General features: G+C 72.8%; 42 protein-coding genes. 11 read left to right on the forward strand and 31 right to left on the reverse strand.

The window, feature by feature from the left end; all coding sequences use genetic code 11:
- Positions 1-42 precede the first annotated feature (42 nt).
- The 12 genes from E1212_RS18700 to E1212_RS18750 all read right to left on the reverse strand — a co-directional run bounded on the left by E1212_RS18700 (position 43) and on the right by E1212_RS18750 (position 17,059).
- A complete protein-coding gene (locus E1212_RS18700; RefSeq protein ID WP_162605539.1) occupies positions 43-1,506 on the reverse strand; it encodes a WxL protein peptidoglycan domain-containing protein in 1,464 nt (487 codons plus the stop codon).
- Between the two features lie 365 nt (positions 1,507-1,871).
- Positions 1,872-2,855: a WxL domain-containing protein gene (locus E1212_RS18705; RefSeq protein ID WP_131985201.1), complete on the reverse strand. Its 984-nt coding sequence runs from the start codon at positions 2,853-2,855 to the stop codon at positions 1,872-1,874.
- Between the two features lie 100 nt (positions 2,856-2,955).
- Positions 2,956-4,080, reverse strand: a complete 1,125-nt coding sequence (locus E1212_RS18710) for a substrate-binding domain-containing protein (protein ID WP_162605540.1) — start codon at positions 4,078-4,080, stop codon at positions 2,956-2,958.
- Between the two features lie 244 nt (positions 4,081-4,324).
- Positions 4,325-6,931 carry a hypothetical protein gene (locus tag E1212_RS29550; protein WP_162605541.1) on the reverse strand — a complete coding sequence of 869 codons (2,607 nt, stop codon included), beginning with the start codon at positions 6,929-6,931 and terminating at the stop codon, positions 4,325-4,327.
- Positions 6,928-8,709: a phosphate ABC transporter substrate-binding protein PstS gene (locus E1212_RS30825; RefSeq protein WP_203416996.1), complete on the reverse strand. Its 1,782-nt coding sequence runs from the start codon at positions 8,707-8,709 to the stop codon at positions 6,928-6,930. The genes E1212_RS29550 and E1212_RS30825 overlap by 4 nt, the downstream gene beginning before the upstream one ends.
- Positions 8,706-10,004, reverse strand: a complete 1,299-nt coding sequence (gene pstA, locus E1212_RS18720; protein WP_131985205.1) for a phosphate ABC transporter permease PstA — start codon at positions 10,002-10,004, stop codon at positions 8,706-8,708. The genes E1212_RS30825 and pstA overlap by 4 nt, the downstream gene beginning before the upstream one ends.
- Positions 10,005-10,008: 4 nt before the next feature.
- Complete coding sequence (gene pstC, locus E1212_RS18725) at positions 10,009-11,022, reverse strand: phosphate ABC transporter permease subunit PstC (RefSeq protein ID WP_203416997.1); 1,014 nt, start codon at positions 11,020-11,022, stop codon at positions 10,009-10,011.
- A complete protein-coding gene (locus tag E1212_RS18730) occupies positions 11,019-11,489 on the reverse strand; it encodes a hypothetical protein (RefSeq protein WP_162605542.1) in 471 nt (156 codons plus the stop codon). The genes pstC and E1212_RS18730 overlap by 4 nt, the downstream gene beginning before the upstream one ends.
- 345 nt (positions 11,490-11,834) lie before the next feature.
- Positions 11,835-14,225, reverse strand: a complete 2,391-nt coding sequence (locus E1212_RS18735; RefSeq protein ID WP_131985209.1) for a [protein-PII] uridylyltransferase — start codon at positions 14,223-14,225, stop codon at positions 11,835-11,837.
- Between the two features lie 3 nt (positions 14,226-14,228).
- Positions 14,229-14,567, reverse strand: coding sequence for a P-II family nitrogen regulator (locus tag E1212_RS18740; protein WP_131985211.1), 339 nt, complete (start codon positions 14,565-14,567; stop codon positions 14,229-14,231).
- 4 nt (positions 14,568-14,571) lie between these two features.
- A complete protein-coding gene (locus tag E1212_RS18745) occupies positions 14,572-15,873 on the reverse strand; it encodes an ammonium transporter (RefSeq protein WP_131985213.1) in 1,302 nt (433 codons plus the stop codon).
- A gap of 163 nt (positions 15,874-16,036) precedes the next feature.
- Positions 16,037-17,059, reverse strand: coding sequence for a LacI family DNA-binding transcriptional regulator (locus E1212_RS18750; protein ID WP_131985214.1), 1,023 nt, complete (start codon positions 17,057-17,059; stop codon positions 16,037-16,039).
- A 138-nt stretch (positions 17,060-17,197) separates the two neighbouring features.
- Here E1212_RS18750 and E1212_RS18755 point away from each other — a divergent pair, with 138 nt between their 5' ends.
- Genes E1212_RS18755 through E1212_RS18770 form a run of 4 tightly spaced genes read left to right on the forward strand, consistent with a single transcriptional unit; the run spans position 17,198 to position 22,692 of the window.
- The gene (locus E1212_RS18755) at positions 17,198-18,550 is read left to right on the forward strand and encodes an extracellular solute-binding protein (RefSeq protein WP_131985216.1); all 1,353 of its coding nucleotides are present in this window, start codon (positions 17,198-17,200) and stop codon (positions 18,548-18,550) included.
- A 1-nt stretch (position 18,551) separates the two neighbouring features.
- Positions 18,552-19,484, forward strand: coding sequence for a carbohydrate ABC transporter permease (locus E1212_RS18760; protein WP_420814396.1), 933 nt, complete (start codon positions 18,552-18,554; stop codon positions 19,482-19,484).
- Complete coding sequence (locus E1212_RS18765; protein WP_131985218.1) at positions 19,481-20,317, forward strand: carbohydrate ABC transporter permease; 837 nt, start codon at positions 19,481-19,483, stop codon at positions 20,315-20,317. Before E1212_RS18760 ends, E1212_RS18765 begins: the two co-directional genes overlap by 4 nt.
- A gap of 23 nt (positions 20,318-20,340) precedes the next feature.
- Positions 20,341-22,692, forward strand: coding sequence for a glycoside hydrolase family 3 N-terminal domain-containing protein (locus E1212_RS18770; protein WP_131985220.1), 2,352 nt, complete (start codon positions 20,341-20,343; stop codon positions 22,690-22,692).
- Positions 22,693-22,711: 19 nt separating this feature from the next.
- On the opposite strand, the gene E1212_RS18775 is transcribed toward E1212_RS18770, so the two are convergent.
- On the reverse strand, positions 22,712-25,501 hold the full coding sequence (locus tag E1212_RS18775) for an ATP-binding protein (protein ID WP_203417000.1): 2,790 nt from the start codon (positions 25,499-25,501) through the stop codon (positions 22,712-22,714).
- A 183-nt stretch (positions 25,502-25,684) separates the two neighbouring features.
- Positions 25,685-25,813, reverse strand: a complete 129-nt coding sequence (locus E1212_RS30830; RefSeq protein ID WP_275296189.1) for a hypothetical protein — start codon at positions 25,811-25,813, stop codon at positions 25,685-25,687.
- 32 nt (positions 25,814-25,845) lie between these two features.
- On the opposite strand from E1212_RS30830, the gene E1212_RS18780 reads away from it, so the two are divergent.
- Positions 25,846-26,157, forward strand: coding sequence for a hypothetical protein (locus E1212_RS18780; protein ID WP_131985222.1), 312 nt, complete (start codon positions 25,846-25,848; stop codon positions 26,155-26,157).
- Positions 26,154-26,588 (forward strand): MerR family transcriptional regulator, encoded by a 435-nt coding sequence (locus E1212_RS18785; protein WP_238992405.1) that lies wholly within the window; start codon positions 26,154-26,156, stop codon positions 26,586-26,588. The genes E1212_RS18780 and E1212_RS18785 overlap by 4 nt, the downstream gene beginning before the upstream one ends.
- A 27-nt stretch (positions 26,589-26,615) precedes the next feature.
- Here the strand turns inward: E1212_RS18785 and E1212_RS18790 are convergent, their stop codons facing one another.
- Complete coding sequence (locus E1212_RS18790; RefSeq protein WP_203417001.1) at positions 26,616-27,005, reverse strand: pyridoxamine 5'-phosphate oxidase family protein; 390 nt, start codon at positions 27,003-27,005, stop codon at positions 26,616-26,618.
- A gap of 85 nt (positions 27,006-27,090) precedes the next feature.
- Between E1212_RS18790 and E1212_RS18795 the strand changes: the two genes are divergently transcribed.
- The gene (locus E1212_RS18795) at positions 27,091-27,759 is read left to right on the forward strand and encodes a response regulator (protein ID WP_238992406.1); all 669 of its coding nucleotides are present in this window, start codon (positions 27,091-27,093) and stop codon (positions 27,757-27,759) included.
- A gap of 62 nt (positions 27,760-27,821) precedes the next feature.
- Here the strand turns inward: E1212_RS18795 and E1212_RS18800 are convergent, their stop codons facing one another.
- From E1212_RS18800 to E1212_RS18845, 10 genes are all read right to left on the reverse strand, one after another.
- Positions 27,822-29,519, reverse strand: coding sequence for a sensor histidine kinase (locus E1212_RS18800; protein ID WP_131985228.1), 1,698 nt, complete (start codon positions 29,517-29,519; stop codon positions 27,822-27,824).
- A 244-nt stretch (positions 29,520-29,763) separates the two neighbouring features.
- Entirely contained in the window at positions 29,764-30,939 is a 1,176-nt protein-coding gene (locus E1212_RS18805; RefSeq protein WP_131985230.1) for an MFS transporter, read from the reverse strand.
- On the reverse strand, positions 30,936-32,576 hold the full coding sequence (locus E1212_RS18810; protein WP_131985232.1) for an amidohydrolase family protein: 1,641 nt from the start codon (positions 32,574-32,576) through the stop codon (positions 30,936-30,938). The genes E1212_RS18805 and E1212_RS18810 overlap by 4 nt, the downstream gene beginning before the upstream one ends.
- A gap of 10 nt (positions 32,577-32,586) precedes the next feature.
- Complete coding sequence (locus E1212_RS18815) at positions 32,587-34,251, reverse strand: amidohydrolase family protein (RefSeq protein WP_131985234.1); 1,665 nt, start codon at positions 34,249-34,251, stop codon at positions 32,587-32,589.
- 135 nt (positions 34,252-34,386) lie between these two features.
- Positions 34,387-35,298, reverse strand: coding sequence for a fumarylacetoacetate hydrolase family protein (locus tag E1212_RS18820; RefSeq protein ID WP_131985236.1), 912 nt, complete (start codon positions 35,296-35,298; stop codon positions 34,387-34,389).
- Between the two features lie 10 nt (positions 35,299-35,308).
- Positions 35,309-36,394, reverse strand: a complete 1,086-nt coding sequence (locus tag E1212_RS18825; RefSeq protein WP_131985238.1) for an ABC transporter substrate-binding protein — start codon at positions 36,392-36,394, stop codon at positions 35,309-35,311.
- The gene (locus E1212_RS18830; RefSeq protein ID WP_131985240.1) at positions 36,387-37,211 is read right to left on the reverse strand and encodes an ABC transporter ATP-binding protein; all 825 of its coding nucleotides are present in this window, start codon (positions 37,209-37,211) and stop codon (positions 36,387-36,389) included. Before E1212_RS18830 ends, E1212_RS18825 begins: the two co-directional genes overlap by 8 nt.
- Positions 37,208-38,071 (reverse strand): ABC transporter permease, encoded by an 864-nt coding sequence (locus E1212_RS18835; RefSeq protein WP_131985242.1) that lies wholly within the window; start codon positions 38,069-38,071, stop codon positions 37,208-37,210. Before E1212_RS18835 ends, E1212_RS18830 begins: the two co-directional genes overlap by 4 nt.
- A 126-nt stretch (positions 38,072-38,197) precedes the next feature.
- Positions 38,198-39,037, reverse strand: coding sequence for a polysaccharide deacetylase family protein (locus tag E1212_RS18840; RefSeq protein ID WP_131985244.1), 840 nt, complete (start codon positions 39,035-39,037; stop codon positions 38,198-38,200).
- On the reverse strand, positions 39,034-39,690 hold the full coding sequence (locus E1212_RS18845) for a GntR family transcriptional regulator (RefSeq protein WP_238992407.1): 657 nt from the start codon (positions 39,688-39,690) through the stop codon (positions 39,034-39,036). The genes E1212_RS18840 and E1212_RS18845 overlap by 4 nt, the downstream gene beginning before the upstream one ends.
- A gap of 57 nt (positions 39,691-39,747) precedes the next feature.
- Between E1212_RS18845 and E1212_RS18850 the strand changes: the two genes are divergently transcribed.
- On the forward strand, positions 39,748-41,169 hold the full coding sequence (locus E1212_RS18850) for a carboxyl transferase domain-containing protein (RefSeq protein ID WP_131985248.1): 1,422 nt from the start codon (positions 39,748-39,750) through the stop codon (positions 41,167-41,169).
- A 46-nt stretch (positions 41,170-41,215) separates the two neighbouring features.
- Positions 41,216-41,515 carry a DUF1905 domain-containing protein gene (locus E1212_RS18855; protein WP_131985250.1) on the forward strand — a complete coding sequence of 100 codons (300 nt, stop codon included), beginning with the start codon at positions 41,216-41,218 and terminating at the stop codon, positions 41,513-41,515.
- Between the two features lie 3 nt (positions 41,516-41,518).
- Here E1212_RS18855 and E1212_RS18860 read toward each other — a convergent pair whose 3' ends face one another.
- Positions 41,519-41,839 (reverse strand): hypothetical protein, encoded by a 321-nt coding sequence (locus E1212_RS18860; RefSeq protein WP_131985251.1) that lies wholly within the window; start codon positions 41,837-41,839, stop codon positions 41,519-41,521.
- A 127-nt stretch (positions 41,840-41,966) separates the two neighbouring features.
- Here E1212_RS18860 and E1212_RS18865 point away from each other — a divergent pair, with 127 nt between their 5' ends.
- A complete protein-coding gene (locus E1212_RS18865) occupies positions 41,967-42,392 on the forward strand; it encodes a DUF7144 family membrane protein (RefSeq protein WP_131985253.1) in 426 nt (141 codons plus the stop codon).
- Between the two features lie 91 nt (positions 42,393-42,483).
- Here E1212_RS18865 and E1212_RS18870 read toward each other — a convergent pair whose 3' ends face one another.
- Positions 42,484-42,981: a DUF1269 domain-containing protein gene (locus E1212_RS18870; RefSeq protein WP_131985255.1), complete on the reverse strand. Its 498-nt coding sequence runs from the start codon at positions 42,979-42,981 to the stop codon at positions 42,484-42,486.
- Positions 42,982-43,043: 62 nt separating this feature from the next.
- Positions 43,044-44,768, reverse strand: coding sequence for a SulP family inorganic anion transporter (locus E1212_RS18875; protein ID WP_131985257.1), 1,725 nt, complete (start codon positions 44,766-44,768; stop codon positions 43,044-43,046).
- Between the two features lie 87 nt (positions 44,769-44,855).
- Between E1212_RS18875 and E1212_RS18880 the strand changes: the two genes are divergently transcribed.
- Positions 44,856-45,533 (forward strand): GAP family protein, encoded by a 678-nt coding sequence (locus E1212_RS18880; RefSeq protein WP_131985259.1) that lies wholly within the window; start codon positions 44,856-44,858, stop codon positions 45,531-45,533.
- A gap of 285 nt (positions 45,534-45,818) precedes the next feature.
- On the opposite strand, the gene E1212_RS18885 is transcribed toward E1212_RS18880, so the two are convergent.
- From E1212_RS18885 to E1212_RS18895, 3 genes are all read right to left on the reverse strand, one after another.
- Positions 45,819-47,120 carry a hypothetical protein gene (locus E1212_RS18885; protein WP_131985260.1) on the reverse strand — a complete coding sequence of 434 codons (1,302 nt, stop codon included), beginning with the start codon at positions 47,118-47,120 and terminating at the stop codon, positions 45,819-45,821.
- Positions 47,121-47,175: 55 nt separating this feature from the next.
- The gene (locus tag E1212_RS18890) at positions 47,176-47,379 is read right to left on the reverse strand and encodes a hypothetical protein (RefSeq protein ID WP_131985262.1); all 204 of its coding nucleotides are present in this window, start codon (positions 47,377-47,379) and stop codon (positions 47,176-47,178) included.
- Positions 47,380-47,392: 13 nt separating this feature from the next.
- The coding region (locus E1212_RS18895) for a DUF6325 family protein (RefSeq protein ID WP_203417002.1) at positions 47,393-47,853 on the reverse strand (461 nt) is incomplete at its 5' end.

Here is a 47,853-nt window from a genome sequence, read left to right on the forward strand (position 1 = left end):
GGGCGGGGGCCGGCGGCGCCGCCGGGACGTCCGGCGGCGCGCTCACGCCGCCGCCTCGTCGGTGCCGCGCATGGAGCGCGCCATGAGCGTGCCGAACACCAGCAGCAGCGCGCCGAGGCCGGCCCAGCCGGCGATGTCGGCACCGGTCGGCGGGTGCTCGCCGGCGCCGTCCTCGTCGCCGCCCGCGGCACCGTCGTCACCGGAGTCGTCGCCGTCGTCCCCCGAGTCGTCGCCCGAGTCGTCGCCGGTGTCGTCACCGGTCGGGGTCGTCGACGGAACCGTCACCGTCACGTCCATCTCGCCGGGACCCGGCGGCCGCTCGCTCGCCGTCGCCGTCAGCCCGCCGCCCGGTCCGAACAGGGCGAGCAGCGCCAGCAGGCCGCCCGTCACCACCGCGATCACCCGCGGCGCCTGCAGCTCGGCGGCAGCGGCGGCCCGGCCGCGCGCCTCGGCGGCCGCGATCGCCTCGGCCGCCCGGCGGCGACGCCCGCGCGAGCGCAGGCGCAGCATCCAGAGCAGCACGACGACCACCAGCAGCACGACCAGCTCCGGCCACGGGATCGCCCACGCCGACGCCACGCCGGTCACGCTCGGCGGCTCCGGGCTGCCCTCGGGAACGTTCAGCGACGACGGGTCGACGGTGAGCCGAGCGGTCACGCGGCCCAGCCGCTGCACCCCGGTCGCCTCGACGGTGACGGTGTACTTCTGCCCGGGCAGCAGCTCCGGCAGCTCGTCCGGGTGCACGGACTTCAGCCCGATTCCCAGCGGCCCCTCGACGTCGACCAGCTGCGACCCCGTGAGCCGGACGTTGCCGGTGTTCTCCAGCTCGTAGCCGACGGTCAGGTCGCCGCCGGTGAACGGGATCCAGCCGCCGTCGAAGCTCGCCGACACCGCCTGGATCCGCACGGACGGCGACAGCTCGCCGGCGACGCGCAGGTAGATGCGGGTGCCGACGCGATTCTCGACGAGGACCTGGTTGTCGTTCTCCTCGGTGACGACGTCGGTGAGCGACGCCACGATGCCGCCGGCGTGGTCGCCGGGCGTGGCGTTCGCGGGCACCGTCAGCGTGAACGGGAGGTCCACGTGGCCGCCGGCCGGCACCTCGACCTGCGCGTGGTCGACCGCCGCCCACAGGCCGGCGCCGACGGGCGTCTCGGAGCCTTCGAGCAGCGAGAAGCCGCCCTCCGGCGTGTTGATCGCGTCCTGGGAGTACACACGGAAGACCTGCGGGGTGTCGCTGAAGTTGTTGACCCGGACGACGTCGGAGACGGTGCCGCCGGGCTCCAGGTCGTAGGTGAACGCGGTCCGGCCGTCCGGGCCGTTCGCCGTCGACGGCTGGACGGACCAGCTGACCGAGCCGGCGGCGTCCTCGGCGGGCTGCTCGGCCGCGCCGGACGGGGTGGGCGTGGGGTCGGCTGCTGCCGGTGCGGCGACGAACGCCGCTGAGGCCAGAACGGCAGCGAGCGCCCCGGCGAGTCGGCCGGGGCGCAACCGGGACAGGGACATGCGAAGGGCTCTGGCCATCGCAGGTGGCTCCAATTCTGTATCGCTCGACGCGGCCGGACCCACCGCGAGCACACCGGACATCGCGGCCTCGGCACAGATGCGTGCCTCGGCCGGACACCGCGGCCTCGGCACAGATGCGTGCCTCGGCCGGACCCCGCGGCCTCGGCACAGATGCGTGCCTCGGCCGGACCCCGCGGCCTCGGCACAGATGCGTGCCTCGGCCGGACACCGCGGCCTCGGCGGAGAAGCGTGCCTCGGCCGGACACCGCGGCCTCGGCGGAGAAGCGTGCCTCGGCCGGAGGGGTGGACCCGGCGACGATCACCGGATCCACCCCGGGGCGTGCTGACGACCGGCCCGATCGAACTCAGATCGTGGTCAGGGTCAGCGTGGCGGTGTAGGTGCCGGCCGCGGTGTCGGCCGGGATCTCCAGGGAGAGACCCGCGCCCAGCTCCGACGAACCGGTGCCGCTGCCCTCGGGAGCGCCGGCGAGCTGACGCGCCTCCGACAGGCCGGTGCCCTCGCTGAAGCCGGGGGCGACCGGAGCGCCGGCGACGACGCCGGTGGCCGTCGAGGAGACGACCTCCGGAGTCCAGCCGAGGTACTTGCCCTCGAAGGACGAGGTCTCCGAGGCGGAGAACTCGCTCACCTGGGCGGTGGTGTCCCAGCCCGGCGCACCCGCGCGGGTGTCGCTGACCGTGACGGGGTCGAGATCGCCCTCGGACGACAGGCGGTCACCGTCGAGCTGCGGCGCCGGCAGGGTGACCTGCGCGTCGTCGCCGATCGTCATGGTGAGCTGGCCCTCGCCCTGCTCGACCGTGGTGGTGATCTCCTGCGTCCCCTCGACCGGGTCCGGGTCGACGTCCTCGTTCAGGCGCCAGGTGTCGCCCTCGACGATGATCTCGGTCCGGTAGTAGTCGGGCGAGGTGGTGAACTGCTCCGAGAGGCAGCTGATGCGGATCTCGAAGGTGCCCTTGCGGCCCTGCAGCCGGGTCTCGAGCGTCCGGGCGGTGCCCGCGATGCCGTTGACCTGGATAGGACCCTGGTCGTAGTTGCCGTCGTTCAGCGTCGGCCCGAGCGAGAAGCGCTCGTTCTCCAGGTCGATGGACCCGTTGCCGTCGACGTCGATGACGACGTCGAGCGACGCGCCCTGCGAGAACGCCGTCGGGCACGGGCCCGACGAACGCGCCCACTCGAGGAACGGCCCGTCGTTGATGCTGCCGCTGGTGGCCGAGAACGTCACGTCGCCGAGCACGGCCGCGTTCGCCGGGACGGCAGCGAGACCGGCACCGACGACGCCGGCGACCACGGACGTGGCCGCGAGCGCCAGCGCCCTCTTCGACATGTGCATGACATACCTTCCTTTCGAAGGTGATGGTGGGGCCGGCCCCGTGCCGGCCCCGCTCGTGGGCGCCCGTCACGCGCGCCCACGAGGGTCCGTGCGCCTCGGGTCAGCTGTTCGCCCGAAGGGTGGTGGCACCGCAGGCGAGCTTCAGCGGGTCGCCCGGGACCGAGGTGGTCCGGAATCCGAAGCCGAAGGCCTCGACGACCGGACGGGCCTGGCACACCGCCGAGTTCGGGCCCGCGAACGTGCTCACGATGGCGGCGTCAGGGCTGGCACCCTCGATGTCGTGCGTCGGGACGACGTTGTAGACGTCACGCACGATCGGGAAGACGGTGTTCAGCACCGGGTCGGCCGCCGGGCCCGTGGTCGGGGCGACGCCGTTCACCCGGCCGAGGACGGCGCTGCCGCGACGGTTCTCGACATCGATCAGCACACCGCCGTGCGTCTCACCCGCGTTGCCCTGGGCGATGTACTGGCCCACCGAGAACGGCACGATGTCCGCGGAGTTGTTGGTCAGGCTCCACTGCAGGACCCGGCCGTCGTGCTCCTGGATCGTGTTGTTCCGCTGGTCGATGCAGGGGTACGACGGGATCTCCTCCTCGAGGATGTCGACCTGCGCCAGCCAGAACTGCCGGCTGCCCGAACCGGACTGCGGCAGCAGCGGGTTGACGTCGATGCCGTTCACCCGGGTGATCACGCACTTGTAGATGCCCTCGAGCTGGCGCCGGGTCAGGTTCGTCGGGAAGCCGAGGTCGCCGACGGCCGCGCTGTGCACGGCGTAGGACATCGCGTCCACGCCGAACGGGATGTACGTGTAGTTGCCGGTCGTGCTCGGGCTGGACGGCGCGCTGGACGACCGCGCGAAGTCGATGCATCCGGTGATGTTCTTGCCCTGCCACAGGCCATCGCCCTCCGACGCGCGGAGAGCGGTCCGGCCCTGGCCGGAGCCGTTCGGGCGGACCATGCCCTGGCAGTTGGCGTTCTGTGCCGCTGCCTTGGTGGTGATGGTGGCCGTGCCGCGGGCGTCCCACGACGCGATCACGTCACCGCCGCCGACGGCGAGGCCCAGGCCGTTGAGCACGTCCTGGGTCGTGTCGGAGCCGGCACCGGCGAGCTGGCGGTAGTCGGTCGCCGGGTCCGGGTCGGCCGCCGCCGGGCCGACCGCGAGACCGAGAGCCAATACAGCGGCCCCCAGCGCGGCGCCCACGCGGGCGAGATTCTGACGCTTCACTGAAGTGCTCCCCTTTCCACAGGGATGTGCTACTGGCAGTACGCCGCAATGCCTGCACGGCGAACCCGAATCGATACTTTCCTGATCTTCAATGCGAGAGAACGGACGGAGCGCGAACGTTGGGCCGGCTATGTCTCGCCAACGTTTACGCCAGATGAATTGACCGTCTTCGCAGGTGAAGGCGGGCACACGGCAGTGTCCGAAGAATTCTCGGAATCGAATTCCCGGCTGTTTCCTGTAGTTGTCAGGCCGGCCTGCTGAAGCGCGAGCCGAGTTTCGCCAGCGCCGGCCCGGCGATGGCGGCGGCCGCCCCGAGGAGCAGCGCCACCATGAGCACGTAGGGCGCGATCCCCGCGTCGGTCCCGGGTGTGCTGGTCGCCTGCGCCACTGGAGTCGACGACTCGGTCGGTGTCGGGGTCGGGCTCGGGTTGGGCGGCGGCGGTGTCGGTCCCGGCGACGGCGAGCTCGTCGAGCCGGTGTCGTCCGGCGGCGGGGTGTGGCCCAGCACGGGCGGGCCGTTCCCGTCCGACCCGGGCGGCGGGTCGTCGCCGGCACCGGCCGGATCGGGTCCGGGGTCGCCGAGGCCCGGACCCGTCGGGGTCGGCGTGGGCGTCGAGGTCGGCGTGGGCGTCGGGCTGGGTGTCGGTTCGGCCAGCGCCGCCAGGAACAGCGCGATCACGGCGGTCGTGGCCCGCAGCTCGTCCGGCATCGTCACGTAGCCGGGCGGCAGCTGGCCGCGCGCCGAACCGGGCTCCTGGCCGTCGGTGGCCGCGTAGGCGAGGAAGCCGGCGTAGTTCAGCAGGGCCGCCGGCGCCTGGTCGACCCGCACGGCCGCGTAGGTCACCATCGTCAGCGGGTACGCGCCCGGCACCTCCTCGGCCGGGTCGATCTCGAAGACGCCGTCCTCGTTGCCGTCCTCCATCGCGTTCGCCGCCGCGAGCATGCTCTCCTCGGTCGGCTGGACGAACTCGCCGGCGGCATTGCGCAGGCTCGCGGTGTACACGCCGTAGCGCGCCGCCGAGGCGGTGTCGGTCACGCCGACGGTCCAGCGCTTCCCCACCGGTCGCGGGCTCGCGACGACGTAGCCGGGCGGGTCGCGGTACTGGTCCCAGACCGCCTTCTCCCCCACGTCGGCGCGGAGCACCCGCTGGGCGATCTCGGCGTAGGAACCCACGTACGGCCGCAGGTCGAGGGTGCAGTACTGCTGGTCCTCGGGCGCGTTCGGCGGACGGGCGCACTCCGGGTCGGCCTTCGGGAAGTTGAGCGGAGCCGTCTCGTCGAGACCGAGGTTCTCGTAGTTCGGGTTGACGATCATCCCGTTCTCGTCCGGCGTGCCCGCGAGCCATTCGCGCGCCGCGGGATCGGCCTGGATCCATCGCCACAGCTCCCGGTTCACCGCCGCGTTGGGCAGTGTGACCATCAGGCCCAGCGGGCCACTGGCGGTCGGCGGGAAGTCCTTGAACGCCGGGTTCAGCTCGAGGAACTCCGGGTCGTAGGTGATGTAGATCGGGTTCTGGACGCCTTCACCGCTGCTGAGGTGCTCCAGTCCGCCCGCACCGCCGCCGGGGACGTCGACCTGGTAGGACTGGGTCAACAGCTTCGCGACCAGCCGCGGCGTCAGCTTGAGGTCGTCGACCTGCGTGCCGAACAGCGCCTCGACCTCGGGTGGCGCGAACGTCTTGGGCCGGAAGTCGATGAGATACGAGATGGTCAGTCCGGACAGCGCGACGGGCGCGTGGACGACCCCCTGACCCTCCCGCTCGGGACGGATCGGGTCGATGGTGAAGGCCAGCCCGGGAGCACCCTCGTAGGTGCTGAGCAGCTGGTTGGCCGCCTCGACGTCTCCGGTGGCCGAGAACCCGAACGTGGGGCCGCCGTCGGCACAGAGCACGGGCTGCCACGACGTCATGGCCTCGGCGATCAGCTCGGTGCCCACCGTCGACTGCTCCTGCGCCCCCAGCTCGCAGAAGCCGCTCACCGGCTGGAAGTCCAGCTCGACCACGATGCGGTTCGCCCAGTTGGTGAGCGAGATCGGCGGGTCGCCGCCGCCGACGTCGGGCTGGCGCGGGTCGCCCGTCGGGGTGAACGCGCCTCGCGGGACGATGACCAGCCAGCAGGGCTGCGGTTCGGGGCTCTCCTCCGTCACCCGCCCGCACCCGAGGTGCGGTGCCTCCTTGGCGGTCTGCACCCAGAAGATCGTCCGGCCCCCGCCGTCGCCGCCCGTGGCCACCCAGGGCTGTTCGTTGGTGCTGCCGACGTTGAACACGTCCCGGATGAGGCCGTCGTACTCCTCGGGGACCGGGTGGGGACGACGGTCCGAGGCATCCGTCCCGGTGTCGACGTAGGTCCGGCCGTTGGCCGCGCGGAACGGCAGGGAGGTGATGGCCGGGTAGCCGGGCACGCCCGGGAGGGGCTCGAAGGTCTCGGCCGGATCCCAGAGTTTGGCCGGCTCCCGGGTCGCGTTGCCGGACCTCGACGGCCACGGCGCCTCCAGGCCCGCGCCGAACTGACAGGTCTCGCGGAAGTCGGGAGCGTCGGGATCCGGCCCCCAGCACTGCATGAACGACAGGTAGTTCGGCCCGAACGCGCCGTACGGCGTCGGATTGCCGCCGGTCCAGGTGATCTCTATCCCCTGGCTGACCAGGCCCTTCGTCTGGGAGACCGTGATCGCCAGGTCGGAGAAGTCCTCGTACTGGCCCGGGCGGCCGTTGACGGTCACGGCCGAGTCGGTCGCGGCGCGGGCGTCGGCGGCGGCCGCCTCCTGGCGGGGCGGGCCGAGGACCACCAGGCTCACCGCCAGGCCGAACAGGCCCAGCCCGGCGACCAGGCGGGTCCACAGGATGCGCGTCACGAAGGGCTCCCGGACTGGTGACGGAGCAGGCGCAGCACCAGCGGCGGCGCGACGATGACGATGAGCAGTGAGAGGCCGGCGATCAGCATGAGGGTCTGGTTCAGGCCCCAGCCGGTCGAGGCGGCCATGACGGTGGGGACGTTGGCGGCGTTCGGGTCGCCGTCTCCCCCGCCCTCGCCTCCGCCGTCCCCGCCGGCGATGATCTCGCCGGTGTCAGGGTCGATGATCGGGGCCCCGCCGTCGGCGCCGGTGTCCGTGCCGTCGGCGCCGCCCGCATCGCCGCCCGCATCGCCGGCCGCGTCGCCGCCGCTCGCGTCGCCCGTCGCCCCGGCGGCGTCACCGCCGGCTCCTGACGCGTCACCCCCTGAGGCGTCGCCACCTCCGTCAGCACCCCCTGAGGCGTCACCGCCACCGCCGCCACCGGCGCCGCCGCCCCCATCGCCACCGCCACCGCCGTTCTCGTCCCCGCCGGGGCCGGGCTGCGGTGCGCCACCGGTGCCGGCGGCGCACTGGGTCGGGCCCTGCTGATCGCATGCGGGCGGGTACGGCGCCTCCTCCGCGAGCAGGTTGGAGCCGTCGGGAGAGAAGGTCGGGTTGTTGCAGTCGGCGATGTTGAGCTGCTCGGTCTCGGCGCCGGGGATGTTGCGGACCTGGGCGAACCCGGCCTCGACCAGGTTGATCGGCAGCGGTGAGTAGCCGAGTGCGGGCGCGGCGCGCTGGCCCTCGCAGAGGAAGTAGTAGGCGAAGGCGCCGAGGCTGTATCCCTTGTCCTCGTTGAAGCCGTACTCCAGCTCGTCGGGGATGATCATGTAGGAGTACGACGACATCGGATAGGCGCGCCGGTCCTCGTTGCGGTACACGCCGGTGAGGTTCTGCGTCAGGTAGTCCGTCGAGCTCTCGTCCTCGTTGATCCGGGCTCCCAGCAGGCCGACGGCGACGGCCTCCGGCTTCGGCTCGACGTAGTAGCCGGACCGGTTGAGCACCTTCACCACGGGATAGTCGGCGTTCAGCGCGTACGAGTACTCGACGTAGGTGATGGCGCCCTCGTTGTGCGCCTGGGCGACGTAGCCGGCCACGTTGTTGGACCCCGACTGCGCGACCATGCCGTTGACCGTGGGGTAGTACGACGTCTGCCCGCACGGGGTCTCGCGGCCCACCCGCTCGCAGTAGGCGTCCCAGAGCGCCGGGTGTTCCGACGACATCCACATGGAGAACTGCGCCGACGTGCCGGAGCCGTCGGACCGGACGACGGGCACGATCCGGCGGGCCGGTAGCGCGAGCGCCGGGTTGTCCTGGCGGATCGCCGGGTCGTTCCACGTGGTGATGACGCCGGTGAAGATCTTCGTGATGACCTCGCCGGACAACCGCAGGTTCGTCACCCGCTGGCCGCCGATCGTCAGGTTGTACATCAGCGCCGTGCCGCCGGCGACGATCGGCATGTAGCGGAAGCCGCGCGCCGGCGGCGGGTCCGAGCCTTGGGTGCCGGCGTCGCGCAGGCCGTACGGGATCTCGGAGACCGCGAAGTCCACCGAGCCCTGGCCGAACTGCTGCCGGCCGGCCGACGACCCGACACCGTTGTAGGTGATCGTCATGCCGTACTGGTTGACGTTGCGCGCCCACTGGGCGATCGCGTTCTGGCTCCACGTCGAGCCCGATCCGCTCACGTTCACGTACGTGCCCTGGGCGACCGCCGGATCGGCCCCCGACACGACCGCACCGCCGATCAGCGCCGCGGCGGCGAGGACCCCCGCGGCCCGCGCCAGCATCCCGAACCTCATCGCGATCCTCCCGGCTCGCCCGGACCGGACCCGAGCACGCCGTCGATGAATCCGTTCTCGCCCGGTCCGGTCGGGAGAGCGGGCCGGCGGTCGCGGCCGGCGTACCGCGCGGCGTCACGGCGCGAGGCGGCGACGCGCCGCCGCAGCTGCCGTCGGCTGAGCTGGCCGGGGCCGCGCCCGCCGACGATGCGCGCGGCGATGAACAGGGTGAGCACGATGACCATCAGGACCGCGGCGGCGCCGAATCCGCGCGAGATGTAGTTCGGCTCGGGCGAGCGCACCAGGTCGAAGGTGAGCAGCGGCAGCGAGACCATCGGCCCCTCGAGCGGGTTCTGGTTGAGATGCGTCGTCATGCCGGCGGTGAGCAGCACCGGCGACGTCTCGCCGATGCCGCGGGCGGTGCCCAGGATGACCGACGTGGTCAGCCCGGACCGCGCCGTCGGCAGCGTCACGTGCCAGACGGTGCGCCAGTGGCCGGATCCCAGCCCGTAGGACGCCTCCTTCAGCGTTCCCGGTACGAGCCGCAGCACGACGTCGGCGGCGCGGATGACGATCGGCAGCATCATCACCGACAGCGCCAGCGCGGCGGCGAAGCCGGAGAACCCGAAGCCGAGCGCCACCACGACCGTCGCGTAGATGAACAGGCCGGCCACGATCGACGGCAGCGCCGTCATCGCCTCGACGATGGTGCAGACGAAGCGGCTGTACCGGCCCGGGAACTCGCTGAGGAACACCGCGCACACCAGCCCGATCGGCACGGTGATGACGATCGCTATGGTGATCATGATCAGCGTGCCCGCCATGCCGTGGAGCACTCCGCCGACCTCGAGCCCTTCGAGCGGCCCGGCGTTGCGCAGGTCCTCGGTATAGAAGTTCCCGTGGGCCATCGACTCCCGGCCGCGCCAGAACGTGAACGCGACGACCGAGACGAGCGCCGTCAGCACGACGATCGCCGCGCTGTGCATGACGACGGTCGAGAGCCGGTCGCGCACGGCCGGGCCGCTCTCGTCGTAGGACACCAGCAGCGCGTAGAACGCGAGGAACAGCACGTACCCGACGACGACGTAGCCGACCAGGCCGTCGAACGGTGTCAGCAGCGAGAAGAACAACGTCGCGACGGCCACGGAGGCGAGGGCGGAGCCGATCAGCGCGAGGACGTCGCTGCGGCGCAGCGACGAGGTGCGCCGCAGCGTCTCGCTCTGTGCCGCAGGCAGCTGCGGCGGCAGCTCCGTGCCGGCCGGGCCCGCATCGACGGCTCCGGGGGCGGTGGGCTCATGAACGGTGGTGACGGTCATCGGTTCACGCCTCGCTCGCCGCTCCGGACCGGGTGCGCGCCACGATCGACGAGGCCGCGAAGTTGACGACCAGCGTCATGAGGAACAGCGTCAGGCCGGCCGCCATGAGGGCCGACATGCCGAACTCGGTGGCCTCGCCGAACCGCAGCGCGATGAGGGCGGAGATCGAGTTCGAACCGGTCTGCAGGATGTTGGGCTGGATCTCGAAGACGGGCGAGATGATCAGATAAACGGCGATCGTCTCACCGAGCGCCCGGCCGAGGCCGAGCATCGACCCGCCGATCATGCCGCCGGTCCCGAACGGCAGCACGACGGAGCGGACCATGCCCCACCGGGTGGCGCCCAAAGCATAGGCGCCCTCCCGCTCGCCCGGCGGGGCCTGCGAGAACACCTCGCGCATGATCGAGCAGATGATCGGCGTGATCATCAGGGCGACGACGATGCCGGCGATGAACGTCGACGCCGTGAACACCGACATCGACAGCAGCGGGTCGTGTGGGTCGAACGCCTCGACCCGGAGGAACGGGATCCAGTCCAGCCAGGTCGCGATCCATCGCGACAGGCCGATGACGTGCGGCTGCAGCAGGTACACGCCCCAGATGCCGTAGACGATGCTGGGCACCGCCGCCATCAGGTCGACCATGCTGATCAGCGTCTGCTTGAACTGGCGCGGCGCGTACTCGGAGATGTACAGCGCCGTCCCGATCGCGAGCGGCACCGCGATGGTGATCGCGACCAGCGCGATGAGCACCGTCAGCACCAGCACCGCGGCGACGCCGAAGTTGCCGGAGTCGGGCTCCCACGTGGTCGTGGTGACGAACGCGCGCACGCCCTCGGCCGACAGCGCCTGCCAGCCGCGGTAGAGCAGGAACAGGCCGACGAGCGACATCACGGCCAGCACGAGGAAGCCGGCCAGCCGCGAGACGCCGCCGAAGATCTGGTCCGAACGGCCGGTGACGGTGGTCAGCCGGCGCGGAGCGTCGGTCTCGCCCGGGTCGTGCTGTGCAGTGATGGTCACAGCGAGCCCACGCTGCTCTGCCGGTCGTGCCGCCCCCGCCCCTCGACCTGCCGGACGCCGTCGACCAGCTGCGCGCCGGGGACCGCCCCGAGGAAGGTGCGCAGGCTGTACCGGCACTCCCGCTCGCGGTGGTACATCCGCCCGGACCGCGCGACCGGCCGGTCCCCCAGCATGACCCGCCAGGTCCACATCCCCGTCGCGGTGTCGGTGGCCATCGACGTCTCGAGCTGCTCGACGCCCTGCTGCAGGATGCCGACGTCGGAGCGCCCGGCGGCATAGCTGTCCCAGACCCGGAAGCTGCGGCCGAGCTCGCGGTTGTTCGGCGAGGCCAGCAGCCAGGCGAAGCACACCGCCGCGGCGCTCGCCCGCCGCGCCGGGTCCGGCTCGGCGTTGCGGCCCCAGCTGGGACTGCGCGACCGGTCCGGGTCGTGCAGGGCAAGGAAGATGAAACGAGCTGAGCGCACCACGCCACCCCCTCGACGTGGCGCGGGCGCCACCGCCGGTGATCCGTCAGAGCTCTGGCGCGAGGTGCGCCGTCGGGGGTGACTCTGCTGGGTATGCGTTGCATCTCGACCAGGCCTACATGTACGCCGGACATGCGACAGGTGAAGAGGATCTACCCGTTTCGACCACCTTTCCGACGACAATTCGTCATCAGGCCGGAAAGGTCACGAGCCAAGATCAAGATGGCTGCTGACCTGCGACGGTTCGCTACATCGTGACGATGTAGCGGTTCGCTCCGCCGCGTAGGAGAGCGGTCTCATCTGAGCTCTCATCGTACGCCGCACGGCCCCGGAAAGGGACGTCATTCGTCACGGCGACGGCGTCACGTCGTCTCCGTCGTCACCACCGACCGCGGCCGTGGCGGCGGCGACCGCCGCATCCTCGGCCGCCGCGGACAGCGGCGCGCCGGCGTCGTCGACCAGGTAGAAGACGTCGATCGCCTCCGAGCCCAGCGTCTCGACGACGGCGGCGCGGATGGCCACCCCGGCCGCGCTGACCGCCGTCGCCACGCGGTGCAACAGGCCGGGCTCGTCGTGCGCCCGCACCTCGAGCACCGTCGCATCGGCCGACACCGAGCGCAGCAGCTCGACCCGCGGCCGCGCGTGCACGATCACCCGGCCGCGCCACTCCGCCGCCCGCGCCGCCAGCCGTTCCCGCAGATCCAGACTGCCTCCGAGGGCCCGGCCGACGTCCTCGCGCAGGCGGACCTCGTCCGGCCCGCCGCCGCGGCGGGGCACGACCCGCCAGACCAGCACGGCAGTGTCGCCGACGGTGTAGGCGCCGGCCGTGCGCACGTCCAGCCGGTGCAGCGCCAGCACTCCGGCGACGGTCCCGAGCAGTCCCCGTCGAGCGGGTGCGACAACGGTGACGACGGCGAGACCGTGACCGCCGCCGTCGCCGTCGCCGTCGGCCGGTGAAGGCGCCGGCGCCACCCGAACCGCCAACTCCCCCGCGGCCGCGAGCGCCGCCTGCTCCGGGGTCAGCCGGGCCAGGGCCGGCGGCGCCGAGCCGGCCAGGACCCGCCGGGTCCGCTCGACGAGGTCGCCGACCAGCCGGGCCCGCAGCGGCGACCAGGCGACCGGCCCTGCGGCGGTCGCGTCGGCCTCGGTCAGGCACGCCAGCAGGTCGAGGAACTCGCGGGTGCCGACGGCGTCGACGACGGTGGCGAGCGTGGCGGGGTCGTCGGGGTCGCGCCGGGTCGCCGTCTCGGGCAGCAGCAGGTGATGGCGGACCAGCCGGCCGAGCGTCGCGCAGTCGGCGTCGGTCAGGCCGAGCCGCGCCCCGAGCTTGACGGCGATCTGCTCGCCCGCCTCTGAGTGGTCGCCCTTGACGCCCTTGCCGAGGTCGTGCACCAGGGCGGCGAGCAGCAGCAGGTCCGGCCGGGCGACCCGGCGGGTCAGCCGCGACGCCACCAGAGCGGTCTCGACCAGGTGGCGGTCGACGGTGTGCCGGTGCACCGGGGTGCGGGTCGCCTTGTAACGGATCCGCTCCCACTCGGGGAACCAGCGCACGACCAGGCCGGCCGCCTCCAGCGAGTCCCAGACCGGCACGATACCCGGGCCGGCGCCGAGCAGGCTGACCAGTGCGTCGCGGGCCGAGGCCGGCCACGGCTCCGGCAGCGGCGGGCACTCGGCGGCCAGCCGGGCCAGTGTCTGCGGGCTCAGCACGATGCCGGCCTGGGCGGCCGCGGCAGCGGACCGCAGCGGCAGGACGGCGTCGCGGTCCGGCTTGACGTCGCGCGACAGCACCGCCTCGCCGTCGTACTCGTCGATGCCGTCGGCGAGCGGCCGGCGCACCAGCTGCTGACGCCGTCCGCGCCGCTGCCGCCCGGCGAGGGTGCGCTCGACATCGCGCCAGGTGACGTCGGAGGCGTAGGCGATGGTGCGGCCGGCCTCGGCGACCCGGCGCAGCATCGCGTCGGCGCCGGGCAGCCCGAGCCGCACCGCGACGTCGTCCTGGTCCTCGAAGAGCAGCCGGTCCTGCCGCCGTCCCGTCGCCCGGTGCAGCGCGTCGCGGACCGTGAGCAGCCACTGCCGGGCGACGTCGACGGTGCCGGTGCGCGGTCGGTCGGCGATCCATGACGCCGTCACCGCTCGCAGCGCCAGCGTGTCGCGCAGCCCGCCGTACGCCTGCACGAGGTCCGGCTCGAGCAGGTGGGCCAGCTCGCCGACGCTCGCGGCGCGATCGCGGCACATGGCCTCGAGCTCCGGCAGCCGGGTGCCGGCCTGCTTGCGCCAGCCGTCGCGGGCGTCGGAGCGCAGCTTCTCCGTCAGCGCGTCGTCACCGGCCACGTGCCGGGCGTCGATGAGGCCGAGCGCCACCTTGAGGTCGTGGCCGGCCATGTCGAGCGCCTGGTCGAGCGTGCGCACCGAATGGTCCAGCGCCAGGCCCGCGTCCCAGATCGGGTAGAACAGCGCGTCGGCGACGGCGCCCGGGTCGCCGCGGCGGTTCACCAGCAGCAGCACGTCGAGGTCGCTGCCGGGCAGCAGCTCCTGCCGCCCGTACCCGCCGACGGCGACCAGCGCGAAGCCGCGGCGGACCTTGGCCGGCACGTCGGCGAACAGCCGCGCCAGCCACCCGTCGGCGAGCTCGGACAGCGTCAGCGCGCGCTGGGCGGCACCGAGCGTGTCGTCGTCGACGATCGCCTTCCGCAGGGCGAGGAACCGCTCGGCGGAAGGCGACCGCGTCGTGACGGACATGCGTCAGAGGGCGTCCGGTCCGGTCTCCCCCGTGCGTACCCGGATGACCGCCTCGGCCGGCGTGACCCAGATCTTGCCGTCGCCGATCTTGCCGGTCCGGGCCGCCTCGGCGATGACCCCGAGCACCTGGTCCACGTCGAGGTCGTCGATCAGCACCTCGAGGCGCACCTTCGGGACGAGGTCGACGGTGTACTCGGCACCCCGGTAGACCTCGGTGTGGCCCTTCTGCCGGCCGTAGCCGCTGGCCTCGGTGACGGTCATGCCGTTGACGCCGAACGCCTCCAGCGCCTTGCGCACCTCGTCGAGCTTGAACGGCTTGATGACGGCGGTGACGAGCTTCATCGGGTCACGCTCCCTGCGTGGTCTCGGCGCGAACGGGTGCGGGGGCGGGGGCCGCCACACCGCGGTTCGGGCCGGCGGAGGTGGAGGTCAGCTCGTAGGCGGTCTCGAGGTGGCTGCCGAGGTCGATGCCGTCGACCTCCTCCTCCTCGCTGACCCGGAACCCGACCGTCTTGTCGATGATCTTGCCGAGCGCGAACGCGACGACGAACGAGAAGACGATGACGGCGGCGGCCGCCACGGCCTGGCGCCAGAGCAGGTCCACGCCGCCACCGTAGAACAGGCCCTCGGCTTCCCCGGTGAAGTCGGCCGAGGCGACCAGGCCGATCATCAGCGTCCCGATGACGCCGCCCACCAGGTGCACCGCCACCACGTCGAGCGAGTCGTCGTAGCCGAACCGGTACTTCAGTCCGACGCACAGCGCGCAGACGGCACCCGCGACGACGCCGATGACGATCGCGCCGATGGGGCTGACGAACGCACACGCCGGCGTGATGGCGACGAGGCCCGCGATCGCGCCGGACGCCGCGCCCAGCGTCGTCGAGTGCTTCTGCTTCACGACGTCGACCAGCAGCCAGCCGAGCACCGCGGCCGCCGTCGCGACCAGCGTGTTGACGAACGCCGCCGACGCCAGCCCGTTCGCGCCGAGCGCCGACCCGGCGTTGAACCCGAACCAGCCGAACCACAGCAGCCCCGCGCCCAGCAGCACGAACGGCAGATTGTGCGGCCGCATCGGCTGCTTCGGCCACCCGACTCGCTTACCGAGCACCAGGGCGAGCGCCAGGCCCGCGGCGCCGGCGTTGATGTGCACGACGGTGCCGCCGGCGAAGTCCAGCGCACCCAGCTCGAAGATCCAGCCGCCGCCCCACACCCAGTTCGCCACCGGGAGGTAGACCAGCGTCAGCCACAACGGGACGAACAGCGCCCACCCGCGGAAGGTCGCCCGCTCGGCGACCGCGCCGCTGATCAGCGCCACGGTGATGATCGCGAACACCGCCTGGAACCCCACGAACGCGAACTCCGGGATGGGCACGGACCACATGCTGTCGACGCCCACGCCGTCGAGGCCGAACTTCCCCAGGCCGCCGATCAGGCCGCCGTTGGTGCCGTCGAACGCGAGCGTGTAGCCCCAGAGCACCCAGATCACCGGCACGATCGCCAGGGCGAGGAAGCTCATCATGAGCATGTTGAGGACGGCCTTGGCGCGGACCATGCCGCCGTAGAAGAACGCCAGGCCGGGGGTCATGAGCAGGACGAGAGCCGCGCTCGTGAGCACCCACGCGGTATCCCCCGCGCTGAGTTCGGGCATCGATGGCTCCTAGCCGAGTCGGAACGCCGGTCCCGTCTCCTGGGCCGGCACGTCCCTGTGATCGTGGCCACCCGTCGTTACTCGAACGTGCGGCGACCATTACGACCACGTGACAGAGGTGCCCTGCGCGTTACGACTGCGTGAACGGCCATGGGCCACCCGCTCATGGGAGCGGAGCGGTGGAGCTGCGCTCGACGAGGGTGGTGGCCAGCTCGAAGTGGTGGGTGTCGGGGCGCTGGCCCTGCGCGAGCAGGAGCAGGGTCCGCAGCGCCACCCGGCCCATCTCGCGCATCGGCTGGCGCACCGTCGTGAGCTGGGGCGACGTCCAGGCGGCGGCGTAGGTGTCGTCGAAGCCGACGATGCTCAGGTCTTCGGGCAGGCGCAGCCCGCGCCGCCGGGCCTCTTCCATGACGCCCAGGGCGGAGGCGTCGCAGCCGGCCACGATGGCCGTCGGCGGCTGGGGGAGGTCGAGCAGGCGGCCGGCCATCGCGCGGCCGTCCTCGTGGCTGAAGCCCACCTGCAGGATCAGCGCGTCGTCGACCGCCAGGCCACGGCTGCTCAGAGCGGCGAGGTGCCCGTGCAGCCGCTGCTGTGCCGGCCGCGACGCGGGCAGGCCGCCGGCGAACCCGATGCGCCGGTGCCCCAGCCCCAGCAGGTGCTCCGTCGCCTGCAGCCCGCCGGACCAGTTGGTGGCGCTCACGCTGACCAGCTGGTCGGTGGTGCTCGGGTCGATCGACACGGGGTCGATGGCGACCAGGCCGAGCCCGGCGTCGGCGCAGGCGCGGACCTGCTCGGACCGGACCTCTGTCGTCACGACGATGAGGCCCACGTGGCCCTTGGCGGCCAGCCCGCGGAACCACGCCGGCGTCAACGCGTCGGGCGACCCCGCGAGGTGCGTCACCACGACGTCCACACCCTGCTCGATGCCTGCCGACACGACACCGGACAGGACCTGCGCGGAATACAGGTTCACGAACGCGTCGAAGAGGACGGTGACGGTCGGCGTGGTGTCGTGCACGCGACGCCCGGTGCTGGGAACGTAGCCGAGCGACGCGATGGTGTCCTGCACCCGCGCCCGGGTGGCGGACGACACGTCGCCGCGGCCGTTCAGCACCTTCGACACCGTGGCCTTCGACACGCCGGCGACCCGTGCGACGGTGTCGAGTGTCGGCCGCTCTCCTCGCATGAGTCCGAAACTATTTCGGCGTCACCACCGTTGTCAACCCGTAACGAACCGCCGATTGACGGGCTCACCATGCCTCGTTACTGTCACCGACATCCGAAACACCGTCGTAAATGTTTCGAACGAGGACGGGATGGGGCAATGAGGCACACCAGACTTCGGGCCGTGACGACCGCGGCGCTCGCGGCCGCGACGGCACTCACACTGGCAGCGTGCGGGGGCGCGAGCCCCGGCGACTCGACCGACGGCAGCACGAGCGGCTCCGATGGCGGCAGCGGCGACGGCGATCAGAGCGCCGTCGGTGGCGAGGCCAGCGCGTGGATCCTCACCGGCGGCGGCTGGCCGGTCACGGCCGCCTCGTTCGAGCGCTGGAACGAGGGCAACCCCGACCAGACGATCACGGTCGAGGAGTTCGAGAACGACGCGTTCAAGGAGAAGATCCGCACGTCGGTCGGCTCGGGCGAGGCGCCGACGCTGATCATGAACTGGACCGGCGGCACCCTCGCCGACTACGTCGCGGGCGGTCAGGTCGACGACATCACCGCCGAGACCGAGGACCTCGTCAGCCGCGTCATGCCGTCCGTCGCCCAGAACGGCGTCGTCGACGGCGCCACCTACGCGGTCCCGATGAACGACGTCCAGCCGGTCATCCTCTACTACAACGAGGACGTGTTCGCCCAGGCCGGCATCGAGGTCCCGACCACCTGGCAGGAGACGCTCGACGCCGTCGCGACCCTCAGCGACGCCGGCATCATCCCGTTCTCGCTGGCCGGGCAGAGCGTCTGGCCCGAGCTCATGTGGATCCAGTACCTCACCGACCGCATCGGCGGCCCCGAGGTCTTCCAGGCGGTGCTCGACGGCGAGCCCGACGCCTGGTCCGACCCCGCGATCCTCGAGGCGCTCACGAAGATCCAGGAGCTGGTCGACGCCGGCGGCTTCGGCGACGCGTTCGCCTCCGTCGCCGCCGACCAGAGCGCCGACGCCGCGCTGGTGCACACCGGCCGCGCCGCGATGCTGCTGCAGGGCAGCTGGCTCTACGCGACCTTCCACGCCGACAACCCCGAGTTCGCGACCTCTGCGCTGGGCTTCACGACGTTCCCGACCATCGAGGGCGGCTCCGGCGACCCGGCGAACATCGTCGGCAACCCGGCCAACTTCTGGTCCATCTCGGCGTCGGCGAGCGACGAGGCCAAGCAGACCGCCCTGGACTACCTCAACGAGTTCGTCTACGACGAGGACCAGCTGACGGCCATGCTCGACGCCGGCAGCGTCCCGCCGGTCGCGGGCCTGGAGGACCGGATCGCGCAGAGCGACGACGCGGAGTACCTGGAGTTCGCCTACGGCATGGTCCAGGACGCCCCGCACTTCCAGCTCTCGTGGGACCAGGCGCTCCCGTCCGACCAGGCGCAGGAGCTGCTGACCAACCTCAGCCAGATCTTCCTCGGCGAGATCACCCCGCAGCAGTTCGTCGACGCGATGAACGCCATTCTCTGAGATGAGGACAGTCGAAAGGCCCGGTGCGGCCGCCCCGACACGGCCCGTCGCGGCCGTGCGGAGAGCCCGCACCGGGCCGACGTTCTGGATGGCCGTGCCGGCCCTGGCGTTCTTCGCCCTCTTCGCACTCCTCCCCCTCGGCGGCGTCGCCGTCCTCTCCTTCATGGAGTGGGACGGGCTCGGCACGCCGCGGTGGGCCGGCGTCGGCATCTGGATCGACACCCTCACCGACCAGGCGACGATCGACGCGCTCTGGCGGACCGCCGTGTTCGTCGTCGTGTCGTACGTGTTCCAGGCCCCGGTCGCGCTGCTGCTCGGCGTGTTCATGGCCGGCCGGCAGCGCTACCGGGCGGTCTGGTCGGTGCTGTACTTCCTGCCGCTGCTGTTCTCGTCGGCGGCCATCGGCATCACGTTCCGGTCGCTGCTTGACCCGAACTTCGGCCTGTCGCGGGCTCTCTCCCCCGGCACGCTGAGCACGAACTGGCTCGGCAACCCCGATCTCGCCCTCTACGCGGTGATCTTCGTGGTCGGCTGGTGTTTCATCCCGTTCCACGCGCTGCTCTACCAGGCCGGCGTGCGGCAGATCCCGGCGTCGCTGTACGAGGCGGCGGTGCTCGACGGGGCCGGACGGGTCAAGCAGTTCCGCTTCGTGACGCTGCCGCAGCTGCGGTACACGATCGTGACGTCGTCGACGCTGATGCTGGTCGGCTCGCTGACCTGCTTCGACCTGGTGTTCGTGCTGACCGGCGGCGGGCCGGGCGAGGCGACCCGGATCCTGCCGCTGCACATGTACCTGACCGGGTTCCGCAGCTACGCGATGGGCCCGGCCAGCGTCATCGCCGTGCTCCTGGTGGTCGTCGGGCTGGCGCTGTCGCTGCTGCTCAACCGGCTCTCCGGATCCGGGCGCATGCAGAGCCAGCAGGCGGGGGCATGATGAGTGGCCGCGCGATCAAGGAGACCCCGAACGTCCTGGGCGCCCTCGGCGGGCTGTTCTGGCTCGTCGTCACCGTCGTGCCGATCTACTACCTGCTGCTCACCAGTCTGCGCTCGCAGCAGGACTACTACGTCGAGAACCCGCTGCTGCCGCCGTCGAGCCCGACACTGGACGCATACCGGCTGGTGCTCGAGAACGACTTCCTGCGCTACTTGAGCAACAGCGTCATCGTCACCGTCGTGACCGTCGCCGTGGTCCTGGCGGTGTCGCTGATGGCGTCGTACTACCTGGTCCGGTCCGGCACGCCGCTGGCCCGCGGGTCGCTGCGGGTCGTGCTGCTGGGTCTGGCGATCCCGGTGCAGGCGACGATCATCCCGGTCTACTACCTGATCATCCGGCTCGGCCTGTACGACAGCCTGCTCGCGCTGATGCTGCCGGCCATCGCCTTCGCGATCCCGATCAGTGTGCTGATCATCGTGAACTTCGTCCGCGACATCCCGGCCGAGCTGTTCGAGTCGATGCGGGCCGACGGTGCCGGCGACTGGCGGATCCTGTGGTCGCTCGTGACGCCACTGAGCCGGCCCGCGCTCATCACCGTCGGCGTCTACGAGGCGCTGCAGGTCTGGAACGGGTTCCTGTTCCCGTTGATCCTCACCCAGAGCTCGTCGGTGCGGGTGCTGCCGCTGTCGCTGTGGACCTACCAGGGCCAGTTCGCGGTCAACGTGCCCGCCGTGCTGGCCGCCGTCACGCTCTCCGCGCTGCCCGTCCTGGCGGCGTTCATCGTCGGCCGGCGCTACTTGGTGTCCGGCCTCACCGCCGGCTTCGGCAAGTGAAACCACCACGTCTGAGGATGTCGATGACTGCTCACACATGGGCCGGCCCGCGCACCGGCCCCTGGCACGACACCGCCCTGCCGCTCGAGGAGCGGGTCGACGCGCTGCTCGCCGCGATGACGCCGGAGGAGAAGGCCGGCCAGCTCGGCAGCTACTGGCAGCGCCCGTCAGAGGAGCCCGACGACGCCCAGGTGGCGCCGATGGAGGGCGAGATGGCCGGCCCGGCCTCGTTCGCCGACGCCCTCGAGTACGGGCTCGGGCACATCACCCGGGTCTACGGGACCACGCCGGTCGCCGCCGCCGACGGGATCGCCGACCTGCGCGCCCGCCAGGCGCACGTGATGCGCGTGTCGCGCTTCGGCATCCCGGCCATCGCGCACGAGGAGTGCCTGACCGGGTTCACGGCGTACGGCGCCACCGTCTACCCGACACCGCTGGCGTGGGGCGCGGCGTTCGACCCGGCGCTGGTCGAGGAGATGGCGGCGGCGATCGGCCGCGACCTGCGCTCCGTCGGCATCGATCAAGGCCTCGCCCCGGTGCTCGACGTCGTCCGCGACTACCGCTGGGGCCGGGTCGAGGAGTCCATCGGCGAGGACCCGTACCTGGTGGCGACGACGGCGACGGCGTACGTCCGCGGCCTGCAGTCGTCCGGTCTGGTGGCGACGGTGAAGCACTTCGCCGGCTATTCGGCGTCGCGGTCCGCGCGCAACCACGCGCCGGTCACCGCCGGGCCGCGGGAGCTGGCCGAGCTGCTGCTGCCGCCGTTCGAGCTGGCGGTCCGCGAGGGCGGCGCCGGATCGGTCATGGCGTCGTACGCGGCGGTCGACGGTGTGCCGCCGACGGCGAGCCGGGAGCTGCTGACCACGCTGCTGCGCGACACGTGGGGCTTCGACGGGACGGTCGTCTCGGACTACTGGGCGGTGCCGTTCCTGCGGAACATGCACCGGATCGCCGCCGGCGACGACGACGCCGGCCGGCTCGCCCTGACCGCCGGCGTCGACGTCGAGCTGCCGGAGACCGTCGGCTTCGCCGGACTGGCCGCTGCCGTCCGGGCCGGGGCCCTGCCCGTGGAGGTCCTCGACGCGGCCGCACGCCGGGTGCTGCTGCAGAAGGGCCGGCTGGGCCTGCTCGATGCGGACTGGACGCCCCACGCCGCCGAGCCGGAGGCGATCGACCTCGACTCCCCCGCCAACCGGTCGCTCGCCTCCCGGCTCGCGGAGCGGTCGGTCGTCCTGCTCGCCAACGACGGCACCCTGCCGCTGCCGCCGTCGTCGACCGGCCGGGTCGCCGTCGTCGGCACCACGGCCGTCGAGCCGCGCACCTTCCTCGGCTGCTACTCCTTCCCCAACCATGTGCTGGCCCAGCACGGCGACGGCACCGACCTGGGCATCGCGGTGCCGACGCTGCTGGACGCGCTGCGCTCGGAGCTCGGCGCGGCCGACGTCATGCACGCGGCCGGCGCGGCGATCACCGGCGACGACCGGTCCGGGCTCGCGGCGGCGGCGGAGCTCGCCGCGGGGACCGACGTGGCGATCGTGGCGGTCGGCGACCTGGCCGGGCTGTTCGGCCGCGGCACGTCCGGCGAGGGCTGCGACGCGCCGGACCTGACGCTGCCGGGTGTGCAGGCCGACCTGGTCGCGGCGGTCCTCGACACCGGGACGCCGGTCGTGCTGGTCGTGGTGTCCGGGCGCCCGTACGCGCTCGGCGAGTTGGCACCGCGATGCGCGGCCGTGGTCCAGGCGTTCCTCCCGGGCGAGGAGGGCGGGGCGGCGATCGCCGGCGTGCTGTCGGGGCGCGTGAACCCGAGCGGCCGGCTGCCGGTCGCGGTCCCGCGCACGCCGTCGTCGTCGCTGCCGACCTACCGCGCGGCGCCGCTGGACCAGCGCACCGACGGCGTCTCGAACCTCGACCCGGCGCCGCTGTACCCGTTCGGGCACGGACTGTCGTACACGACGGTGGCGTACGAGTCGATCGCGCTGAGCGCGGCCGCCATCCCCGCCGACGGCGCCGTCGACGTGGCGGTGACGGTGCGCAACACCGGCACGCGGCCGGTCGACGAGGTCGTCCAGCTCTACCTCACCGACCACGTCGCGCAGACGGTCCGGCCGGTGCGCGAGCTGGTCGGCTTCCACCGGGTGCCGCTCGCCCCGGGCGACGCGCGCCGGGTGACGTTCACCGTCCACGCCGACCGCACCTCGTTCGCCGGTCTCGACCTGCGCCGGATCGTCGAACCGGGCGCCTTCACCCTCGCCGCCGGCCGCTCCAGCGAGGACCTTGCGGTCAGCGCGGAGTTCGAGATCACCGGCGACGGCGTGCGCGTCCTCGACGGCCACCGGGTGATGACGACCCCGGTGGCCGTCGAGGCGGTCGGCTGACGCGTCGCCGCGCACCCCGTCAGGGGAGGGTCCGGCCCAGGGCGTCGCGCAGCTGGCGGCGGCTGGTCACGTCCAGCTTCGCGAAGACCTTCCGCAGGTGCCATTCCACGGTGTGGCGGCTGAGGTACAGCTCGGCGCCGATCTCGGGGTTGGTGCGCCCCTCGGCGGCCAGGCGGGCGATGTGCAGCTCCTGGGCGGTGAGTTCCTGACGGGTGTGAGCCGCCCGGCGGCGCACCGTCTCGCCGGTGCCCGCCAGCTCGCGGCGCGCCCGTTCGGCGAACGCCCGGACCCCCATGGCCGCCAGCGACGCGTGCGCGGGCCGCAGGAACTCGCGCGCGTCGGTGCGGCGGCTCGAACGGCGCAGCCACTCGCCGTAGAGCAGCTGTGCCCGCGCCAGGTCCACCCTGGCGCCGGTGCGCTCGAGCCGGTCCGTCGCCTCGCGATAGAGACTCTCCACCCGATCTCCGGCGTCGAGCTGTGCCGCGCATCGAGCCGACACGCCGAGCGCCCAGTCGGTACCGCTGGCCGCGGCCACCTCGGCAAGCCGTGCGGCGGCGGCCGCCGCGGTCGCGAGATCGTCGCACCGGACGGCCGCCTCGACCAGCTCGGCCAGCGCCCAGGTGCTCGGCTGGATCCCAGTGGGCGCCAGCGTCACCCGTCCGTCCTGCTCGGCCGGTTCGAGGAGGTCACGGCAGTGGGCGAGCGCCGCCGGGTAGTCACCGTTGCCGTTGCACAGCACGGCGCCGGCCCAGTGGGTGAGCGCCACGACCATTCCTTCACCGCGGGCGGCAGCGTCGGTCCTCGCCATGTCGATCAGCGGCCGCGCGTGCTGCTGGTCGCCGCGGAAGGCGGCCAGGGCGATCGCGCCGTACGGATGCAGCGCGGTTCCGGCGACCTCGGCCAGAGCGGTGGCCTCGTCGAGCAGCGCCGCCGCGGCGCCGAGTTCGCCGGTGAAGAGGTGCGTGAAGACCGCGCTGCTCAGGGCGAGTTGCAGCGCGCTCAAGGCGCCGGACTCGCGGGCGAGCCCGATGTGGCGGTGGCACAAGGAGACCCACCTGGGCAGGTCCCACAGGTCGACGGCGAGCTCGCTCGCGAGCGCCAGGAACCGCAGGGTCTCCTCGACGGCGAGGTCGTCGGTGTCGAAGGCCGCGACGACACGTTGCATCAGCGGCGCCGCGGCCACGTAGCCGTCCTCCTGGAGCACGGCGATCGCCTGGAGGAACAGATCACCTCGACGCGTGCGGAGCGGGAGTGCCGCCGCTCGCGCTGCCCGTGCGACCTCGACCGCCACGGGCTCACCCCACCGCTGCCCGGCGAACAGCGTGGCTTCGAGCGCGCTGACGTAGGTGTCGCGCGCCAGCTCGAGGTCGAGCGGCTCCAGCCGGCGTGCGGCGGCCAGCATGAGCTGAAGGGCCTCGTGGCCGCGGCTGGAAGCGAACGCGACCTGGGCGCGCAGCACCTCGGCGCGAGCACGCTGCAGCTCGGTCAGGGACCGGTGGTCGAGCAGCCCGAGCAGGCGCAGCGCGTCCTCGACGGCGCCCGCGTGCACCATGGTCTGGGCCGCTTTGAGCTCGCGCTCGACCTGGCCGGCCTCATCGGGAGTGAGCCGGGCGGCCCGTTCGAGCAGGGCGGCGCCCGCGGCCAGCCCGCCGTTGGCCAGCGCGCGGTCGGCTGAACGCTCCAGCTCCAGGGCCACGTCCTCGTCCGGATCGGTGGTCGCGTGGGCACGGTGCCATGCCCGCCGGTCCGGGTCGCGCTCGGGATCCGTGACGTCCGCCAGCACGCGATGTGCCGCCTGCCGATCCGGCCCCGTCGCGGAGCGGTAGATCGCGGAGCGCACGAGTGGGTGCCGGAACCGGACGGTGTCCCACACCTCGATCAGCTCCGCGGCCTCGGCCGGGGTGGCGGCGTCCATACCGAGGCCGAGGCGCTCGGCCGCGCGCCGCAGCAGGGCGACGTCGCCGAGCGGCTCGGTCGCGGCGATCAGCAGGAGGCGCCGGGTGTCGTCGGGCAGCGTGTCGAGCTGACGGCGGAAGCCTTCCTCGATGCGGCTGGTCACCGTCCCGGCCGTGGGCTGAGCCGGCCCGAACATCAGCTCGGCCGACGACATCCACCGCGGCAGCTCCAGCAGCGCCAGCGGATTGCCCCGTGTCTCGGCGAGGATCCGGTCGCGCACCCGGCCGTCCAGCGGGGTCGTGACCACCGACTCCAGCACGGCGACGGCGTCGGCCTTCTTCAGGCCGTGCACCATCAGCCGCGGCAGTCCCGCCCAGGCCTGCTCCTCCCCCGTCGCCCGCGCCGCGAACACCATGAGGATCGACTCCGCGGCCAGCCGGCGCGCGACGAACGTCAGGATCTCGGCAGAGGCCTGGTCGAGCCACTGCGCGTCGTCGATCACGCAGACCAGGGGCTGGTCACCCACGTGCTCGGAGAGCAGCGTCAGGACCGCCAGCCCGATGTGGAAGCGGTCCGGCGGCCGGCCGGACCGCAGGCCGAACGCCGTACCCAGGGCCTCGGCCTGCGGCGACGGCAGCCGGTCCAGCCCGTCGAGCAGAGGGTTGCACAGCTGATGGAGGCCGGCGTACGCGAGTTCGATCTCCGACTCGACGCCGGCGGCACGGAGGACCCGGCTCTGCGTCGCGGCGTCGACGAGATAGTCGAGGAGGGCGGTCTTGCCGATCCCGGCCTCGCCCTGCACCATGAGCACGCCGCTGGCGCCCGTCCGTGCCGCTTGCAGCAGGTCGAGAAGTGTCCGGCACTCCTTGTCGCGCCCTCGAAGCCACCGTGCCGAGCGCGAGCCGAGTTGCACGACTGCCTCCTGCGATCGAGGTGCAGCCGGACGGTGCGGGCGCCCGGCGCCAGAGCCGATCACCCAGAATCCCACTCACATTCGCGCCGTACAAGACCCGGTCGAGGCTGCCGCCGAGTAACGGCCGGGCCGGGTCGGGCGACGTCGTCGATCGCTCGATCAGCTGATCGGCGAGCGAGTCGGTCAGGTGACGCCGAGCAGGCGGCGGAGCAGGTCCGGGTTGCCCGGCCAGGCCCCGACCAGCACCGCGAGCCGGACCCGCCGCGGCACCCGGGGGTCGCGGCGCAGCCGCCGAGCGAGAGGTGCTTGCATCCGGTACCCGGGTACGGGTTTACCGTCGAGACATGGACATCCTCGCCGACTTCGTACCGGACGCCTGCACGCTCCCCACGGCGGATCGGCCGCTGCGGCTGGCCGAGTTCGCCACGCTGTTCCGGACCTCCGCCCGCGCCGTCGGCCGGGTGTCGCCCACCAGGCTGCGGCTGCGGCTCGACGACGACCCGGCGGTGACGGCGACGGCGCGCGACCTCGCCGCCCGCGAGAGCGCCTGCTGCGCGTTCTTCACCTTCACGTTCGGCGACGGCGGCGAGCTGACGGTCGACGTGCCGCCGGCGCACGCCGCCGTGCTCGACGGGCTGGAGCGGCTGGCCCGGTGAGCATCGGGCCGGGCACCGGGTTGCGCAGCGGCGACCTCGCCGCCGCGGCCGGCGTCAACCTGCAGACGCTGCGCTACTACGAACGACGGGGGCTGCTCGCCCAGCCGGACCGCACACTCGGCGGCCACCGCGTCTACCCGCCCGACTCCGTCACGACGGTGCGGATCATCAAGGCCGCGCAGCGGCTCGGGTTCACGCTGGACGAGATCGCCGAGCTCGTCGACACCGGCCGCCGGCACGCGCGCACCGACGCCGACCTGCACGAGCGGGCGGCGGCGAAGATCCGCGAGATCGAGGGGCGCATCGGCGACCTGGTCGCGATCCGCGACACCCTGCGCGCCGCGCTGGACGCCGGCTGCCACGACCTGCGCGACTGCGCCGGGAGCCCGGACTGCCCCATCCCGTTCACCGGCCTCGCGCAGGACCGGTGAGCAGCGCCCTCGGCGCGGCCGGGCGGCTCAGCCGACCGCGGTGTCCTGGTGCGCCGCCAGCGGGAGCGACCGGATCCGCCGGCCGCGGACGATCTCGGGCATGATCCGCACCCGGTCGCCGTCAGCGCGCGAGCGGCCGATCAGCACCACGCACCAGCCCGTGCGGGTGTCCTCGTCGTAGGCGTCGGCCTCGAAGGCGACGACGGCCATGCGCGACGCGGCCGGCAGGTGCAGCCCCTGCTCGGCCCGGACCACCACGTCGTGACCGTCGAGGCTGAAGCGGACCGGCTCGATGGCCGGCAGCGCGCCCTGGGTGAACACCAGCCGCCCGATCGACGTCCGGGACAGCAGGTCGTAGCAGGTCTGCCGGTCCAGCTGTTCGAGGCCGTCGGAGTCGGCACGCGTCAACGGGTCCACGTCCCCAGCGTTCCGCCCGTCCGTGCGCCCGGGAAGGGACCAAGGTCCCATGCCCGTACCGGCTACCGGGCACTACGGTCGTCATGTGAGCTCCGATCGTGTCGTCACGGTCTTCCTGCTCGACGACCACGAGGTGGTCCGGCGCGGAGTCGCCGCCCTGCTCGAGACCGAGCCCGACATCGAGGTCATCGGCGAGGCGGGCACCGCCGAGCAGGCGATGGCCCGCATCCCCGCGTTGCGCCCCGATGTCGCCATCCTCGACGTGCGGCTGCCCGACGGCGACGGCGTCACCGTCTGCCGCGAGATGCGCTCGCGGCTGCCGGGGCTGCAGTGCCTGATGTTCACCTCCTTCGCCGACGACGACGCGCTGTTCGACGCCGTCATGGCCGGCGCCGCGGGCTACGTGCTGAAGCAGGTGCACGGCACCGACCTCGTCGGGGCCGTGCGAGCGCTGGCCATGGGCAAGTCGCTGCTCGACCCCGAGAGCACGGCCCGCATGCTCGCCCGGCTCCGCGAGCGGGCGACGCGCGCGGACCCGCTGGCGGCGCTGACCGACCAGGAGCGGCGCATCCTCGACCTCATCGGCGAGGGCCTGACGAACCGGCAGATCGGCGAGCGCATGTTCCTCGCCGAGAAGACGGTCAAGAACTACGTCTCCAACCTGCTCGCCAAGCTCGACATGAGCCGCCGCACTCAGGCCGCCGCGCTCGCGGCCACTCTCAAGGCGGAGGCGAAGGACCGTCCGAGCGACTAGCGACGCCGCCATGGTCGGCTCATGACCTCCTGGGCATGGAGCGGACGCAAGGCGCCCGCACCCTAGCGCCGCAGCGGGACCTCCCAGCGCACCACGGTCCCGCCGGCGACGCCCGGCCCGGCGGTGAACCGGCCGCCGAGCAGCTCCGCCCGCTCGGCGAGGTTGGCCAGGCCGCTGTTGCGCCGCTGCGCCGGCAGCCCCACGCCGTCGTCGGCCACGGAGACCCGCAGCCAGCCGCCGGCCAGCTCGACGACCGCGGTGACCTGGTGGGCGTGCGCGTGTCTGACGACGTTGGACAGCGACTCCTGCAGCACGGGCGCCAGCTGGTCGCCGAGCTCGTCGGGGACGGCGTTGTCGAGCTCGCCGACCAGCTGCAGGCCGGGCGCGAACCCCAGCTGATCGGCCGCCGCCTGCACCGTCGTCACCAGCCGGCGGCGCAGCGTGTCCGAAGCGTCCTCCTTGGCCGACTGCAGCGCGAAGATCGTCGACCGGATCTGCCGGATCGTCGCGTCGAGGTCGTCGACGGTCCGCTCGACCCGCGACGCGACGTCGGGGCGGTCGATCAGCCGCGCGGCCGCCGTCAGGCTCATCGCGCTGGCGAACAGCCGCTGGACGACGACGTCGTGCAGGTCGCGGGCGATCCGCTCGCGGTCGTCGACCAGCCCGTGCCGTTCGGCCTCCTTGCGCGCGTCGGCCAGCTCCAGCCCGACGGCGGCCTGGCTGGCGAACGCGTGCAGCATGCGCACCGCCGCGCCGGCGAAGGGCGGGTCGCCGTCGCGCTTGACCAGCACCAGCACGCCACGGACCCGGGGCCGGCTGCCCAGCGGCACCAGCAGCGCCGGGCCTGTGGGCAGCTGGTCCAGCAGCGGCGCCGGCTCGACGCCGCGCTCGATCGCAGTGACCGTCCGCGGCTCGCCGGACTCGAGAACGGTCTGCGACAGCGTCCCGGCGGCGGAGAACCGCACCCCCCGCAACGGCGGCGAGCCGTCGCCGTCGGCCGCGAGCACCCGCATGAGCCCGCTGCCGTCGTCGTCGGGCGCCACGACCACCGCGGACGCCGCCGACGACATGGTCCGTGCGTGCGTCGCGATCAGCGTCAGCGCCTCGTCGACGGAGCTGCCCGACAGCAGCGCCTGCGTGACCTCGGCCAATGCGTCCAGCCAGGTCTCGCGCCTACGGCTGGCGTCGTAGAGGCGCGCGTTCTCGATGGCGATGCCGGCGGCGGTGGCCAGCGCGGTGACGATGGTCTCGTCCTGCTCGTCGAACTCGCGCCCGCCGTTCTTCTCCGTCAGGTACAGGTTGCCGAAGACCTCGCCGCGAATCAGGATCGGCACCCCGAGGAAGCTGCGCATCGGCGGGTGGCCCTCCGGGAACCCGTACGACTCCGCGTGCTCGGAGATCTCGGCCAGCCGCAGCGGCTCCGGCTCCTTGATGAGCAGGCCCAGCAGGCCGCGACCGTGCGGCCACTCGGCGATGCGCGCGATCTCGCCGGCGGTCAGACCGAGCGGGATGAACTGCGCGAGCTGCCCGTCGGGCCCGACCACGCCCAGGGCGCCGTAACGACAGTCGACGAGATCGATGGCGGCTTCGACGATGCGCCGCAGCGCGGTCTCCAGGTCGAGCTCCCGCCCGATCGACACCACGGCCTCGAGCAGCGCATGCACCCCGTCGCGCGCGGACACCACGGCCTGCAACCGTGACTGCACCTCGGCCAGCAGTGAATCGAGCGGCAGCTTCGGAAGAAGCTCCGACTCGAACACTTTTACCCCCTGCTTACGGCCTCAGTGTCGCACCGAGCAGCGACGATGTCGAGGAACCCGCGGTGCGTTGGTCCCTGGGGACGAGGACCTTGGTCCCCGGCCGGGGCGACCTTCGCCCCGTCCGCGCCGCCATGGCGTTCCGATGCACTGGGTCGGGACGGACAACGAGACCGCACCGAAGGGGGATGGCTCGGGGCCGGTGTGGGGGCGCCGGCCCCGAGCTGTCTCCGCCTCGCGGGGGTCGTCAGAACCGGGAGCGGACGGCGGCGACGGCGGCCAGCGTGCCCGCCACGACGAGGGCCGCGACGACAAGCCACCAGCCGGCCGCGTAGCCGCTGCTGTCGGTGAGCCGGCCGAAGGCGAGCGGCCCGGCGACCATCCCGAGCAGGAAACCGCCGATGACGACGCCGGCGGACCGGCCGTCGCGGTCACCGGCCCGCATCAGGCCGAGCATCGCGGCGGACTGCCAGGCGGGCGCGGTCGCGCCGAAGCCGGCCACCGCCGCCCACACCATGCCGGGCTGCTCCATCGCCGGGAACAGCAGCAGCGTCGCCGCCGCGCCGGCGTAGGCGAGCCCGGCCAGCCAGAGCCAGAACCGCGGCAGCCGGTCGCCCAGCACACCGACGGCGACCCGGGACGCGGCCCCGAGCAGCCCCAGCAGCGCCACGATCAGCCCGGCCCGCTGCGCCGGCAGTCGGAGCTCCTCGAACGCGAACAGCGGCAGGAACGCGTTGACGGCGCTGGCCGCGACCCCGGCGAGGACGGCGTAGGCGATGAGCGCGACGGGACGGCGACCGGCCGGCCGATCGCCCACGTGCCGCACCGCGGTGACACGTGCGCCCGCCGGCGCCCGCAGCGGCAGCGCGACCAGCAGGCCTGCCGCCGCGGCGACCGCGAGCACGACGCCGGCGGCCCGCCAGCCGTACGCCGCCGCGACCGGCGGCATGGTCAGCCCGATCAGCAGGGCGCCGACCTGCACGCCGGCCTGCTTCAGCCCGGTCGCGGTGCCCCGAAGCGACATCGGCACCCGGGTCACGACCAGCACGTTGGTGACCGGGTTGCCCAGACCGAGCGGGAAGCCCATGAGCAGCGCCGCCAGCACGACGCCGGCCCAGCTCGGCGTCACCGACAGCAGGAGGAACGCACCCACCGCGGCGACGTAGAGCGTCCGCAGCAGCGCGACGGCGCCGAACCGGTCGATCAGCCGGCCGGCCAGCAGCGACACGACGACCGCGCCGAGGAACAGCCCGCTGGCCGCCGACCCGTACCGGGTGCGGCTCAGGTCGAACTCCTCGGTGATGTACGGGGCCAGGACGGCGAGCACGAACTGCATGAGCGTGCACACCGTCATCGCCGACAGCAGCACGCCGAGCAGCCACGCGCTGTTCGGCGCATCGCCGTCCCGGCCCCGCGCGGTCACACCAGGCCGGCGTCGTGCACCACTCGCCCGCCGACGATCGTGAGGACCGAGCTCATCTCGCGGACCGCCGCGTCCGGCACGGCCCGGGTGTCGAAGACGTCCGCCTTCAGCACGGCGAGGTCGGCGAACCGGCCGACGCCGATGCCGCCGAGCCGGTCCTCCTCCTTGCTGAACCAGCCCTGCTGCGGCCCGGCGTAGAGCCGCATCGCCTCGGTCCGGCTGACGACGTGCGACCCGTCGCCGGCGATCTGCCCGCCGCTGTGCCGGCCGGTGGCCATGAAGTACACGCCGGCCCACGGGTTCAGCGGCGCCACGCGGGCACCGTCGAGCCCGGTCCCGACCGGCACCTCGGCGAGGTCGAGGATCATCCGGAAGTTCGGCGTCGCGCTGTTGCCGGTGAGGTACTGCCAGCCGTGCGGCGCGAGACCGACGCCGAGCTCGTTGGCCTCGTGCACCTGCGCCTCGGTGAGCCCGCTGATGTGCCCGAGGCTCCAGTGCAGCTCGGCAGGCGACGGCAGGTCGGGGCGCTCGGTGACGAACTGCCGGATCGCGTCGAGGTGCGCCTGGATCTCCTGGGTCGAGATGAGGTGCTGGTGGTACAGGAAGCCGCGCTCGGCCATGATCCGCAGCGACGCCTGGTAGTGCGCGCCGCGCGGCGCCCACTCCCCGATGCCGCTCATCTGGTGCAGGTCCGAGCCGAACTCGCGCCAGCGCTGGTTGACGATCTCCTGCAGGATCGCGGGGTCGTTCTGCTCCGGGAAGCGGCACCGGGTGCGCACGTGCAGGGTGCCGGCGCGGACCAGGTCGAGGTAGTGGTCGTGCCCGGTGACGCGGTCCAGCGTGCCGGGTGGGCCGCCGGCCGAGCCGTGGTCGTCCATGCACGTGGTGAGGCCCAGCGAAAGCGCGTAGTCGGCGGCGCTGAGCAGCTCGCGCCGCTTGGTCTCCTGGGTGATGAACGCCGCCAGCGCGGTGTAGGCGTTCAGCTGGTTGGGCACCGTGCCGTCGTCGAGGACGGTGACGCCCAGCGCGCGCAGCCGGTCCCGGCCCAGCGTGTTGGCCTGCCCGGACCCGGTGGTGGCGATGACGACGGGGTGCTCCGGCGCGGCCTCGTCGAGCTCGGCCCGGTTCGGGAACCGGGCCTCGGGGCCGAACTGGCGCGGCGCGATGCCGGCCAGCGCGGTCAGGAACTCCCCCGGCGCGACGGTGGCCGCCTTGGCCGCGATGACCTGCTGCGCGGCCTCGATGGAGAAGGCCGTCTCCAGTGCCCGGACGTCGTGGCCGGCGGCCTGCCCGATGCGGATGAAGTGGACGTGGTTGTCGATCAGGCCCGGCACGACGGTGCGGCCGCGCAGGTTGACGATCTCGTAGCGCTGGCCGGCCCCGCCGATGCTGCCGACCTGCGCGATCCGCCCGTCCCGGATGAGCACCTGGCTGACGACGGTGTCGCGCTCGTCCAGCGTGTGGATGCGCCCGTTGACCAGCGCCAGGTCGATGCCGGAGCCGGCCCGGCCCGCGCCGGCCGCGGATGCGGTGCCCGCCGTTGCCGTGGCGATCCCCAGGCCTGCCGCCGTCGCTCCGGCCGCGCCCGCCGCGCCGAGGAATCCGCGCCGGCTGAGCCGGCGTCGTCGTGTTCCCATCACGCACCCCCTACAGGACACCGGCGTCGTGCCGGACGACGCCGTCGACGACGGTGAGAACGGCGCTCATGGTCCGCAGCTTCGTGTCCGGCACCGCGCGGGTGTCGAAGACGTCCGCGGACAGCACGGCGAGGTCGGCATAGCGGCCCTCGGCGATACCGCCCATGAGGCCGGGCTCCTTGCAGAACCAGCCCTGCTGCGGCCCGGCGTAGAGCTTGAGCGCCTCGTGCCTGCTGATCTGCCGGCCGTCGTTGACCAGCGCGCCGCCGCTGTTGCGGCCGGTGGTCATGTAGTAGACCATCGTCCACGGGTTGAGCGGCGCGACCCGGGCGCCGTCGGTACCCGTGCCCACGGGGACTTCGGCCAGGTCGACGATGGAGCGGAAGTCCGGGCCCGGCCCGTTGCCGGTGAGGTAGGACCAGCCCTGCGGGATCAGCCCGATGCCGAGACGGTTCGAGTGCTCGATCTGCGGCACCGTCAGGCCGTCGATGTGGCCGATGCTCCAGTACAGGTCGGCGACGTTCACGTCCGGGTGCTCGTCGGCGAACTGCTGGACGGCGTCGAGGTGCGCCTGGATCTCCGCGGTCGAGATGAGGTGCTGCTGGTACTGGATCGGCCGGCTCGCGATGGTGCGCAGCGAGTACTGGTAGTTGTCGCCGCGCGGCGCCCACTCGCCGATGCCGGCCTGCCGGAACATCGCGTCGCCGAGCAACTCCCAGCGGTTCGCCGCGTAGGTCTCGATCAGCGACGGCGCGTCGGTGCCGCCGGAGTGGGCGTCGCGGACGCCGAACCGGGCCCGCACCCGCACCGGCAGCTGCCCGCTCCGCCACAGGTCGAGGATGTGGTCGTGGCCGGTGATCCGGTCGAGGAAGCCGGCGGTCCCCTCCGGGAGGATGTTGCCGTGCTCGTCGATGAAGCCGGTGAGCCCGACCGACAGCGCGTACTCCGCCGCCCGCAGCAGCTCGCGCTTCTTCGTCTCCAGTGTGATGAACCGGGCCATCGCCAGGTAGGCCTGGTCGTCGTTGACGGCGCCGGCGTCGCTGACGGTGACGCCCAGCGCGCGCAGCCGGTCGCGGCCGAGCGTGTTGGTCTGGCCGTTCGTGCCCTCGGAGATGACGACGGGGTGATCCGGCGCGGCCTCGTCGAGCTCGGCCCGGGTGAGGTGCCGGGTCGGCGACGACCACTGCCGGCGGGCGAGGCCGCGCAGCGCGGTGAGGAACTCCCCCGGCTCGACCTCCGCGGCGGTGTCGGCGACCACCTGCTGCACCTCGTCGATCGAGAACGCCGTCTCCAGCCGGCGCATGTCGTGCCCGGCCGCCTGGCCGATACGGACGAAGTGCACGTGGTTGTCGATCAGGCCGGGGATGACGGTGCGGCCGCGCAGGTTGACCACCTCGAACCGGCCGCCGGCCCCGGCGATGCTGCCGACCTGGGCGAACCGGCCGTCGTGGATCAGCACCTGGCTGACCACGCGGTCACCGTCGTCGAAGGTGTGGATCCTGCCGTTCACCAGCGCCAGACCGACGCCGGACCCCTCGCGGCCGGCGCCGGCGGCCGCGGCGGCCGCCGGGCTCACCGCGTTCGCCAGTGCCGCACTGCCCAGGCCTGCCGCCGTCACTCCGGCCGCGCCCGCCGCGCCGATGAACCCGCGGCGGCTCAGATCACGTCGACTCATCTGGAGCCTCCCTCTCACGCCGCATCGTTGCGGCGTGCCCGAATGGAACCCGGTCTCTCCTCCTCGATCGGGGACGCACCGACCCACGGGCGCCGGCCGGGTAGCGGCCGGCCCCCGTCGATGCGGTGGTCCTCGTTACACCTCGGCCGCGGACTCCACGGCGTGCGGCGTGTACGTCGTCAGCGACTGCTCCACCACGCGGTTGCGCAGCTCGCCCAGGGCGGAGCTGGCCACCACCACCTCGTCGCCGGGCGCCAGGAACCGCGGGGGGTTCCGGGCGTAGCCGGCGCCGGCTGGGGTGCCGGTGAGCAGGATGTCTCCCGGTTGCAGCGTCATCGCCTCGGACAACGACGAGACGAGCTCGGCGATCGAGAAGATCATCAGGTCCGTGGTGGCGTCCTGCATGACCTCGCCGTTGACGCTGTAGGTCAGGTCGAGCGGGACCTCAGGGTCCAGCTCGTCCGGTGTCACCAGCACCGGGCCCAGCGGGCAGGTGCCGTCGACGCTCTTGCCCTTGAGCCACTGCCCGCCGTGACGCCGCTGGATGTCGCGGGCGGTGACGTCGTTGGCCAGGGTGTAGCCGAACAGGTGCCGGGGCACCTGGTCGACCGGGATGTTGCGGCCGCCGGTCCCGATGACGACGGCGATCTCGCCCTCGCCGTCGAGCTGCTCGGTCAGCGCCGCGTCGTAGGGCAACGGGTCGCGCGGCCCGATGACGGTGGTGTCGGCCTTGGCGAAGAAGCTCGGGTACTCCGGGAGCTCCACGACCGTGTCGTTCCGCTTGCCGATGCCCTCGGTGAAGTGCTCGAGGTAGTTCCAGCCGGTGGCCAGGACGAACCGCTCGGGCAGCGGGATCGGGGACAGCAGGTGGACGTCGTCGAGGACGGCGTTCGCCGGCCGGTCCAGCGCGGCCGCGGCGTGCCGGAGCCCGTCGTCGCCGAGCCGGATCAGGTCGATGATCCGGGGCACGTCGAGGTCGACGAGCTCGGCGCCGCGGAGCACGGCCGGCTGCGGAGAGCCGTCACGGTCATAGGTCACGAAGCGCATCTGGGCTCCTTCAGCTCGCGGCGCCGGACTGGATCGCGTTCTCGATGTAGCTGGGGTCGATGAACTCGCCCGGGTCCGGCAGCGGCTCGGGGACGTCCCCGTCGGCGGCCATCATCTCGAGCGTCGTCTGGATCTCCTCGGGCGTGACCAGGCCGTCCGGGGTGCCGATGCCGAACTCGTCGAACCACAGCTCGTAGGTGGCGGCGACGTGCTCCGGCGCCTGGTCGGCGGCCTCGGCGAAGATCCGCACCGCCTCGTCGCGGTTGGCCGGGTCCTGCAGCCACGCGTTCGCCTCGACGAGCACGCGGCCGAGCCGCTCGCCGCGGTCGTTCTCGCCCACCCAGTCGTCGTTCACCAGGTAGACGATGAGCGGCATCTGGTCGGCCGCCTCGAGCTCGGCCGTCGAGCCGAGGATGTTGAAGCCCTGTTCCTCCAGGGCGAAGTCGGTCGGGCTGAACAGCACCGCCGCGGCCACCGAGCCCTCGCTCAGCGCCGCCGCCTTGGCCGGGGTGGCGCCGGAGACGATGACGTCGTAGTCCTCGCCCTCCTGCAGGTCGTGCTCGGCCAGCAGCTGGCGCAGCAGGGCGATCTCGCCGCCCTTGAGCGCCGACACGCCGATGGTCTGGCCGCGCAGGTCCTCCCACTCGGTGACGTCAGGGCCGCCGACGACGCTCAGCGGCGAGCCCTTGATGGTCGACGACACGATGGTCACCGGCGCGCCCTGCTGCATGCCGAAGATGGCGGCGTCGGGGGTGGCGCCGGCGAACTGCACCGAGCCGGCCGCCGCCTGCTGCACCGCACCCGTCGAGCTCTGCGTGAGCACGACCTCGGCGTCGAAGCCTTCATCGGCGAAGAAGCCCTGGTCCATGGCCACGTACACGGCCGAGTAGACCTGGTTCGGGGCCGCGAAGCCGATCAGCAGGTCCTCCGTCGGGTACTCCGTCGGCTCCTCCCCGGCGGCATCGGACGGCTCAGCCGTCGCGTCGTCACCCCCGCCCGCGCTCCCGGTGTCGCCGTCGCCGTCGCCGGAGCCCGAGCAGGCCGCGGCGAGCAGGATCGATGCGACCAGTGCGGCGAACATCGTCGTTCTACGCATGGTTCACCCTCGCTTCCTGGGTCTCGTCGGCGTCGCGGGCCGCCCGGCCGGAGTCGTTGAGCTCGATCTCCTGCCAGATCCGGTCCACGATCGCGATGAACTCTGGTGTCCTCTTCAGCTCGAGCGTCCGCGGCCGGGGCAGCTCGATGGGGATGCTCGCGCGGACCCGGCCGGGCCGGGCGCTGAGCACGATGACGCGGTCGGCCAGGTAGGCGGCCTCGTCGATCTGGTGCGTGACGAAGATGACCGTCTTGCTGCGCTCGGACCAGATGCGCAGCAGCTCCTCCTGCAGCACCTCGCGGGTCTGCGCGTCGAGGCTGCTGAACGGCTCGTCCATCAGCAGCACCTGCGGGTCGACGGCGAGCGCCCGGGCCACGTTCACCCGCTGCCGCATGCCGCCGGACAGCTGGTGCGGGTAGTGGTCCTCGAACCCCTGCAGCCCCACCAGTGCGGCGAGGTCGCGGGCGGTCCGGTTCTTCGTGGCGCGATCGCCGGAGCGGGCCTCGAGCCCGAGCCGGATGTTGGCGAGCACCGTCCGCCACGGGAACAGCGAGTCCATCTGGAAGACGAAGCCGCGGTCCGGCCCCGGCCGGTCGACGACGGTGCCGTTGACGGCGATCTCGCCCGACGTGCGCGGGATCAGCCCGTCGATGGACTTCAGCAGGGTGGTCTTGCCGCAGCCGCTGGGCCCGACGATCGCGACGAACTCGCGGTCGGCGACGTCGAAGCTGACGTCGTCGAGCACCAGCAGGGTGCCGCCGCGGGTCTGCCGGACCAGCCGGAAGTCCCGGATGCTGACCATGGGTGGCGTCGTCATACCGTCATGTCCTCCCGCCAGGGGGCGAGCCGGCGCTCCAGCCGTCCGACCAGCCCGATTCCGATGACGCCGGTGAACGCGAGCAACAACACCGCCAGGAGCAGCCGGTCCATCGCGAACGACTGGCTGGAGACGAGGATCAGGTAGCCGAGGCCGCCCCGGGAGCCGAAGAACTCCGCGACGACGACGGCGACGATGCCGCGACCGACGGCGAGGCGGAAGCCGGTGACGATGAACGACAGCGCCGACGGCAGGAGCACCTTGCGGAAGATGTCGGTGCGCGAGTAGCCGAACGCCCGCGCCACGTCGATGAGGTCCTGGTCGGTGTTCTTGATGCCCGCGGTGGTGTTGATGGTGATCGGGAAGAGCGCCATCGCGAACACGACCGCGACCTTCGACACGATGCCGATGCCCAGCCACAGGATGAACAGCGGCGCGAGCGCGATCAGCGGCGTCGAGTAGAAGCCCGAGATCCACGGTTGCACGTAGTCGCGGACCCGGGTGCTGATGCCGACGGCCATGCCCAGCGGCACGCCCACCAGCACGGCCAGCAGCAGGCCGTAGAAGAACTCCTGGAAGCTCACCCAGGCGTGATGTTGCAGCTCACCGGTGAGCGTCAGGTCGTAGCCGGCCCGGACGACGTCGGTGAGCGGGACGAAGAACAGGCTGCCGTCGACCAGGACCCGGGCCACGAACTCCCAGATCGCGACGCCGATGAGCAGCGAGATCAGCGCCCGCCGGCGGCTCGTCGTCAGCCCGATCCGGTGCCACCAGGGCTTCCTGGCGCGTACCGGCGGGGACGGCTCGCCGCGGCCGCCCGCGAGGCGCGGGCTCGCCACGTCGGTCCTGGCATCAGTCATCTTCCACTCCTCTCAGGCATGCTGCGAGCACGCTGCGGCCGCCGCAGGGTGCGGCCGGGCGAGATGGAACCCGTACTGACGAGCGACGTGCCCTGTGGAAGGTCGGAACAGGGCACGCAGAGGTGACTAGCGCCCTGCGGCGGCGTGTGGTCCGGTCCGGACCCGGCGTGCCAGGGCGGTCTTGGTGATGACCCAGACGTCGTCGCGTGCGGTCACCAGCCGGACGATCTCTTCGAGGATGCGGGCGCCGAACGGGCGCCCGAAGACGTGCGGGTGGACGGTGACGTCGACGTGCCCGGTGCCGCCGTCGAGCGCGGCGCCGAAGGACTCGGTGAAGACGTCGTAGTAGGCGCGGGGCGGGTTGCCGTGCCGCAGGTACAGCGGCAGGTCGTTGACCTCCATGGTCATCGGCATCGCGACGATCGGCCGGTCGCCGGCGGTGTCGACGTACGGGAGGTCCTGGTCGAAGCAGTCGCCGTGCCAGCCGAAGCCGGCCTCGGCGAGCAGCCGGCGGGTGTTGACGCTCGGCGTGCAGCGGGGGCTGAGCCAGCCCTCGATCCGAGTCCCCGTGAACGGTTCGAGCAGCGCCTTGCACAGCGCGATGTGCTCGCGCTCGGCGGCCTCGTCGAGCAGTACCGGGAGGACGTCCTGGGTGTAGCTGTGCGCGCACAGGTCGTGGCCGCCGTCGACGATGGCCTTGACGGTGTCCGGTGCCACCTCGGCGGCCCGGGCGCTGGTGAAGACGGTGGCCTGGACGCCGTGGCGGCCGAGGACGTCGAGCACCCGCCAGATGCCGCGCTTCCACCCGTAGGACGCCCAGTCGGCGGCCTGGGTGTCGAACGCGCCGGGCGGCAGTGGGTTGCCCATGGGGCTGAAGCCGGGGGCGACGCCGTCGGGCCACAGCTCGTAGGCGACGTTGAAGACGACGGCGGCGCGGTGGCCGTCCGGCCAGGGTGTCTGCGTCACGCGCCCTCCTCGGCTCGGGTCGCGACGTCGTCGCGGATGCCGGCGATGAGCGCCCGGCCGGCGGCCAGCTTGTGCTCCAGCGCGATCTCGGCCGCGGCGTCGGCGTCGCCCTCGCGCAGCGCCTGAACGATCTGCTGGTGCTCCTGGTACGACGTCCACTGCCAGTCCGGCGAGAGCCGGAAGACCATCTGGTAACCGCGCTGGCCGTCCCAGATGTTCTCGATGAGATCCTGCAGCCGGCGGTGCGGTGACGCGCTGAAGATCAGGCCGTGGAACTCGCGGTTGATCTCCGCGTAGCCGAGGCCGTCGCCGCGGTCGAGCGCCTTGCCCATGTCGCGCAGGCAGCGGTCGAGCTGGGCGAAGTGCTGGTCGGTGAGGTGGCCGACGGCGGTCCGCGTGGCCAGGCTCTCGAGGTGGCCGCGGATGAGGTAGCCCTCCTCGATCTCCTCCGGCGACAGGCTCACCACCCGCGCGCCGCGGTACGGGCGGATCTCGACCAGGCCGTCGCGCTCGAGCATGCGCAGCGCCTCACGGATCGGGATGTCGCTGGTCTCGTGTTCGAGCGCCAGCGACCTGATGACCAGCCTGCTGCCCGGAGCCAGGTCCCCCTTGAGGATCCGCTCCCGGACCGAGTCGTAGATCCGCAACGTCATTGTCGCCACGGCGAACAATATATGATCTGATTCTCTTCGAGCACAAGGGGGTCATATATGATCAAATCCGCCGATCTCATCGAGCGGGTGCTCGACGATGGCAGCTGGCGGTCGTGGGACGCCGGCGCCGATGCGCCGCCCGAGTCCGTCGTCACCGGCCAGGGCACCATCGGCGGCCGCGCCGTCGCCGTCGTGGCCAGCGAGTTCGGGGTCCTGGCCGGCTCGATCGGACTGGCCGCGAGCGCCCGCGTGGTGGCGGCGGTGGAGCGGGCGACGGCGCAACGGCTGCCGCTGCTCGCCTCCCCCGCGTCCGGCGGGACCCGGCTGCAGGAGGGCACGCGGGCGTTCGTGAAGATGGCCGGCATCGCCTCCGCCCTGGCGGCGCATCGGTCGGCCGGCCTGCCGTACCTGGTGTACCTGCGTCACCCGACGACCGGCGGCGTGCTGGCGTCGTGGGGATCGCTGGGCCACGTGACGGCCGCCGAGCCGGGCGCGCTGGTCGGCCTGCTGGGGCCGCGGGTGCAGCGGGCGATCTACGGACGGGAACTGCCCGCCGGCGTCCAGCGGGCCGAGAACCTGCATGCCCACGGGCTCATCGACGCCGTCCTGCCGCCGGAGGACCTGCGGACGGTCGCCATCCGGGTGCTGTCGGTGCTGTCGAACGAGGTGGCGCCGGACGAGGCGGCCGCGCCGGCCCCGGTGCCGGCGGAACCGCCCCCCGCGCCGGGCGACACCTGGGACTCGGTCGTGCGATCGCGGCGGCCCGGCCGGCCCGGCGTCCGCGCGCTGCTCAAGCTGGCCGCGTCGGACGTCACGCTGCTCAGCGGCACCGGCGCCGGCGAGCACGACGACGCCCTGGTGCTGGCGCTGGCCCGGTTCGGCCGGGCGCCGTGCGTCGTGCTGGGCCAGGACCGGCGCGGCCACGCCGCCGACGTCGTCCTGGGCCCGGCCGGGCTGCGCGAGGCGATGCGGGGCATGCGGATCGCCGCCGAGCTCGGGTTGGCGCTGGTCACCGTCGTCGACACACCCGGCGCGCCGCCCACCCGGCAGGCCGAGGAGGGTGGGCTGGCGGGCGGCATCGCGCTGTGCCTGGCCGACCTGGTGACCCTGCGCTCCCCCACGGTGTGCGTGCTGCTCGGCCAGGGCGGCGGCGGGACGGCGCTCGCGCTGCTCCCGGCCGACTGCGTGCTGGTGGCCCTGCACGGCTGGCTGGCGCCGCTGCCGCCCGAGGGGGCCGCAGAGATCCTCCACGGCGACCCCTCGAGGGCGCCGGAGGTGGCGGACACGCAGGCGATCGGCGCCGCCGCGCTGGTCCGCGACGGCATCGCCGACCGCGTCGTCCCCGAGTTCCCCGACGCCGCCGACGAGCCGGCCGCGTTCGTCCGCCGGGTGGGCGCGGCGCTCGAGGAGGAGTTGCTGGCCCTGCTGCACGCAGACCCGTCCCGCCGGCTGGCCACGCGGGCCGAGCGCTACCGGTAGTGCTCCGCGGCGGGACCGTGTCGGTGCCGGCTGCCAGACTGGCGGGGTGAACGAGACGTACACGTTCGCGGCCGAGCTGTGGCCGCACGCCGGCGAGGGCTCCTGGACGTTCCTGACGGTGCCGGCCGACGTGTCCGCCGACATCAAGGAGCGGCCGCGGCCGCGCCGGCCGGGGTTCGGCTCGCTGCGGGTGACGGTGCGCCTGGGCGGCACCTCCTGGGCCACGTCGATCTTTCCCGAGGCCGCCTCCGGCTGCTATGTGCTGCCGGTCAAGAATGCGGTCCGCAGCGCCGAGAAGGTCGACCACGGCGACGTCGTCGAGGTCGGGCTCACGCTCGCCGAGTAGCCGTCACAGCAGCAGGACCAGCACGGCGAGGTCGGCGGCCAGCACCGCGGCGATCACCAGCCACTGCAGCCCGATCGGCCACTTCCGCCCGGCCGCCGTCAGCACCAGCGCCGCGCCGCCCAGCCCGACCAGCAGGCCGGCTGCCACGGATGCGGCCTCACCGGACAGCGCCCCGCCGATCGCCAGCAGGACCGACACCGTGGCCGTCCCGACGATCATCGAGTCGCGGGCGAAGTCCTCGGCCAGGCTCGCGAGCGCTCCGGGCAGGTCACGGACCCACCCATGACGGCGCGCGGCGGGCGGCTGAGCACCGTCGTCGGTCACGCGACCACCCTAGTGCGTCGCCGGACGGCCGCCTGGCGGTATCACCCCGCGGGGGTGATGTCCCGGTTCTCCCCCGTCGCCAGGGTGAGCTGCGGGGACGTCCCCACCTGTGTGCACAGGAGGAGCCATGACCGACTTCCGCACGTCGCCGAACGAGATCAGAGACCGGCAGCCACCGGGCTGGGCGACCGGCGGGGTGATCTTCGCCGCCACGATGATGATCCTCGTCGGCGTGTTCCAGGCGTTCGAGGGACTCGCCGCGATCATCGACGACGAGTTCTACGTCGTCCTGCCGAACTACACCTTCGATCTGGACACGACCGCCTGGGGGTGGGTGCACCTCATCATCGGCGTGCTCATCGCGCTGGCCGGGTTCTCTCTGTTCACCGGCAGTGCGATCGCCGGCGGGGTCGCGATCGGGCTCGCCGTGGCGAGCGCGATCAGCAACTTCTTCTTCATCCCCTACTACCCGTTCTGGGCCGTGCTGATCATCGCCATCGACGTCTTCGTCATCTGGGCGATTGCGAGGTCGGGGATCCTCAGCAGGAGCTGACGGCGTCGGCAGTCGATCCACGAGCACCTGGCGGGCCGGAACCGCTCCCCCGAATGCGGTGTCCGGCCCGCCGCGGCCCCTCGGCCTGACGTCACTCGTTCTCGGCGAACGCCTCGCGCAGCCTCTCCTCCTGCTCCGACGTCAGGTTCGACTGGACGAGCTCCGGCTTCAGGCCCGACTCCTCGAACGCCTGCAGCACCTTGTCCTGCACGGCGTCGCTGGTGAGCGCGAACAGCGCCGACGTCCCGGGCGTGACCTTCTCGCGGATCTGCTTGATCAGCCCGTCGTCGATGCCGACGTCGCTCAGCGACCCGCCCAGGGCGCCGGCGGCCGCGCCGACGGCGACGCCGAGCAGCGGGATGAAGAACAGCAGGCCGAACAGCAGCCCCCAGAAGGCGCCGCCGAGCGCGCCGATCCGGGTCATGCTGTTCACCTGACGGGTCTTCGGCTTCTTCTTGTCCGGCGGCCACGACACGGTGGCGGCGTCGTGCACCTGGATGAGCTCCTGCTTCTGCAGGCTCTCCAGCAGCTGCTCCGCGCGATCGGCGCCGCTGGGGTCCTCGAACTTCCAGACGGTGAACGTGGCCATGGGTGGTCTCCTCACTTCGGCGGGTGGCTCGTGTCTCAGTCGCGGGCGACACGTATCCGGCCTCATCGTCGGGCGGGCGCGCCGCCGTGGGCGTCACCTTCTCCGGGTGAGGTCGCCGCGACCGCGGCGTCCACCGTCGGGTACGGCCGGTCGAGCACGGACGACGCTCCCGCCCGGCGCAGGACGTCGCGGACCTGCCCGACGTTGCCGACGGCGAGCAGCCGCACCCCGCGGGACTCGAGCTCGGCCGCCGTGTCGCGGAGCATCCCGGCGGCGGTGACGTCGACGGTGGGGACGGTGGTGGCGTCGAGCACCAGCGCGCGGACGCCGTCGACGGCGAGCTCGAGCAGCCGGTCCCGCACGGTGTCCGCGTTGGCGAAGTACAGCCCGCTCTCGACGCGGACCACCACGACGCCGGGAACCGGGGTGCTCCCCGGATCGCGCTCGCGATCGGTCCACCGGCCCGGCCCGCCGCCCTCCACGCGCCCCAGCACCGCCACGTGCGGGTACGCCGACCGCTCTAGCAGCAGGACCACCGACAGCACGACGCCGATGAGCAGCCCCGGCAACGTGTCGAAGACCAGCACGCCGAGCAGCGCCCCGAGGGCGCAGATGAAGTCGGCCCGTGCGGCCCGGCCGTAGATCGACCTGAGTGCCGCGGTGTTGACGGCGTACAGCCGCCGCAGACCGCCCACGTCGACCAGGTCGACGACGGCGGCGATGACCACCGCCGCCAGGGCCGGCTCGGGCAGTGGCTCGAACAGCGGCGTCAGCACCAGCAGCGTCAGCACGGTGAGCGCGGCGACCGTCCAGCCCGAGACCTGCGACTTCGCCCCGGCGCCGCCGTTGACCGCCGTCTTGGACAGGCTGCCGTTGACCACCATGCCGGACAGGAACCCGGAGCCCAGGTTGACCGCACCCAGGCCGGCGAGCTCGCGATTCGCGTCGATGCGGTAGCCGTCGCGCCGCGCGTACGTCTTGGCCGCGCCCAGACCCTCCGCGAACCCGACCAGCATGACGCCGGCCGCCCCCGACAGCAGCAGCGGCACGTCGGAGACCGCGGCCAGATCCGGGACGCCCGGGCTGGGCAGCCCCGCGTCGATCGCCCCGACGACGGCGACGCCACGCCCGGCCAGGTCCAGCGCCCCGGACAGGACGACGCCCAGCGCGACCGCGACCAGCGAGCCCGGGACCATCGGCGCGACCCGCCGTAGCACCAGCACGATCGCCAGGCACAGCCCGCCCACCAGCGCCGCCCAGCCGTTGGTCTCGTCCAGCGACGTGACCACGGACCAGAGCTTCGCGAAGAAGGTGCCCTCGCCACCCTCGACGCCCAGCAGCTTCGGCAGCTGGCCGACGATGATCACCAGCGCCATGCCGACGATGAACCCCTTGAGCACCGGCTCGGAGATGAAGTTCGCCAGGAACCCCAGCCGCAGCAGCCCGGCCAGAACGGCCAGCGTGCCGACCGCGAGCGCCAGCCCCGCGGTGTAGGCGGGGAACTCCTCGGATCCGTTCGCGACGATCCCGCCCACCACCCCGGCCGACAGAGCCGCCGTCGCCGACATCGGGCCGACCACGAGGTGCCGGGAGCTGCCGAGCACCGGGTAGAGCACCAGCGCCGGGACCGCCGCGTACAGCCCGATCACCGGCGAGACGCCCGCGATGGACGCGTAGGCCAAGGACTCCGGGATCAGCACCGCCCACACCGTCAGCCCGGCCACCAGGTCGCGACGCAGCCACGCCCACTGGTATCCCCGCAGCGAGCCGAACACCCATCCCGGCATGCGCTTCATGGTCGGCGGTGCGGCGTGCCGAGTCCTCACCCCGCTCGGGTGACGACGCGCCCACCGGGCCGCCGCGACGATCTGCGCATGGGTGAGGCGATCGGAGCGGTGCTCCCACTCGGTGTCGGTGTCGCGCTGAGCCCGCTCCCGATCGTCGCCGTCGTGCTCATGCTCGGCAGCACGCGGGGCCGGGCGAACGGAGGCGCCTTCCTGCTCGGCTGGCTGCTCGGGCTGGCCGTCGTCGGGACCATCGCGCTGCTGGCCGCGGCTGCCCTGGACCCGGCCGACGACGGCGTACCGGCCGACTGGGTCTCATGGCTGAAGCTGGTGCTCGGCGTCCTCGCCCTGCTGGTCGCCGTCCGCACCTGGCGCGCGCGGCCCACCGGCGACGCCGACCCGGAGTTGCCGTCGTGGATGGCCGCGATCGACTCGTGGACCGCCGGGAAGGCGTTCGGCTTCGGTGCCGCGCTGTCGGCCCTGAACCCGAAGAACCTCATGCTCACCCTGGCGGCCGGCGCTGCGATCGCCCAGACCGGCGTCGATGGCGGCGAGCAGACGGTCGCGCTGGCGGTCTTCGTCGTCATCGGCGGGCTCGGCCCCGGGCTCCCGGTCGCCGTCTCCGCCGTCATGGGCGACCGGGCGGCACGGTGGCTCGCCGAGCTCAACACCTGGCTGGCCCGGCACAACGCGGCCGTCCTCACCGTCGTCCTGCTGGTGATCGGTGCCAAGCTGATCGGCGACGGCATCGCCGGCCTGTCGGCGTGAACATCCGCGTCGACGTCGTCGCCGGGTGGCGGCCGGCGCCGTCGTGATGTCGCGGCGGTCGGGGACGCCGGCGTGGCCGGTCTGCCGGTGCAGGTCCGGCCGGCTCCGGCCCCGGCGGCAGGCTTTCGACCGCGAACGCCAGCACCCCCGCGGCCGGCGTGGCCGCGTACGTGGCGGCCGGCTCCGCCCAGTTGCCCGCCTCCGCCGGACCGAAGCCCGGTGCAACCTCAGGCGGAGCGGCGGATTCGAACACGCGAATGGTCTTACCGGCCCTCACCGACAAGATCAACTCGACGGCCGGGGCTGCCCGGTTGCCAGCTCGATCGCCGCGAGCAGCGCGCCGGCCACCAGCAGGATCCCCAGCACGACGCCGGCGTTCGGGTAGTTCCAGAACGTGAACACCAAGACCGCGACGATCGCGACGGCGACCTGTACCGGCCGCTTGTGCGCGCGCAGCCAGCCGACGACGGCGGAGTCGCGCCAGCCCCACTCGCTGCCGACCGTGCCGAGCCGGGCGACTCCGCGGCGCAGCGCGACCGCCTGGGCCGACGGCCCGGCGAGCCAGGCGACCAGCGCCACCGCCAGGCCGACGGCGAGCACCGTGCGCAGGGTGGTCCGCAACAACGAGACGACCTGGTCGAACAGCGCGCCCGCGGCCGCGTCGTCCACCTCGGCGGGCAACGCGCCCAGGTAGAGCGGGCGGGCGGTCGTCAGCGCGGCGCCCAGGACGAGCATCGCCACCGCGAGCCCGATGCCCGCCCCGATCAGCGCCCGCCGCCGGCCCCGCGCCACCAGCACGCCGGCCGCGATCAGCGCGAGCGCCACGACCGGGAGCCAGGTGCCGAGGCGGTCGACGAGCCGGAAGCCCGCCTGCGCCTTCTCGATGTCGTCGGACTGGAACAGCGTCAGCGTCATGTCGACGTCCGGGATCGAGCCGGCGCGCTGGAAGCCGGCATCGACGAGCCGCTGCTTGGCGTCCTCGACGATCGGCGCCAGCTGGAGGCTGACGGTGTTGCCCTCGACCTGGACGGCGCCGTTCTCGCTCCGCCCGGTCAGCGCGGCGACGACGGCCTGGTGGGCGGCGCGGTTGGCCTGGGTCCAGAGGTCGGAGAACCGGTCGCTGGCGACGACCGTGCCCACCTGGTCGTGCACCCAGCCCTCGACGGCGCCGTTGATCGGCCCGGCCAAGTCGCTGAGGGTCGTCGTGAGCCGCGGCCGCGCGCCCTGCGCCGCGAGCAGGTCCGAGGCCTCGTTCACCACCGCCGGGACGTCGATCTCGTCCATGATCCGGTTGGTGACGCGGATGGTGACGGCGCGCTCGATGTCCGGGTCGCGGGCCAGCGGCCCGACGGTCTCGACATAGCGGTCCGTGTCGGTGACGACGGAGTCCAGCCAGACCGCCGCCGTCGCCGGAATCGCGAGGATGCAGCCCAGCGCGATGAGGATCGGCGCGAGCACCGCCCGCCAGCGCCCACCGCTCGTCGCCTCGGTGGTGCCGGCCGGGAGCGGCGGCACCATGGCGTCGTCCGCGGCCGCGACCCGGTCGCGGGCGGCCCGCTCGGCCGCCTCGGCCCGCAGCCGGATCACCTCCTCACGGAGGCGCTCCAGCTCGGCCCGGTCAGCCGCGGAAGGCGGTGCTCCGTCAGACGCTGAGCCGCCGGTAGGGGCGCCATCCGGCCGGGTGGTCCGTGGCTCGTCCGTCATCGCGCTCACTCCCCCGTGGTGCGGCGACGCGGCGAGCGGTCGCGTGCGTCACCGCGTTCCTGATCACCGGCGCGGTGCCGTCCAGCACCGCCGCCCGGGTCACTGTCGCCAGCAGGCCGGGCCGGTCGAATCGTCCGGTCATGATCTCCCCCTCATCACCGTTCTCCCTGCTCGGCGGCCCGTAGTGCGTCGTCGACCGCCTCAGAAGGGATCAGGACGTGCAGTGCGACCTGGCCGCCGCCGTCACGGATCGCGTCCGCCACGCGCCGCACCCAGGTGTTCTCGTAGGCGATCAGCACCGCCGCGTGGCCGGGCAGCAGCGCCTCGGCGACGACGGCGATGTCCTCGTCGTTGACGAGGTCGCCTTCGGCGAGCTCCACCCCGGTGACGCCGAACTCGTCGGCGCCCTCCTCGAACTCCACGACCCGCAGGTCGCCGTTGGCCTCGCGGGCGGCGAAGACGATGTCGAGCAGCGTCACGTCGCCCATGTCGACCACCCCCCGCAGCGCCTCGACGGCCAGCGGGTCGATCCGGCCGCCCGGATAGGTCAGGATCAGCACTTCAACAGGCCGGAACCTCATCGCAGCCCCCCGTCCGCGCACGGACACCACCCCAC

It is taken from the genome of Jiangella ureilytica (assembly GCF_004348545.1).
Taxonomy (GTDB): domain Bacteria; phylum Actinomycetota; class Actinomycetes; order Jiangellales; family Jiangellaceae; genus Jiangella; species Jiangella ureilytica.

Bases quoted from the DNA above. Each gene is read 5' to 3' on its own strand.
- E1212_RS30830 (WP_275296189.1), bottom strand. From the start codon at position 25,813: ATGCAAGCACCTCTCGCTCGGCGGCTGCGCCGCGACCCCCGGGTGCCG.
- E1212_RS18740 (WP_131985211.1), bottom strand. From the start codon at position 14,567: ATGAAGCTCGTCACCGCCGTCATCAAGCCGTTCAAGCTCGACGAGGTG.
- E1212_RS18815 (WP_131985234.1), bottom strand. From the start codon at position 34,251: ATGAGTCGACGTGATCTGAGCCGCCGCGGGTTCATCGGCGCGGCGGGC.
- E1212_RS18745 (WP_131985213.1), bottom strand. From the start codon at position 15,873: ATGCCCGAACTCAGCGCGGGGGATACCGCGTGGGTGCTCACGAGCGCG.
- E1212_RS18705 (WP_131985201.1), bottom strand. From the start codon at position 2,855: ATGCACATGTCGAAGAGGGCGCTGGCGCTCGCGGCCACGTCCGTGGTC.
- E1212_RS18810 (WP_131985232.1), bottom strand. From the start codon at position 32,576: ATGGGAACACGACGACGCCGGCTCAGCCGGCGCGGATTCCTCGGCGCG.
- E1212_RS18765 (WP_131985218.1), top strand. From the start codon at position 19,481: ATGATGAGTGGCCGCGCGATCAAGGAGACCCCGAACGTCCTGGGCGCC.
- E1212_RS18760 (WP_420814396.1), top strand. From the start codon at position 18,552: ATGAGGACAGTCGAAAGGCCCGGTGCGGCCGCCCCGACACGGCCCGTC.
- E1212_RS18835 (WP_131985242.1), bottom strand. From the start codon at position 38,071: ATGACTGATGCCAGGACCGACGTGGCGAGCCCGCGCCTCGCGGGCGGC.
- E1212_RS18870 (WP_131985255.1), bottom strand. From the start codon at position 42,981: ATGGCCACGTTCACCGTCTGGAAGTTCGAGGACCCCAGCGGCGCCGAT.
- E1212_RS18830 (WP_131985240.1), bottom strand. From the start codon at position 37,211: ATGACGACGCCACCCATGGTCAGCATCCGGGACTTCCGGCTGGTCCGG.
- E1212_RS18845 (WP_238992407.1), bottom strand. From the start codon at position 39,690: ATGACGTTGCGGATCTACGACTCGGTCCGGGAGCGGATCCTCAAGGGG.
- E1212_RS18750 (WP_131985214.1), bottom strand. From the start codon at position 17,059: ATGCGAGGAGAGCGGCCGACACTCGACACCGTCGCACGGGTCGCCGGC.
- E1212_RS18880 (WP_131985259.1), top strand. From the start codon at position 44,856: ATGGGTGAGGCGATCGGAGCGGTGCTCCCACTCGGTGTCGGTGTCGCG.
- E1212_RS18700 (WP_162605539.1), bottom strand. From the start codon at position 1,506: ATGTCCCTGTCCCGGTTGCGCCCCGGCCGACTCGCCGGGGCGCTCGCT.
- E1212_RS30825 (WP_203416996.1), bottom strand. From the start codon at position 8,709: ATGAGGTTCGGGATGCTGGCGCGGGCCGCGGGGGTCCTCGCCGCCGCG.
- E1212_RS18770 (WP_131985220.1), top strand. From the start codon at position 20,341: ATGACTGCTCACACATGGGCCGGCCCGCGCACCGGCCCCTGGCACGAC.
- E1212_RS18735 (WP_131985209.1), bottom strand. From the start codon at position 14,225: ATGTCCGTCACGACGCGGTCGCCTTCCGCCGAGCGGTTCCTCGCCCTG.
- E1212_RS18820 (WP_131985236.1), bottom strand. From the start codon at position 35,298: ATGCGCTTCGTGACCTATGACCGTGACGGCTCTCCGCAGCCGGCCGTG.
- E1212_RS18890 (WP_131985262.1), bottom strand. From the start codon at position 47,379: ATGACCGGACGATTCGACCGGCCCGGCCTGCTGGCGACAGTGACCCGG.
- E1212_RS18875 (WP_131985257.1), bottom strand. From the start codon at position 44,768: ATGCCGGGATGGGTGTTCGGCTCGCTGCGGGGATACCAGTGGGCGTGG.
- E1212_RS18850 (WP_131985248.1), top strand. From the start codon at position 39,748: ATGATCAAATCCGCCGATCTCATCGAGCGGGTGCTCGACGATGGCAGC.
- E1212_RS18755 (WP_131985216.1), top strand. From the start codon at position 17,198: ATGAGGCACACCAGACTTCGGGCCGTGACGACCGCGGCGCTCGCGGCC.
- E1212_RS18780 (WP_131985222.1), top strand. From the start codon at position 25,846: ATGGACATCCTCGCCGACTTCGTACCGGACGCCTGCACGCTCCCCACG.
- E1212_RS18865 (WP_131985253.1), top strand. From the start codon at position 41,967: ATGACCGACTTCCGCACGTCGCCGAACGAGATCAGAGACCGGCAGCCA.
- E1212_RS18825 (WP_131985238.1), bottom strand. From the start codon at position 36,394: ATGCGTAGAACGACGATGTTCGCCGCACTGGTCGCATCGATCCTGCTC.
- pstA (WP_131985205.1), bottom strand. From the start codon at position 10,004: ATGACCGTCACCACCGTTCATGAGCCCACCGCCCCCGGAGCCGTCGAT.